Annotated in this window: 63 protein-coding genes and 3 riboswitches (1 of these 66 cut by a window edge); of the genes, 20 read left to right on the top strand and 43 right to left on the bottom strand. The window is 37.7% G+C overall.

What is annotated here, in order from left to right:
• Positions 1–203, bottom strand: the 5' portion of a protein-coding gene (locus ACH0CI_RS23985) for an SPRY domain-containing protein (RefSeq protein WP_406902370.1). 118 nt of this gene lie to the left of the window's left edge; only the first 203 of its 321 coding nucleotides appear in the window; the start codon lies at positions 201–203; its stop codon lies beyond the left edge, outside the window.
• 181 nt (positions 204–384) lie between these two features.
• Between ACH0CI_RS23985 and gpmA the strand changes: the two genes are divergently transcribed.
• Positions 385–1,110, top strand: a complete 726-nt coding sequence (gene gpmA / locus ACH0CI_RS23990) for a 2,3-diphosphoglycerate-dependent phosphoglycerate mutase (RefSeq protein WP_028412574.1) — start codon at positions 385–387, stop codon at positions 1,108–1,110.
• 30 nt (positions 1,111–1,140) lie between these two features.
• On the opposite strand, the gene thiD is transcribed toward gpmA, so the two are convergent.
• The 9 genes from thiD to ACH0CI_RS24035 form a co-directional block, all read right to left on the bottom strand.
• The gene (gene thiD, locus ACH0CI_RS23995) at positions 1,141–1,950 is read right to left on the bottom strand and encodes a bifunctional hydroxymethylpyrimidine kinase/phosphomethylpyrimidine kinase (protein ID WP_406902371.1); all 810 of its coding nucleotides are present in this window, start codon (positions 1,948–1,950) and stop codon (positions 1,141–1,143) included.
• A 22-nt stretch (positions 1,951–1,972) separates the two neighbouring features.
• Positions 1,973–2,992, bottom strand: coding sequence for a thiazole biosynthesis adenylyltransferase ThiF (locus ACH0CI_RS24000; RefSeq protein WP_406902372.1), 1,020 nt, complete (start codon positions 2,990–2,992; stop codon positions 1,973–1,975).
• Positions 2,989–3,756, bottom strand: coding sequence for a thiazole synthase (locus ACH0CI_RS24005; protein WP_013055283.1), 768 nt, complete (start codon positions 3,754–3,756; stop codon positions 2,989–2,991). Before ACH0CI_RS24005 ends, ACH0CI_RS24000 begins: the two co-directional genes overlap by 4 nt.
• Before the next feature lie 5 nt (positions 3,757–3,761).
• The gene (gene thiS, locus ACH0CI_RS24010; RefSeq protein WP_406902373.1) at positions 3,762–3,965 is read right to left on the bottom strand and encodes a sulfur carrier protein ThiS; all 204 of its coding nucleotides are present in this window, start codon (positions 3,963–3,965) and stop codon (positions 3,762–3,764) included.
• On the bottom strand, positions 3,962–5,089 hold the full coding sequence (gene thiO, locus ACH0CI_RS24015; protein WP_028412578.1) for a glycine oxidase ThiO: 1,128 nt from the start codon (positions 5,087–5,089) through the stop codon (positions 3,962–3,964). Before thiO ends, thiS begins: the two co-directional genes overlap by 4 nt.
• A complete protein-coding gene (locus ACH0CI_RS24020) occupies positions 5,073–5,696 on the bottom strand; it encodes a thiamine phosphate synthase (protein ID WP_028412579.1) in 624 nt (207 codons plus the stop codon). The genes thiO and ACH0CI_RS24020 overlap by 17 nt, the downstream gene beginning before the upstream one ends.
• Positions 5,697–5,817: 121 nt before the next feature.
• Positions 5,818–5,919, bottom strand: a riboswitch (TPP riboswitch).
• A 158-nt stretch (positions 5,920–6,077) separates the two neighbouring features.
• The gene (locus tag ACH0CI_RS24025; RefSeq protein ID WP_013055279.1) at positions 6,078–6,293 is read right to left on the bottom strand and encodes a hypothetical protein; all 216 of its coding nucleotides are present in this window, start codon (positions 6,291–6,293) and stop codon (positions 6,078–6,080) included.
• Positions 6,294–6,344: 51 nt separating this feature from the next.
• Positions 6,345–6,731: a fluoride efflux transporter CrcB gene (gene crcB, locus ACH0CI_RS24030; RefSeq protein WP_028412580.1), complete on the bottom strand. Its 387-nt coding sequence runs from the start codon at positions 6,729–6,731 to the stop codon at positions 6,345–6,347.
• On the bottom strand, positions 6,732–7,130 hold the full coding sequence (locus ACH0CI_RS24035) for a fluoride efflux transporter FluC (protein WP_028412581.1): 399 nt from the start codon (positions 7,128–7,130) through the stop codon (positions 6,732–6,734).
• Positions 7,131–7,471: 341 nt separating this feature from the next.
• On the opposite strand from ACH0CI_RS24035, the gene ACH0CI_RS24040 reads away from it, so the two are divergent.
• From ACH0CI_RS24040 to ACH0CI_RS24050, 3 genes are read left to right on the top strand one after another with little or no spacing between them, the layout of a single operon-like run.
• Positions 7,472–8,293, top strand: coding sequence for an amino acid ABC transporter substrate-binding protein (locus ACH0CI_RS24040; protein ID WP_013081647.1), 822 nt, complete (start codon positions 7,472–7,474; stop codon positions 8,291–8,293).
• Positions 8,277–8,981, top strand: a complete 705-nt coding sequence (locus tag ACH0CI_RS24045; RefSeq protein ID WP_034268046.1) for an amino acid ABC transporter permease — start codon at positions 8,277–8,279, stop codon at positions 8,979–8,981. The genes ACH0CI_RS24040 and ACH0CI_RS24045 overlap by 17 nt, the downstream gene beginning before the upstream one ends.
• Before the next feature lie 30 nt (positions 8,982–9,011).
• Positions 9,012–9,746, top strand: a complete 735-nt coding sequence (locus ACH0CI_RS24050) for an amino acid ABC transporter ATP-binding protein (protein ID WP_034268049.1) — start codon at positions 9,012–9,014, stop codon at positions 9,744–9,746.
• A 34-nt stretch (positions 9,747–9,780) separates the two neighbouring features.
• Here the strand turns inward: ACH0CI_RS24050 and ACH0CI_RS24055 are convergent, their stop codons facing one another.
• Complete coding sequence (locus tag ACH0CI_RS24055) at positions 9,781–10,725, bottom strand: nucleoside hydrolase (RefSeq protein WP_154992363.1); 945 nt, start codon at positions 10,723–10,725, stop codon at positions 9,781–9,783.
• Between the two features lie 179 nt (positions 10,726–10,904).
• Here ACH0CI_RS24055 and ACH0CI_RS24060 point away from each other — a divergent pair, with 179 nt between their 5' ends.
• Entirely contained in the window at positions 10,905–11,900 is a 996-nt protein-coding gene (locus ACH0CI_RS24060; protein ID WP_406902374.1) for an NADPH:quinone oxidoreductase family protein, read from the top strand.
• A gap of 52 nt (positions 11,901–11,952) precedes the next feature.
• On the opposite strand, the gene ACH0CI_RS24065 is transcribed toward ACH0CI_RS24060, so the two are convergent.
• The 3 genes from ACH0CI_RS24065 to ACH0CI_RS24075 form a co-directional block, all read right to left on the bottom strand.
• Positions 11,953–12,384, bottom strand: a complete 432-nt coding sequence (locus ACH0CI_RS24065) for an Rrf2 family transcriptional regulator (RefSeq protein ID WP_028412586.1) — start codon at positions 12,382–12,384, stop codon at positions 11,953–11,955.
• A 66-nt stretch (positions 12,385–12,450) separates the two neighbouring features.
• Complete coding sequence (locus tag ACH0CI_RS24070; protein ID WP_098112840.1) at positions 12,451–12,780, bottom strand: antibiotic biosynthesis monooxygenase family protein; 330 nt, start codon at positions 12,778–12,780, stop codon at positions 12,451–12,453.
• Between the two features lie 126 nt (positions 12,781–12,906).
• Complete coding sequence (locus tag ACH0CI_RS24075) at positions 12,907–14,316, bottom strand: SpoVR family protein (RefSeq protein WP_033580662.1); 1,410 nt, start codon at positions 14,314–14,316, stop codon at positions 12,907–12,909.
• A gap of 321 nt (positions 14,317–14,637) precedes the next feature.
• On the opposite strand from ACH0CI_RS24075, the gene ACH0CI_RS24080 reads away from it, so the two are divergent.
• Positions 14,638–14,889, top strand: a complete 252-nt coding sequence (locus ACH0CI_RS24080; RefSeq protein ID WP_013055267.1) for a YhdB family protein — start codon at positions 14,638–14,640, stop codon at positions 14,887–14,889.
• A gap of 208 nt (positions 14,890–15,097) precedes the next feature.
• Positions 15,098–15,706, top strand: a complete 609-nt coding sequence (locus ACH0CI_RS24085) for a biotin transporter BioY (protein ID WP_014461709.1) — start codon at positions 15,098–15,100, stop codon at positions 15,704–15,706.
• A 34-nt stretch (positions 15,707–15,740) separates the two neighbouring features.
• On the opposite strand, the gene ACH0CI_RS24090 is transcribed toward ACH0CI_RS24085, so the two are convergent.
• The 10 genes from ACH0CI_RS24090 to ACH0CI_RS24135 form a co-directional block, all read right to left on the bottom strand.
• A complete protein-coding gene (locus tag ACH0CI_RS24090) occupies positions 15,741–17,495 on the bottom strand; it encodes a phospho-sugar mutase (protein WP_033580663.1) in 1,755 nt (584 codons plus the stop codon).
• Between the two features lie 165 nt (positions 17,496–17,660).
• Positions 17,661–19,340, bottom strand: a complete 1,680-nt coding sequence (locus tag ACH0CI_RS24095; RefSeq protein ID WP_406902375.1) for a glycerol-3-phosphate dehydrogenase/oxidase — start codon at positions 19,338–19,340, stop codon at positions 17,661–17,663.
• Positions 19,341–19,526: 186 nt separating this feature from the next.
• On the bottom strand, positions 19,527–21,017 hold the full coding sequence (glpK, locus tag ACH0CI_RS24100) for a glycerol kinase GlpK (RefSeq protein ID WP_033580665.1): 1,491 nt from the start codon (positions 21,015–21,017) through the stop codon (positions 19,527–19,529).
• Between the two features lie 67 nt (positions 21,018–21,084).
• A complete protein-coding gene (locus ACH0CI_RS24105; RefSeq protein ID WP_033580666.1) occupies positions 21,085–21,912 on the bottom strand; it encodes an MIP/aquaporin family protein in 828 nt (275 codons plus the stop codon).
• A 177-nt stretch (positions 21,913–22,089) separates the two neighbouring features.
• On the bottom strand, positions 22,090–22,644 hold the full coding sequence (locus ACH0CI_RS24110; RefSeq protein ID WP_033580667.1) for a glycerol-3-phosphate responsive antiterminator: 555 nt from the start codon (positions 22,642–22,644) through the stop codon (positions 22,090–22,092).
• 113 nt (positions 22,645–22,757) lie between these two features.
• A complete protein-coding gene (locus tag ACH0CI_RS24115) occupies positions 22,758–24,296 on the bottom strand; it encodes a carbon-nitrogen hydrolase family protein (protein WP_016762941.1) in 1,539 nt (512 codons plus the stop codon).
• Between the two features lie 71 nt (positions 24,297–24,367).
• A complete protein-coding gene (locus tag ACH0CI_RS24120) occupies positions 24,368–24,508 on the bottom strand; it encodes a hypothetical protein (protein ID WP_251440770.1) in 141 nt (46 codons plus the stop codon).
• Between the two features lie 139 nt (positions 24,509–24,647).
• The gene (locus ACH0CI_RS24125; protein WP_406902376.1) at positions 24,648–25,418 is read right to left on the bottom strand and encodes a L,D-transpeptidase; all 771 of its coding nucleotides are present in this window, start codon (positions 25,416–25,418) and stop codon (positions 24,648–24,650) included.
• Between the two features lie 189 nt (positions 25,419–25,607).
• Positions 25,608–26,402 carry a SurA N-terminal domain-containing protein gene (locus ACH0CI_RS24130; protein WP_033580669.1) on the bottom strand — a complete coding sequence of 265 codons (795 nt, stop codon included), beginning with the start codon at positions 26,400–26,402 and terminating at the stop codon, positions 25,608–25,610.
• Positions 26,403–26,804: 402 nt separating this feature from the next.
• Complete coding sequence (locus tag ACH0CI_RS24135) at positions 26,805–27,197, bottom strand: YhcU family protein (protein ID WP_013081630.1); 393 nt, start codon at positions 27,195–27,197, stop codon at positions 26,805–26,807.
• Between the two features lie 155 nt (positions 27,198–27,352).
• Between ACH0CI_RS24135 and ACH0CI_RS24140 the strand changes: the two genes are divergently transcribed.
• Positions 27,353–28,264, top strand: coding sequence for an RluA family pseudouridine synthase (locus tag ACH0CI_RS24140; protein WP_047751693.1), 912 nt, complete (start codon positions 27,353–27,355; stop codon positions 28,262–28,264).
• A gap of 37 nt (positions 28,265–28,301) precedes the next feature.
• Here the strand turns inward: ACH0CI_RS24140 and ACH0CI_RS24145 are convergent, their stop codons facing one another.
• The gene (locus ACH0CI_RS24145; RefSeq protein WP_033580672.1) at positions 28,302–30,320 is read right to left on the bottom strand and encodes a methyl-accepting chemotaxis protein; all 2,019 of its coding nucleotides are present in this window, start codon (positions 30,318–30,320) and stop codon (positions 28,302–28,304) included.
• 141 nt (positions 30,321–30,461) lie between these two features.
• Complete coding sequence (locus ACH0CI_RS24150) at positions 30,462–31,337, bottom strand: cation diffusion facilitator family transporter (protein WP_406902377.1); 876 nt, start codon at positions 31,335–31,337, stop codon at positions 30,462–30,464.
• Positions 31,338–31,669: 332 nt separating this feature from the next.
• On the opposite strand from ACH0CI_RS24150, the gene ACH0CI_RS24155 reads away from it, so the two are divergent.
• Positions 31,670–32,626, top strand: a complete 957-nt coding sequence (locus tag ACH0CI_RS24155; RefSeq protein WP_013081626.1) for an L-lactate dehydrogenase — start codon at positions 31,670–31,672, stop codon at positions 32,624–32,626.
• Positions 32,627–32,688: 62 nt separating this feature from the next.
• On the top strand, positions 32,689–34,269 hold the full coding sequence (locus ACH0CI_RS24160) for a lactate permease LctP family transporter (RefSeq protein WP_033580673.1): 1,581 nt from the start codon (positions 32,689–32,691) through the stop codon (positions 34,267–34,269).
• Positions 34,270–34,366: 97 nt separating this feature from the next.
• Here the strand turns inward: ACH0CI_RS24160 and ACH0CI_RS24165 are convergent, their stop codons facing one another.
• Positions 34,367–35,359, bottom strand: coding sequence for a zinc-binding dehydrogenase (locus ACH0CI_RS24165; RefSeq protein WP_406902378.1), 993 nt, complete (start codon positions 35,357–35,359; stop codon positions 34,367–34,369).
• Positions 35,360–35,771: 412 nt separating this feature from the next.
• Here ACH0CI_RS24165 and ACH0CI_RS24170 point away from each other — a divergent pair, with 412 nt between their 5' ends.
• On the top strand, positions 35,772–36,302 hold the full coding sequence (locus tag ACH0CI_RS24170) for an IseA DL-endopeptidase inhibitor family protein (protein ID WP_033580675.1): 531 nt from the start codon (positions 35,772–35,774) through the stop codon (positions 36,300–36,302).
• 340 nt (positions 36,303–36,642) lie between these two features.
• Here ACH0CI_RS24170 and ACH0CI_RS24175 read toward each other — a convergent pair whose 3' ends face one another.
• On the bottom strand, positions 36,643–36,912 hold the full coding sequence (locus ACH0CI_RS24175; RefSeq protein WP_335708496.1) for a hypothetical protein: 270 nt from the start codon (positions 36,910–36,912) through the stop codon (positions 36,643–36,645).
• Positions 36,913–37,039: 127 nt separating this feature from the next.
• On the opposite strand from ACH0CI_RS24175, the gene ACH0CI_RS24180 reads away from it, so the two are divergent.
• Complete coding sequence (locus ACH0CI_RS24180) at positions 37,040–38,182, top strand: AI-2E family transporter (RefSeq protein ID WP_013081622.1); 1,143 nt, start codon at positions 37,040–37,042, stop codon at positions 38,180–38,182.
• A gap of 35 nt (positions 38,183–38,217) precedes the next feature.
• Here the strand turns inward: ACH0CI_RS24180 and ACH0CI_RS24185 are convergent, their stop codons facing one another.
• The gene (locus ACH0CI_RS24185) at positions 38,218–38,613 is read right to left on the bottom strand and encodes an SET domain-containing protein (RefSeq protein WP_028414329.1); all 396 of its coding nucleotides are present in this window, start codon (positions 38,611–38,613) and stop codon (positions 38,218–38,220) included.
• 335 nt (positions 38,614–38,948) lie between these two features.
• Between ACH0CI_RS24185 and rarD the strand changes: the two genes are divergently transcribed.
• The gene (rarD, locus tag ACH0CI_RS24190; RefSeq protein ID WP_033580677.1) at positions 38,949–39,869 is read left to right on the top strand and encodes an EamA family transporter RarD; all 921 of its coding nucleotides are present in this window, start codon (positions 38,949–38,951) and stop codon (positions 39,867–39,869) included.
• A 62-nt stretch (positions 39,870–39,931) separates the two neighbouring features.
• The gene (locus ACH0CI_RS24195; RefSeq protein WP_335708377.1) at positions 39,932–40,702 is read left to right on the top strand and encodes a TatD family hydrolase; all 771 of its coding nucleotides are present in this window, start codon (positions 39,932–39,934) and stop codon (positions 40,700–40,702) included.
• A gap of 32 nt (positions 40,703–40,734) precedes the next feature.
• Here ACH0CI_RS24195 and ACH0CI_RS24200 read toward each other — a convergent pair whose 3' ends face one another.
• The gene (locus tag ACH0CI_RS24200; protein WP_013055244.1) at positions 40,735–40,872 is read right to left on the bottom strand and encodes a lmo0937 family membrane protein; all 138 of its coding nucleotides are present in this window, start codon (positions 40,870–40,872) and stop codon (positions 40,735–40,737) included.
• 187 nt (positions 40,873–41,059) lie between these two features.
• On the opposite strand from ACH0CI_RS24200, the gene ACH0CI_RS24205 reads away from it, so the two are divergent.
• Positions 41,060–41,503: a YfmQ family protein gene (locus ACH0CI_RS24205; RefSeq protein WP_028414332.1), complete on the top strand. Its 444-nt coding sequence runs from the start codon at positions 41,060–41,062 to the stop codon at positions 41,501–41,503.
• A 574-nt stretch (positions 41,504–42,077) separates the two neighbouring features.
• On the opposite strand, the gene ACH0CI_RS24210 is transcribed toward ACH0CI_RS24205, so the two are convergent.
• The 5 genes from ACH0CI_RS24210 to ACH0CI_RS24230 form a co-directional block, all read right to left on the bottom strand.
• On the bottom strand, positions 42,078–42,605 hold the full coding sequence (locus tag ACH0CI_RS24210) for a GNAT family N-acetyltransferase (RefSeq protein WP_335707672.1): 528 nt from the start codon (positions 42,603–42,605) through the stop codon (positions 42,078–42,080).
• Between the two features lie 69 nt (positions 42,606–42,674).
• Positions 42,675–44,216, bottom strand: coding sequence for a nickel ABC transporter substrate-binding protein (nikA, locus tag ACH0CI_RS24215; RefSeq protein ID WP_335707673.1), 1,542 nt, complete (start codon positions 44,214–44,216; stop codon positions 42,675–42,677).
• 143 nt (positions 44,217–44,359) lie between these two features.
• A riboswitch (cobalamin riboswitch) is annotated at positions 44,360–44,550 on the bottom strand.
• Positions 44,551–44,552: 2 nt separating this feature from the next.
• A complete protein-coding gene (ftsZ, locus tag ACH0CI_RS24220) occupies positions 44,553–45,557 on the bottom strand; it encodes a cell division protein FtsZ (protein WP_014461739.1) in 1,005 nt (334 codons plus the stop codon).
• Positions 45,558–45,916: 359 nt separating this feature from the next.
• Entirely contained in the window at positions 45,917–46,306 is a 390-nt protein-coding gene (locus ACH0CI_RS24225; RefSeq protein ID WP_335707674.1) for a tautomerase family protein, read from the bottom strand.
• A gap of 167 nt (positions 46,307–46,473) precedes the next feature.
• Entirely contained in the window at positions 46,474–46,632 is a 159-nt protein-coding gene (locus ACH0CI_RS24230) for a hypothetical protein (protein WP_165635927.1), read from the bottom strand.
• Positions 46,633–46,892: 260 nt separating this feature from the next.
• Between ACH0CI_RS24230 and ACH0CI_RS24235 the strand changes: the two genes are divergently transcribed.
• The gene (locus ACH0CI_RS24235; RefSeq protein WP_406902379.1) at positions 46,893–47,846 is read left to right on the top strand and encodes a TRM11 family SAM-dependent methyltransferase; all 954 of its coding nucleotides are present in this window, start codon (positions 46,893–46,895) and stop codon (positions 47,844–47,846) included.
• A 37-nt stretch (positions 47,847–47,883) separates the two neighbouring features.
• On the opposite strand, the gene rluF is transcribed toward ACH0CI_RS24235, so the two are convergent.
• Positions 47,884–48,600 carry a 23S rRNA pseudouridine(2604) synthase RluF gene (gene rluF / locus ACH0CI_RS24240; RefSeq protein ID WP_014461744.1) on the bottom strand — a complete coding sequence of 239 codons (717 nt, stop codon included), beginning with the start codon at positions 48,598–48,600 and terminating at the stop codon, positions 47,884–47,886.
• A 275-nt stretch (positions 48,601–48,875) separates the two neighbouring features.
• On the opposite strand from rluF, the gene ACH0CI_RS24245 reads away from it, so the two are divergent.
• The gene (locus ACH0CI_RS24245) at positions 48,876–49,409 is read left to right on the top strand and encodes an MFS transporter (RefSeq protein ID WP_335707676.1); all 534 of its coding nucleotides are present in this window, start codon (positions 48,876–48,878) and stop codon (positions 49,407–49,409) included.
• A 56-nt stretch (positions 49,410–49,465) separates the two neighbouring features.
• Here the strand turns inward: ACH0CI_RS24245 and ACH0CI_RS24250 are convergent, their stop codons facing one another.
• The 4 genes from ACH0CI_RS24250 to ACH0CI_RS24265 all read right to left on the bottom strand — a co-directional run bounded on the left by ACH0CI_RS24250 (position 49,466) and on the right by ACH0CI_RS24265 (position 51,529).
• A complete protein-coding gene (locus tag ACH0CI_RS24250; protein ID WP_028414339.1) occupies positions 49,466–49,813 on the bottom strand; it encodes a hypothetical protein in 348 nt (115 codons plus the stop codon).
• Positions 49,814–49,840: 27 nt separating this feature from the next.
• Positions 49,841–50,086 carry a hypothetical protein gene (locus ACH0CI_RS24255; protein ID WP_335707677.1) on the bottom strand — a complete coding sequence of 82 codons (246 nt, stop codon included), beginning with the start codon at positions 50,084–50,086 and terminating at the stop codon, positions 49,841–49,843.
• 69 nt (positions 50,087–50,155) lie between these two features.
• A complete protein-coding gene (locus ACH0CI_RS24260; protein WP_047751699.1) occupies positions 50,156–50,605 on the bottom strand; it encodes a hypothetical protein in 450 nt (149 codons plus the stop codon).
• Between the two features lie 435 nt (positions 50,606–51,040).
• Positions 51,041–51,529 (bottom strand): QueT transporter family protein, encoded by a 489-nt coding sequence (locus ACH0CI_RS24265; RefSeq protein ID WP_028414342.1) that lies wholly within the window; start codon positions 51,527–51,529, stop codon positions 51,041–51,043.
• Positions 51,530–51,538: 9 nt separating this feature from the next.
• Positions 51,539–51,583: riboswitch (PreQ1 riboswitch) on the bottom strand.
• Between the two features lie 195 nt (positions 51,584–51,778).
• Between ACH0CI_RS24265 and ACH0CI_RS24270 the strand changes: the two genes are divergently transcribed.
• The 3 genes from ACH0CI_RS24270 to ACH0CI_RS24280 all read left to right on the top strand — a co-directional run bounded on the left by ACH0CI_RS24270 (position 51,779) and on the right by ACH0CI_RS24280 (position 54,007).
• Entirely contained in the window at positions 51,779–52,189 is a 411-nt protein-coding gene (locus tag ACH0CI_RS24270) for an Lrp/AsnC family transcriptional regulator (RefSeq protein ID WP_406902380.1), read from the top strand.
• A 383-nt stretch (positions 52,190–52,572) separates the two neighbouring features.
• Positions 52,573–53,439, top strand: a complete 867-nt coding sequence (locus ACH0CI_RS24275) for a YitT family protein (protein WP_028414344.1) — start codon at positions 52,573–52,575, stop codon at positions 53,437–53,439.
• 349 nt (positions 53,440–53,788) lie between these two features.
• Positions 53,789–54,007, top strand: coding sequence for a hypothetical protein (locus ACH0CI_RS24280; RefSeq protein WP_013055227.1), 219 nt, complete (start codon positions 53,789–53,791; stop codon positions 54,005–54,007).
• A gap of 243 nt (positions 54,008–54,250) precedes the next feature.
• On the opposite strand, the gene ACH0CI_RS24285 is transcribed toward ACH0CI_RS24280, so the two are convergent.
• The 3 genes from ACH0CI_RS24285 to iolE form a co-directional block, all read right to left on the bottom strand.
• Entirely contained in the window at positions 54,251–55,039 is a 789-nt protein-coding gene (locus tag ACH0CI_RS24285; RefSeq protein ID WP_406902381.1) for a 5-deoxy-glucuronate isomerase, read from the bottom strand.
• Positions 55,040–55,173: 134 nt separating this feature from the next.
• Positions 55,174–56,199 (bottom strand): LacI family DNA-binding transcriptional regulator, encoded by a 1,026-nt coding sequence (locus tag ACH0CI_RS24290; RefSeq protein ID WP_033580685.1) that lies wholly within the window; start codon positions 56,197–56,199, stop codon positions 55,174–55,176.
• Between the two features lie 60 nt (positions 56,200–56,259).
• A complete protein-coding gene (iolE, locus tag ACH0CI_RS24295) occupies positions 56,260–57,156 on the bottom strand; it encodes a myo-inosose-2 dehydratase (protein WP_406902382.1) in 897 nt (298 codons plus the stop codon).
• Positions 57,157–57,204: the final 48 nt, after the last annotated feature.

Consider the following 57,204-nt stretch of genomic DNA (forward strand, 5'->3'; position numbering starts at 1 on the left):
AGTTCTACATCCAAAAAAATACCAATTATAGCTAATCCACCTAGAACAAAACCTCCTATTTGACCAACGAGAGACGGTGTCAAAACAGGCTTTCCTTTTTCTTTCTCTAATGTGCTAATATCAAGCTTCATCTGATACATTTCTTCTTTTAAATCTTCAATCTGGCCGTGTAGCGCTTGAATCTGACGTTCTTGGTCACTCATCCACTATCTTCCCTTCCCTTTTTTATTTTTATCATATGCGTAAAAAAGTTAAAGCTTTACTTTTCAGCATCACTTTTTCTAAATGTTAAAAACTCCTTTCCCCGGCTTTAGGATAAAAAACACTTTCCTTCTCATAATAAAAAAGAATAGAGTCCTTAGTCACTGTTGAAAGGAGAACATGATGATAAAACTTGTGTTGATTAGGCATGGACAAAGCGTATGGAACCTTGAAAATAAATTTACAGGCTGGACGGATGTAGACCTTTCTAAAAATGGATTGCAAGAAGCGCGAGAAGCCGGAAAAGTGCTAAAGAAAAACGAATATGCTTTTGATATCGCCTATACTTCTGTTTTAAAACGATCCATTCGTACTCTATGGATTGTCTTACATCAAATGGACTTCATGTGGATTCCTGTATATAAATCTTGGAGACTGAATGAACGACACTACGGGGCTCTTCAAGGTTTGAACAAAGAAGAAACCGCAAAAAAATTTGGAGAAGAGCAGGTGCATTTGTGGAGAAGGTCGATGGACGAACGCCCTCCTGCTTTAGAGACAACAGATATTCGCTATGAAGCTTCCAACCCTAAGTATAAGGAATTAGCCAAGGGACAATTTCCTGTAACGGAAAACTTAGCCGATACAGAAAAGCGGGTTCTAGAATATTGGAACAAAACTATTGCTCCTTCTATTAAAGCTGGCAAAAAGGTTATTATTTCCGCTCACGGTAATACGATTAGAGCTCTGATGCAGTATTTGGATAACATTTCACCTGATGGCATTGCGAACTTGAATATTCCCACAAGCGTACCGCTTGTGTATGAGCTTGATGATAATTTAAAGCCCATTAGACATTATTATTTAGGCATCGATGGAGAGATTCCGACACATATTCCTTCTTCATAAAAAACGTGCCTAGATTGTAGGCACGTTTTTTTATATGTTTGAACGAAAGTATTTTCTATACGCCCAATGATTAGTAGGACCGTGTCCCGAACCAAGTTCAAGCGTATGCTTAATCGCATAGTGAACAAAATCCGAAGCGGTTTGAACTGCTTCAACTACGCTTTTGCCTTTCGCTAGTTCAGCCGTGACGCAAGCAGCAAACGTGCATCCCGTCCCGTGTGTATGCTTTGTATTCATCTTTTCATGCTTGATTTCAACATACGTATGACCATCATACACTAGATCAATCATATCTTGATGAGATTGGTCATGTCCGCCTTTAATTACCACGTGCTTTACACCTAGCTCATGCATCTGTTTTGCCGCTTCTTTTCTGTCTTCAATCGTGTGAATTTCTTTCCCCGTGATAACTTTCGCCTCCGGTATGTTCGGCGTAATGACTTCACAAAGGGGCAATAATTCTTTTAGAGCCTGTATAGCTTCTCTTTGAAGAAGAGATTGACCGCCTTTTGCAATCATAACGGGATCAACTACAACATTTTGCAGTCCGTGCTGTTTGATTTTACGAGCCACTGCGTAAATAATATCAGCACTGAACAACATACCTGTCTTCACTGCATTAGGAAATAAGTCAGTCGCAATTGAATCTAACTGCGTTTCAACTGCTTCTACTTCTAAAGGATAAACTCCTTGAACGCCAACTGTATTTTGTGCAGTCACAGCTGTAATAACAGACATGCCAAAAACGTCACGCTCTTGAAATGTTTTTAAATCTGCTTGAATGCCTGCTCCTCCACCGCTGTCTGATCCAGCAATGGTTAATGCTTTTGGTACTGTCATGCTTGAAACCTCCATCTCTTTCTTACCCAATATACCGATGATAAAGTGACTTTGCTTCTACTATGTCGTTTGTTCCATGGACAAAGACGCGCCCGTCTTGAAACATCACTAAACGGTAATCATCTACATAAAAAGAAAGCAGATACGGATTTTGTTCAATTTTATATCCTTTTTCTTTTAATCGTTCACCTAAAGACTGCAGCGGCTGCTTGGCTGATTTGCCCGGACGGATTTGTACCGTGTTTCTTCCGCATAGCACAGCTGTTTTCGTTTGATTTTCATATTGTAAAAAGGGATACGTTTGTTCACTGCCGCATGAGCGGCAAGCAGATTTGCGAAACACGTTCACATTGATGCTCGTATACTCATTTTTCCATACGTCAAACGAAACAAGTTCCCTCCTGAGCGCATTCCAGTCTCCAACTAATATTTTTAGCACCTCTGTTACTTGATGAGCGACTACCATTTGTACAGCAGGACTAATAATCCCCACTGTATCACACGTTAACCCTCCAAGCGGTACAGATTCAAGCAAACAGGATAAACACGGTGTTTCACTTGGTATGATAGTATAACTAATTCCGTAACTTCCTACACATGCTCCGTAAATCCAAGGAATATCATATTTTTGTGATAAATCATTCATTACAAGGCGTGTGTCAAAATTATCGGTTGCATCAATCATAACATCTACCCCATCAACAAGCTGTTCTAAAACTTGAGGGGTACCGTCCGCTACGTGGGCTTCTACTTTTACATCATGATTAATATCGTGAAGCCTTTTTTTAGCGGCAACTGCTTTTGGGATTCTTTTATCAGCATCTTTTTCACTATACAATTGCTGACGCTGAAGGTTGCTCCACTCTACATAATCGCGGTCAATGAGCGTTATTTTCTTTACTCCCGCTCGTGCAAGGGCCTCGGCGTTCCCTGTTCCAAGAGCACCTGCTCCTACAATCAGAACATGCTTTTCTTGAATTTGCTGCTGTCCGCCTTTTCCAATAGGTTGAAACAATTCTTGGCGGGAATAACGATTAATCAACCGATACTCATCCCTTCTGTTGGACTGCTTGCCGTTGCATATTGTTTCTTTTCAATACGTCCTGCTTCAAATGCTGCCCTTCCTGCCTCAATCGCTAGCTTCATAGCACGAGCCATTTTTACAGGATCTTTTGCTCCTGAAACAGCTGTATTTAATAACACACCATCTGCTCCTAGCTCCATAGCTTGAGCTGCGTCTGACGCCGTTCCAATACCTGCATCTACAATTACTGGAACGGTTGATTGTTCAATGATAAAACGCATGTTCAACGGATTAATAATACCTTGACCTGAACCGATAGGCGACGCTCCTGGCATAATGGCATGTACGCCTAACTCCTCTAAACGACGCGCAAGTAAAACATCATCTGATGTGTAAGGTAAAACGGTAAAGCCTTCTTTTAACAGTTCTTCACTAGCTTTTAATGTTTCAACTGGATCAGGAAGCAGCGTCTTATCACATCCAATTACTTCTACTTTCACCATGTCACAAAGTCCAGAAGCCTTTGCTAATTTAGCAATACGTACGGCCTCTTCTGCATTTTTTGCTCCAGCAGTGTTAGGCAAAAGAGTGAAACGCTTCACATCAAGCGCTTCTAATAAATTGGGCTGATTTTGATCAAAAATATCCATTCGTCTAACAGCAAATGTTAAAATTTCTGTTTCTGACTCTTCTACCGCTTGACGCTGAGTCGTAAAGTCCGGAAATTTCCCTGTTCCTAATAATAAACGTGAATTAAATGTATATTGTCCAATTTTTAACATACTCTTCATCCTCCTCCTACAAATGAAACAACTTCTAATGTATCTCCATCTTTTAAGCATGCATCGCTATGTTCTTTTTTTTGTAAAATGTTCTTATTTAATTCAACAATTACAACTCGTTCATGCAGGCTCTGAGCCTGAAGCAAGTGCTCGACCGTTTCAATTTCATCTCCAACAGTGACGGTCTTACCGTTAATAATTAGATTCAATGAACTCCCTCCATTGCTCTCGTTAGCTGAAATGATGTAAAAAATGAATGATTCGGCTTTTTCCCTAACAAAGCATCAGCCATAATTTTTCCAGTTGCAGCGCTTAATAAAATACCGTTTCGGTAGTGGCCAAAAGCCATGTGCAGATTCGCTATTTCAGGGTGCTCTCCTAAATAAGGCCAGCCATCATTTGTTTGTGGACGAAGACCAGCCCATGCTTTTTCAAATGTGGCTTCTTTAATGGCCGGCAGAAGCGCAGAAGCTTTATTCAGCAAAAATTGAATACCTTGTGCAGAAACGGTCTTAGTAAAATCATGCTGCAGCTTAGTTGCCCCGATTACGATTCTTCCACCAGTCTTAGGGACTAAGTAAAAACCTTCATCTAAAAAAATCGTTTTAGAAAGCAGGGGCTTATGACTTTGCAGAGCAATACACTCTCCTTTTACAGGAAACACCTCGCCTAAATGTTCAGAAGAAATAAAGCGTTTAGCCCATGAGCCTGCTGCAATCACTACTTTTTCTCCATAAAAAGAGCCTTTGGACGTCTGTACCCCTTTTACTGTTTCATTTTCCATAATAAGAGAGTGAACGTCACAGTATTCGAATACATCTGCTCCGTGATACAAGGCTCCATGAGCAAGAGCTTGTGTTAACTTAGCCGGAGCTAGCTGGCCGTCTCCCGGTATTGTAATGGCTCCGTATATGTCTGGAGAGAGCCCGGGTTCTAACAAACGCGCTTCTTTTACATCGATCCATCTTACATCTTTGTCCCACCGGTGGTGCTGAGCGGCTTTTTTCTTTAATACGTGTGCATCTTCTTCTGTTACAGCGACTTTTAATAAGCCTTTTTGAATGAGCTCTACGTCGATAGCCGTTTTTTCTTTTAGTTCCTTCACCAGTTCAGGAAACATGCTTCTGCTCTTAATAGCAAGGTCTAAAAGAGGACCTTCTTCATCAATTTCAGCTTGAGCACCTAAAATACCAGCGGCTGCACTTGAAGCTTCACAACCAACTTGATTGCGTTCAAGAATAGCTACTGACGCTCCTTGTTTTGACAAATGATAAGCGATAGAAGAGCTGATTATACCTCCTCCGATTAACAGTACATCATAATGCTGCTTCATTTTCTCCACCTCCAGATGTCCATATATGAGAATATTGTTTAATCGCTTTCAGGGGATCTTGCGCAAGCATGACACCAGACATCACGGCTATACCGTGTGCTCCTGTTTGAAGTACCTCTTTGGCATTTACAGGTGTAATTCCTCCAATGGCAATAACCGGTATCTGCACAGCGTCTACTACTTCTTTTAGTGCCGCTATCCCTCGACTTTTTAATTCTTTTTTTGAATGTGTTGAATAAATATGTCCGTATAAAATGTAGTGAGCACCATCTTTTTCAGCTTCTAAAGCCTCTTCCACAGAGTGAACTGACTTTCCAACAATAAGAGAAGGAAATGCGTCTATAACAAACGAAACGTCTAAACTATGATAGGCAAGCTGTACACCTTTTGCTTTTAAAGCATGCGCTACATCAACTCGGTCATTCACAATAATTTTAGAGCGACAAAATGGTAGGCTTTCTAGTAAACATTGAATCTGCTTTGCCGTTTTCTTTTTTTCTCTAATATGAATGGCGCCCGCAAAAGGCGCGATAGCCGTTAAAATTTTTTGAAGCTCTTCGATTGGCTGCTTATCTGTTGTAATGACATGAAATTTAGGAATATCCACATGATCGAAACCTTTCCATTCAGAATAAAGAGAAATTTCAATCACTTCATCTTGTGCAGAGGGCTTTATTACATACAAAAAACCACTCTACAACGTAGAGTGGTTAGCATGCATCGTTATGTAAACATGATCGCCACTTCCCTACGCTGGTCCAAACCAGATCAGGTTCAAAGGGTCCGAAATACATCCGTCTCAGCTTCAAAAAGCTCCCCTAGTGATTGCTATTTATTGATTTTGTTTTTGCACTTAAAATTATAACACAACTAGATGTAAATACAATATCTCTTTATGCTCTTACGGCTCTCTTCCTTTTATAGATGTATCTTTTAAGCTTCTTTACTAAGAGGCCCGGCGCACCGAATCATTCTGCTTTTTATATAGTTAGTAATCGGTATAGTCGTCAAATTCTTCTTTGTCTTTTTCCTTTTTCCGATCCCATATAAACAGCAGGAGTAACATAATAAAAGTTAGAATATAAAAACCGTAAAAAATAAATGCCGCCACAACATTTATAAATAAAAATAAAAAACCAATGATCTGACCTGCAACAGCTACAATCAACAAAATGTATTTCCAAACTTCTGCTTTTCTATCCATTCTCTACTTCTCCGTCTTTTTGTTTTTCCCTACTAGAAACGTTCTCTTTACTTATAATAAAAACGTTCCTGCCAGTAAACCGACTGTAAATAAACCAACTGTTCCAAATGCTGAAATCCCCACGTACGCCAACATTTTCCGATAAGATTTTTCCCGAATTAACTGTACGGTTTCCACACTAAACGTTGAAAAAGTGGTAAAGGCACCAAAAAACCCAATGCCAATCATTAAAAATATTGAATCATCATAAGCATGACTCGGAACCTTTCCATAATAACTACCGTAAAAAAGACCAAGCCCAAACGCCCCGAGCAAGTTTACAAACAGCATTGAGACTGGAAAAGGAGGGTTTGAAACTGTTTTTGTAACTTTTAAACCCAAAAGATAACGGCATATTCCTCCAGCTGCCCCGCCAAGTGCCAAGCTCACTATGCTCATTTACTTCACCTCATGTACTTTCACTAAATTTTTCCCTGCCGCTTCACCGCATAGATAGCCTGCTAAAGCAAGAAGGATTCCACCTACTAAAGAGACAATGACATAAATGGCTCCCCAAAATAAATGGTGCTGAGTGAGAGAAATGACGTCTCCTGCAAAGGTTGAATACGTTGTAAAACCGCCGCACACGCCAACTCCTAGTCCAAGCTTTATCCATTCTTTTGGCTTTTTCCACGCAAAAAATCCTGTTAATAGGCCTAGTATGAAGCTTCCTAATAGGTTTTCAATTACCGTTCCTATTGGATAGCCCGTATATAATAAGGAAAGATTTAGCAAATAACGCGCATATGTACCAGCGATAGCACCAAAGGCAATTGAGATTAAGTTTATGGCTTTCATCATATCGCTCCGTTTCATAAATTCTTCTTTAAGTGTACCATAAGGAATTTATTTCTACCTTAACATTTAACTATATGTTTATTGCACCAAAAGTCATGAAAAAATGAAAGAGAAAATCGTCGCATGAAACTTCCTTTTTACTCCTCAAATATCCCTTAAAAATCCACTTAATCCAAATTTTAAAATCTTTCTGTATCCTTATGACAAACCGTGTATAGAAGGTATATTTCCCTTATTTTAAGTCACATTAATCGTATAAGTTTTTTTTGTTGACTTTTGCTGTGTTCTTGTTTAGTATCACAGAGTATCATTTCCTATCAGAATACTAGGGGGTTTAGAAAATGAAGAAATTTGCTGCACTTTTGTCGCTACTATTAGCTTTCACAGTTGTGCTTGCCGCATGCGGTTCTAGCTCAAAAAATGAAGCAAACAATGGAGACAATAAATCTTCACAAGAGGATTTATATAATAAAGTGAAAAAAGATGGCGTATTAACAATTGGAACTGAAGGTACATACCCTCCGTTCACTTTTCATGATGACAAACAAAAGCTAACTGGGTTTGATGTAGAATTGGCTCAAGAAGTAGCTAAACGTCTTGGCGTAAAAGCTGAGTTCAAAGAAACACAGTGGGATGGCATGTTTGCCGGATTAGATGCTAAACGCTTTGACATGATTGCTAATGAAGTGGGTATTCGTGAAGATCGTCAAAAGAAATACGATTTCTCTGACCCATACATCCAGTCAGGCGCCGTATTAATTGTTCGTAAAGACGAAAAAGATATCAAATCATTTAAAGATTTAAAAGGAAAAAAATCAGCACAGTCATTAACAAGTAACTACAAAGACATGGCTCAATCTTATGGTGCAAACATTACGAGTGCTGAAGGTTTTGCTCAAGCAGTAGAACTAATGAGCGCAAACCGTGTTGATGCTACAATCAACGATAAATTATCGTTCCTTGACTATAAGAAAAAGCACCCTAACGCACCTATCAAAATCGCGGATGAAAAATCCGATGGTGCTGCAAGCGGCTTTATGTTTAGAAAAGACAGCGGTAAGTTAGTGGATGAAGTAAACAAAGCATTGAAAGATATGAAAAAAGACGGAACATACGCAAAAATTTCTAAGAAATGGTTTGGCGAAGATGTTTCTCCTAAATAATATTTTTCCTGATGGAGAGCGATTGAATCAATTGATTTCAATCGCTCAATCATCTCTCTTACCAATGCTAAAGGGAGCTATTCAATATTCTATTCCACTAACATTAATAAGCTTTGCCATAGGCATTGTGTTAGCTGTTTTAACAGCACTTGCTCGCTTGTCTTCAAGTAAGATATTAAACATAATTGCACGTGTATATGTGTCAATTATTCGTGGAACACCTTTGCTTGTGCAATTATTTATCATTTTCTACGGATTACCTAACTTAGATATAACAATTGACCCATTCATCTCTGCTGTTATTGGATTTTCATTAAGTGTAGGTGCGTATGCATCTGAAATTATCCGAGCAGCGATTCAATCTATTCCTAAAGGACAGTGGGAAGCTGGCTACTCACTCGGTATGACCTATTCCCAAGCGTTAAGACGGATTATCTTACCGCAAGCAGCACGTGTATCGATTCCGCCATTATCTAACTCTTTTATTAGTCTTATTAAAGACACGTCACTTGCATCGCTTATTCTTGTTTCTGAAATGTTCCGTCAAGCTCAAGAAATTGCTTCAACTAACTATGAGTTTTTACTTCTTTATAGTGAAGCAGCGCTCTTGTACTGGGTTATGTGTACAATCTTATCCATTATCCAAGGACGTATTGAAATAAGACTAGATCGTTACGTGTCTAAATAACCGTTTCAAGTAGCTAAAGGAGTTTTTTATATGATTAATATCAAAAATTTGCATAAATCATTCGGTGATTTGCAAGTATTAAAAGGGATTGATTTGGAAGTTGAACAGGGCAAAGTAATTGTATTAATCGGCCCTTCTGGATCGGGTAAAACTACTTTTTTACGTTGCTTAAATCTGTTAGAAATCCCAACAGACGGTACAATTGAACTTGATAAAAAAAGCATGAATTTTACCAAACCTGTTCGTAAAAAAGACATTACTTCATTTCGAAGCCTAACAGGTATGGTCTTTCAAAACTATAACTTGTTTCCTCATAAAACTGCGCTTGAAAATGTTATGGAAGGTCCTGTAATTGTAAAAGGCATTTCTACTCAAGAAGCAGAAAAAAGAGGGAAAGAATTATTAACACGAGTTGGTTTAGGAGATAAGCTTGACTTTTATCCTTTCCAGCTATCAGGCGGACAACAACAGCGTGTTGGCATCGCCAGAGCAATGGCGATGGACCCAAAAGTTATGCTGTTTGATGAGCCTACTTCAGCTCTTGACCCTGAGCTTGTAGGAGACGTTCTTCAGGCCATGAAAGACCTGGCGAAAGAAGGAATGACGATGGTTGTGGTAACTCATGAAATGCGCTTTGCCCGCGAAGTAGCAGATGAAGTTATTTTTATGGATCAAGGTGTCATTATGGAAAGAGGTACACCGGATCAAATATTTTCAAATCCTCAACAAGAGCGAACACGTCAATTCTTGAATATGATTCATTAAAAAGGTTGCACATTTTCACGTGCAACCTTTTTCTTTATTTGGCTACTGCTTTTTTCATTAACTCTGTAATGTACGTAAAGAATGCTTCAGCTGTGACGTCATACACGACGTCTACAGGTCGCCCCTCTTCAGAAATTTCTGTTCTTCCTTGTCTTGGTGTTTCCGTATACACAATACTCGAAACGGTTTTTACCTTCACAAGTGTTGAATTCCCTGTAAATGCTGTTGTGAGTACATCCCACAAATAATAAGTCGAATTGGTTTCAACATGCACAAGCGGCGGGCAAGCCGCGTAGCACTGCCCTACAAAGTCTACTCCTTCATACCTGCGAAGTGAAGCCCACATTTGGCGAATAGCCGGCGTTAATGGAACTTGATTCGTGCTTTCTAAAGCAACCATCTCAATTTTAATGCTGCTTTCCCATACTCTTGCTACTGCTTCTGGATCCCAAAAAGCATTCCATTCCGCCGTTCCATCATGTTCAGGCTCCTGCACATTTCCTACTTCTTGAAATGTACCGCCCATCCACACTAACTTATCAATTTTCTCTTCTATTTCCGGCGCTTTTTCAAGTGCTCTTGCCAAATCAGTTAGCGGTCCTGTAAATAATAAAGTCGTTTTTCCGTCTGTGTGCTGCAATGTTTCAATTAAATGATCATGAGCAGGCAGCTGACTTATTTTTGTTTGCACTTTCCCTTTTTCATTTAAAATTGGCAGTGCATCTACATAAAACGTATGCATGCGCCATTCTTTTGGAAATGGGTTCATACCACGTGAAGTAGATTTGGCTACCTCGATATCATAACTTCCAAAACGATCAATAATTTTTTGGCTTGCGCTGATACCTGGCTCTAAGTATCCGTCAGCAGGAATGACAGATACCCCCGTTACCTTTACATCATCCATTTGCAGCAGTAAAAAAAGGGATACTAAATCATCAATCCCTGCATCATGGTTAAAATATATGTTTGTGCTCATGTCTCTTCTCCTCTTTTCTATGTATCGCTACGTAATAGCTGTACCACTATTTTATAATGAAATGGCCTCTTTGGTAATCAAAGTATTATGAACTTCTTTTACTATTTTCTATAATGGGTATAGAAATAAGGTAATCTATGTATAGGCATATACATCTCGGTATAGAAAGGAGAAATAAAATGAAGCAATCATTTTCAGCATTAGTAGTAGATAAAACAGGTGAAGAACAAGTGGAGGCGTCTGTCCAAGAACTGACGCTAAACGATTTGCCAAAAGGCGATGTACTTATTCGCGTTCATTATTCAGGGGTGAACTATAAAGATAGCTTAGCCAGCATCGCAAACGGCAATATTGTGACAAGCTATCCGTTTGTTCCAGGTATTGACCTAGCAGGAATCGTTGTATCTTCTGACAGCCCTGATTTTAAAGAAGGTGATCGTGTCATCGCAACAAGCTATGACATTGGCGTATCACACTTTGGAGGCTACAGTGAGTATGCGCGCTTACGCAGCGAATGGATTGTCCCTCTTCCTGAAAATTTGACGTTAAAAGAAGCAATGATTATCGGAACAGCTGGCTTTACAGCTGCTTTATCTGTGCATCGCTTAGAGGAAAACCATACTAGTCCATCTAACGGCTCTGTGCTTGTAACAGGGGCTACGGGAGGTGTAGGAAGCTTTGCGGTTGCCATTCTTTCAAAATTAGGCTACACAGTGGAAGCAAGTACGGGAAAAAGCTCGGAAGCAGCTTATTTGAAAGAGCTTGGCGCTTCCTCTATTGTAGCGCGTGAAGATGTTTATAACGGCAAATTAAAAACATTAGGCAAACAAAAATGGGCCGCTGCGGTGGATCCTGTGGGGGGAGAGCCCCTAGCTTCTGTTCTCAGTCAAATTCAGTACGGAGGCTCTGTAGCTGTCAGCGGGCTAACAGCTGGAGGCAAAGTGCCAACAACCGTCTTTCCCTTTATTTTAAGAGGGATTAATTTACTCGGCATAGATTCTGTTTACTGTCCAATGCCTACTCGAAAAGAGATTTGGAATAGACTCGCTAGTGACTTTAAGCCTGAAAGCTTTGAACCTTTCATTCAGCAGGAAATTTCACTACAACAGCTCCCTGAGGTACTTCCGACTTTATTAAAAGGACAAGCTCGAGGACGAACAATTGTGAAGCTATAAAAAAACGGAGAAACCTAGGTTTCTCCGTTTTTTTACGAACAGACGCATGTTATTATGCATCTATTTTTGCTATTAAATCCGTCACTAATTCTTTCATCGTCACATCGGCTAAGACTTGTTCCATGGCATCTTGAGAACGTTTTAGAATCAATTCAAGGACACTTTGAATATTGGCTCCTACAGGACACTCCACATTCGGATTTTCATGCATTTGAAACAATTCTCCTTCTTCCACAGCCGCTACCGCTCGATAAACGTCTAACAACGTTATCTCTTCTAAATCTTTCAATAGATAAGCTCCGCCAGCTCCGGCTTTTACGCCCACAAGTCCAGCTTTCTTTAACATCCCAATTACTCGTCTTATAACAACAGGATTTGTATTTACACTGCTAGCAACCCACTCTGAAGTACTAGGATGACTGCTATCTACTTTAATTAAAGACAGTATGTGAACGGCCACGGTGAATCGACTGCTAATTTTCATTACTCTCACTCCTATTTTGTTGTAATCATTATAGTTACAACATTTATGAAAGTCAAGCGTGCTTTTTTAGGAAAGAATGTCTTCTTCTACCGCCTCATAAAAACGCAGCGTTTTCTTGATTTCCATAGCTTCAGAAAATGCTTTCGTTTTCTTTTTATTCGCTTCTTTATGTTCGTTCACATGTTCTTCTCTTGAGATCCACGCTTGAAAGAACTGCTTGTCTTCCCACTTTGATACAAAGACATATTCGACTTTATCCGCGGAATCTTTTTTCCAGCATTCGAACGATAAATTTCCTTTGGCTTCCTCGATTTCTGTTTTGTTTTTCTTAGCTTTTTGCTTGAGCTGTTCTTCAAATTTCTTTTCTGTTTCAAAACTTGCGTTTACAACAAACATCTTATCTCCCTTTCTAAATGAAAATGATTCTCACTAAATTATTGCATAGTAATTTTATTTTTTCAATTTATATGGATAATAAAATTACAGAAGCACAAAAAGACCGCTATTTAAGCGGTCTCCTTTTTATAAATGTTTTCGATGCACTGTTTTCCCGTCATACGTGAAGGCAATTGGCTTGCCTTCCATCATCGTTTCTAAATGAACGGGGCGGCCCCAAAGCTGATGAACATAAGGTACCACTTTTTCTAAGTATTTGACATCTAATTCAATTCCTTCATACCAGTGTTTTAAATAGAGCTCTCCATTTTTTAAATAGTCTCCATTGGTTACTGTGATGTAAGGAAATCCTCCGTTTACGCGCATATTAACAAGCTGATCTCTAACTTCTGTCCACTCTTTATCGACGATTTTATAGTCTTTTCCTTGTTTTTGGAATAAGTACATATCCTCCCGCATAACTAAATCTTTTGTTAAGTAATTGCGGATAAAGGAAATATCTGATTCAACCTCACGTACCTCAAACATCTTCTCTCTTCCTGACCCGGGCTCGACGCCCCGGCGAATCATATCTTCGGTTGGATTGTTGTAGCGTTCTTCAATGTCTTCAAAGATTTTTAATCCCAAATAATATGGATTGATTCCCGTCTTGGACGGCTGCACAACCCCTGCATTTAGCTTCGCGAATTCTATCGCTTCATCACTCGTTAAGTCCATTTCTCGAATAATGCGTTGATGCCAGAAAGAAGCCCAGCCTTCATTCATAATTTTTGTTTCAAGCTGCGGCCAGAAATAAAGCATTTCTTCTCGCATCATCGTTAAAATATCCCGCTGCCAATCCTCTAAATAAGGACTGTATTCTTCAATAAATAATAAGATGTCTTTTTCAGGCTGAGGCGGAAATTTTTTAAAAGACTTTGGAGGTTTTGGTTTTTTCTTTTCTTTATAATCCAAATTCCATAAATCATCATAAGGAGAAGTGATTTCTTCTTCCGATGATTCTACATCATCTATGCTCCAAGAAAGCTTGGCACGCATAAGAGACGGATCAATATGTTCCTGAATCGATAAGACAGCATCCAAAAACTTTTCTACTTCACGCTTACCGTGCTTTACTTCGTATTCTTTAATTCGATCAGCGGTCGCTGCCATACTTTCTACCATATCCCGTTTAGTGTTGGCAAAACGGCTGTTATTTTTAAAGAAGTCACAGTGAGCTAACACGTGAGCTACAATTAATTTATTCTGAATAAGCGCATTGGAATCCAATAAAAATGCATAACAAGGATCTGAATTGATAACTAATTCATAAATTTTACTCAAACCAAGATCATAGTGTAATTTCATTTTGTAAAATTGTTTTCCAAAGCTCCAATGTGAAAAACGAGTTGGCATCCCATATGCACCAAACGTATAAATAATATCTGCCGGGCAAATTTCATAGCGCATCGGATAAAAATCCAAACCGAAACCGCTAGCTATTTCCGTAATTTCATCAATCGCACGGTATAATTGCTTATAATCTGCTTCTTTCACGACAGCTCCCCCTTTCACTCCTTACTTCAATCTATGTACAAACATGTCAATTCATGTGTTTTCATCAAAAAGAAGCTTTATTTTTTCAAGAAAAGGGGATTTTTATTTAGTTGTCTTAAATAATGGATGTAATGTAACTGTTACGCTTCGTTATTCTTTGCCTTTCTTATCATTTATCCGGTGCTGTACGTTTATTCTTCTTACATAATGACTACAACCTCTTTTAATTATGCACTGGTCTTTTGCCCAACATTTACAGCGTAAGAATTCCCGCAAATATCATACACTAATTTCAACTCCTCAAAAGGAGGAACGTTATTAATGGATGTAATTGATTATGATCGAGCTTTATATTACACACACCGTTCACAATGGGATAACTTATTAATTTTAATGGTTCGAACAGACGACGATTTTCTTTCAAAAAAGATTGAACATTTTTTGCACGCCTACAATTTTGAACGAAACTACCGCATCATTCAAGAAGAGCTTTATTCTTTACTACGCTACATTGATCATGCAACGGAATATTCGGAGCACAACCCGGAGCTTCTGGAAGAATCATTGTACTAGTATTTTTGATACACACTTGGACAAAGAAGGGATGAATTCCCTTCTTTATTTTTTTATGTTGCATTAAAAATATGCATATTTCATTTCAAAAAACATCAAATAATATATGTAAACATATTTATTTTTATCGTTGACATAAAAGTGAATTCGACGTACAATCTTCAGTACATACGCTAAGATATTTCAGTACATACTGGGAGGAACATATATGAATACTAAAAGGTTTCGCACATTAGATTTAACATTAGCCGGTATGTTTGCAGCTCTTATGGCTATTGGTGCAAACATTACTTCTTGGGCACCTTTTTTACAAGTAGGCGGCGTGCCTCTTTCGCTTCAGCCTTTTTTTGTTATATTAGCAGGACTTTTACTTGGGAGCCGAATGGGTTCTATTTCGATGATTGTATATGTATTAATTGGCATTGCCGGCGCTCCGGTATTTGCTCAATTTAAAGCAGGAATTGGTATTTTATTTGGAAGCACCGGCGGCTTTTTGCTTTCTTATATTGTCGCTGCATTTATCACAGGAAAAATTATGGAAATGCGCGGCAAGCCGACTTTTTCTATCTTTTTAATTTCATCGCTGGTTGGTATTGCCGTTATTTATTTAATTGGTACTACGTATATGTATATAGCGGTTAACTACTGGCTTGAAGCTCCTGCAATGACATATGCAGCTGCTTGGAAGATTATGTCGTGGTTTGCTGTAAAGGATCTTATTTTCACTGTTCTTGGGGCTATGCTTGCTCCGAGAATTTATAAAGCTCTACGATCTTCTTCATATTTGTCAAATACGCAATCAAATAAAGTATCATAAAAGAAGCCTGCTCAAGTTTGAGCAGGCTTTATTTTTATACCGTTTTCACTTTATCTAGTACACGCTCCACTTCACCCATTACAGCTGTTTGTACAGCTTCTAAATGGGCAATGCTCGTTGCTTCATCTTCTGACACAACGCCAAAATAGAACTTCACCTTTGGCTCTGTACCAGACGGACGAAGGCAGAACCAAGAACCGTCCTCTAAGATATATTTTAATACATTTGATTTTGGTAATGTAATCTCTTCTACTTTTCCTGCTTTAATATGCTGGCGCTCACTTAATGTATAATCCTCTACAACCGAAACATTTAACCCTGCAATGTCAGTAGGAGGCTCATTTCTAAATGTAGCCAAAATATGCTGAATTTGCTCAGATCCTTCTTTTCCTTTAAGCGTTAAAGATTTCAGACCTTCACGATAGAAACCATATTTAGTAAACACTTGCTGAAGCGCTTCATATAGCGTCATGCCCTGCTTTTTATAATAAGCACAAGCTTCTACCGCTAGAATGGCTGCTTGTACAGCGTCTTTGTCACGAGCAAAGTCACCAATTAAATAGCCGTAGCTTTCTTCATAACCGAATTGGAATGTATACTCGCCCGTTTGCTCATATTGCTTAATTTTTTCACCGATAAATTTAAAACCTGTTAGAGTGTCAACAACTTGCAATCCAAATGAACGAGCAATTTGTGCGCCAATTTCTGACGTTACAATCGTTTTTAACACAACGCCATTAGCAGGCAGCACGCCTTTTTCTTTCTTTTGAGAAAGCAAATAGTGAAGCAATAAAGCACCGGTTTGATTTCCTGTTAATAACGCATATTCGCCGCTTGGATCTTTGACAGCAATTCCTAAACGGTCTGCATCTGGATCCGTTGCGATTAAGAGATCTGCATCAATTTCTTTTCCTTTACGAACAGCATATTCAAATGCAGCCGGCTCTTCAGGATTCGGAGATTTAACCGTCGAAAAATTCGGATCAGGAAGTTCTTGTTCTTCAATAACCGTAACATTTTCGTAACCGATGGATTGAAGCGCGTTGCGAACTGGCTTATTAGCTGTACCATGTAGAGGTGTAAAAACTACCTTTAAGTTTTTACCTGTTTCAGAAGCTAGCTCTGGATTAATTAAAATCGTTTTTAGTTTCTCATTGTATGCTTCGTCAATCGCTGAACCAATCATTTCAATAAGACCTTTTTCTTTTAGCTCCGCTTCAGATTGAACAGCTAATGTAAGTTCATTTTCCACAGCATTTACAAAGCCAACTAGTTCATCAGCTTCTTTTGGCGGCAGCTGACCACCGTCTGGACCATATACTTTGTATCCATTATATTCAGGAGGATTGTGGCTCGCTGTAATAACAATACCTCCAAATGCGTTTAACTCACGCACTGCAAATGAAAGTTCAGGTGTTGGTCTTAGCTCTTCAAATACATACGTTTTAATTCCGTGACTTGCTAATGTTTTTGCTGCTTCCATCGCAAATTCAGGCGATTTGTGGCGAGAATCATATGCAATGACTACGCCTTGCTTGATAGCTTCTTCGCCAGCTTGTTTAATGTACTCAGCAAAGCCTTCAGAAGCTTTTCGGATTGTATACGTATTCATACGGTTTGTACCCGCTCCAATTTCTCCACGCATTCCGCCTGTTCCAAATTCCAATGTTTTGTAAAAACTATCTTCTAATTGTTTTTCATCACCTTTGATTGCATCCAAATTTTGACGTAATTCAGGATCTAAATTTGGGTGATTAATCCAAGATGTATACGTTTCTTTCCAACTCATAAAAAAAAGCCCCCTTATATAAATGTAAATATGTATGAAAAGAGAAAAACGAGTAATCGTTTTTCTCTTTTTTTAACAGTCATATTATATTTCTTCGTCAAAATTTGACTTCCTGCTATTATATTATGGCTGTATTGACAAATTTTGAGGTACTTTTTTATTTTATCATGAAATACCTGTCATACGGTTAACTTTTTCATCTACTGGCACAACTGCGTCATGAAGGTGCTGTTCTAATTCATCGGTATAAGCTTTTGTTTGCTCAGGCGTCCACTTTAACTCTTCGGCCATATGAGCAATCACTTGTTTTTTCCAGCTTCTTACCCAGTTGATATCAAAGAATAAAGCGCCCGTACGTCGAATGAAGAAGTCCACTGGTTTTGAAACCATTTCTTCTTCTATGCCATATTGAATTTGCAAAAATACACTAGCTGGAAGGTCGCTGTTTTTTAGCTGATCCGGACGTTCAATCATGTAGCGGTATACTTTGTCTACGTTTGAGCCATAGCGTTTTACAAGCTTTTCAGCAGCGTCACGTGATAACCCTAGTTTGATGCCTTCTTTGACTTTTTGCTCTACAAACGTTGGGAACCCGCCTGAACCTCCTACATTACCTCCAGAAATCGGTAAATGTTTAGTTTGACAGCTTTCAAATTCGCGTCCTTCTGCTTTAAAATCTTCAGCTACGCGATTTACGACAATTTCAGCCATTTTACGGTACCCAGTTAATTTCCCTCCAGCGATTGTAATTAAACCTGATTCTGATGTCCAGATTTCATCTTTACGCGAAATTTCAGAAGGATCTTTTCCTTGTTCATGAATAAGTGGACGAACACCCGCCCAGCTTGATTCTACGTCGTCTACTGTAATATCAACCGTTGGGAACATATAGTTAATCGCATCAATAACATATTGACGGTCTTTTACAGTCATACGCGGATGTCTAGCGTCTTCTTTATAGACCGTGTCTGTTGTGCCTACGTATGTTTTTCCATCACGCGGAATTGCAAATACCATACGTCCGTCAGGTGTATCAAAGTAAATGGCTTGTTTTAACGGAAAGCGCTCTTGATCAATAACTAAGTGAATTCCTTTTGTTAATTGAAGCTGCTTGCCTTTTTTTGAATTATCTTTTTCACGCAGCGTGTCCACCCATGGACCTGAAGCATTGACGATTTTTTTTGCATAGATATTATATTCTTTATTCGTAAGCTGATCGCGAACAACAGCCCCTACTACTTTTCCTTTATCGTAGATGAAGTTTTCCACTTTTGTGTAATTGACTAAATCTGCTCCTCTTGCGGCAGCTTCTTTAGCTACTTCAATCGTTAAACGTGCATCATCTGTTTTATATTCAACGTAGTAACCGCCGCCTTTTAACTCTTTAGATTTCACTAGTGGCTCGCGTCTAAGCGTTTCTTCTGCGCTAAACATTTTGCGGCGCTCTGCACGTTTTACTCCTGCTAAGAAATCATATAAGCGCAATCCAATTGAAGTTGAGAATTTCCCAAATGTTCCACCCGTATGGAAAGGTAACAGCATCCACTCCGGAGTCGTTACATGAGGGCCATTTTCATATACAATGGCACGTTCTTTACCAACTTCGGCTACCATTTTAACTTCAAACTGTTTTAAATAGCGTAGACCGCCGTGAACAAGCTTCGTTGAACGACTAGATGTTCCTGCTGCGAAATCCTGCATTTCAACTAATGCCGTTTTCATGCCTCGATGAGTCGCATCAAGTGCAATACCTGACCCAGTAATTCCCCCACCAATTACTAATAAATCATATTGATTTTGTGTCATGTCTACCAATTTATTCGAACGTGTTTGACTTGAAAACATACGTCATTCCCCTTTCATTTTTCAAAGATATCAAAATTTTCCAATATACAAAAAGAGAGACCACAAATCACATATATAGTATACCTACATATGGATCTGTGGTCTCTCCGATTCTCCAACCAATTTATTAACTTGAATACATTATATCATACATGCGCTTTTAATTAAAGGATTTTCATCAAATAATTACTTAAAAGCCATTGTTGCATGTACGGCTTTTTTCCAGCCGCTATATAATTCTTCACGTTGTTCTTCTTCCATATTTGGTTCGAAAGATTTTTCCATATTCCACTGCTGCGCAATTTCATCACAATCTTTCCAGTAGCCGACCGCAAGACCCGCTAAATATGCTGCCCCAAGAGCGGTTGTTTCATTCACTTGAGGACGCTCAACAGGAACATCTAACACATCACTTTGGAACTGCATTAAGAAATTATTTTTAACTGCTCCTCCGTCTACACGCAATGTTTTTAATGTAATTCCAGAGTCTGCTTCCATCGCGCTTAATACGTCTCTTGTTTGATAAGCTAATGATTCAAGCGTTGCACGGATAAAGTGTTCTTTTTTTGTACCTCGAGTTAATCCAAACATCGCTCCACGTACATCGCTGTCCCAATAAGGTGTTCCAAGTCCTACGAAAGCTGGCACAATATATACGCCGTCTGTAGACTCTACTCGTGTTGCATAGTTTTCAGTTTCAGCCGCATTTTTAAACATTCTCAAACCGTCGCGAAGCCACTGAATAGCAGATCCTGCTACAAAAATACTGCCTTCAAGCGCGTATTCTACTTTGCCGTTGATCCCCCATGCTAATGTAGTTAACAAACCGTGATCCGACTTAACTGCTTTTTCACCCGTATTCATTAACATGAAGCAACCTGTTCCATACGTGTTTTTCGCCATTCCTTTTTCATAGCACGCTTGTCCAAATAAAGCGGCTTGCTGATCCCCTGCTGCTCCAGCAATTGGAATGTTTTGACCAAAGAAATGATAATCTACTGTATGAGCGTATACTTCAGAAGAAGGCTTTACTTCCGGAAGCATAGATTTTGGTACTCCTAAAATATCTAGTAGTTCATCATCCCATTTTAAATCGTAGATATTGAACATAAGCGTGCGAGAGGCATTTGAGTAATCCGTTACATGCGCTTTTCCGCCTGATAACTTCCAAATTAACCATGTATCAATTGTTCCAAATAACAATTCACCGTTTTCTGCTTTTTCTCGTGCACCTTCTACGTTATCTAAAATCCACTTTACTTTCGTTCCAGAGAAGTATGCGTCAATTAATAACCCCGTTTTGTCGCGGAACGTATCGTTTAATCCTTTTGCCTTTAATTCTTCACAAATACCAGACGTTTGACGAGACTGCCATACGATAGCATTATACACGGGTTTTCCTGTTGCTTTTTCCCATACTACGGCTGTTTCACGCTGATTCGTAATCCCAATTGCTTCAATTTGGTCCGCGTGAACGCCTGACTCAGATAAACAAGATGCGATAACAGCAAGGATAGAACCCCAAATTTCACTTGCATTATGCTCTACCCAACCTGGTTTTGGAAAGTACTGCGTAAACTCTTTTTGAGCTACATGCACAACTTCACCTTTTTTATTAAATAACATTGCTCGTGAGCTCGTTGTTCCTTGGTCTAAAGATAAAATAAATTTTTCCATATCAATATCCCCTATTCTCTGTATAGTGTCGTTTCTTTATTGTACATAGTTAGATGGTAAAGCGCATTCATTTTTTCGGTACTACTGCTGATTGAATTTGCGCTGCTTTTTGTTTAGAAACCGCGTAGATAACCGCTAAAACAATCACTGCAATACTTAAGACAATCCATAAGCTGTTAGACATTTTATTTAAGAATGCTGCTTGATAAAAGACTGCGCCAATTGATCCCCCTAATAGAGGCCCCACTACTGGCACCCAAGCATATTTCCAGTTCGAGCTGCCTTTACCCGGTATCGGCAAGATAGCATGAGCAATACGAGGTCCTAAATCACGAGCAGGGTTGATAGCATACCCTGTTGTTCCTCCTAATGATAAACCAATACTTACGATTAAAAATCCTACTACTAAAGGATTTAATCCATCTGTAAATTTATTTGCTCCAATTGCTAAAATTCCTACTACTAATACAAATGTTCCAATCGCCTCACTTAAAACGTTTGCAAATGGGTTCGCAATTGCTGGCCCCGTTGCAAATACGCCTAGTTTTGTACCAGCATCTTTTGTTTCTTTCCAGTGTGGAAGATAGTGTAAATAAACAACTGTTGCACCAAGAATCGCTCCAATAAACTGAGCTAAAATGTACATCGGTACTTGCGACCATGGAAAATCACCTGTAATAGCAAGCGCTACTGTTAGCGCTGGGTTTAAGTGTGCTCCACTCATATTACCAACCGCATATGCTGCCATGGCTACTGCCATTCCCCACCCCATTGTGATAACAATCCATCCTGAATTAGCAGCAAACGATTTTTTTAAATTGACGCCCGCACATACACCAGCGCCAAGGATAATTAGTATCATTGTTCCAATTACTTCTCCTAAAAATGCTTGCATATAAATACCTCCCCTTTGTATAAACACGGTTAACATTACAAGAAAATAAGAAAATCCACCATACATCCCCCTAATAAAATCATTAAAAGGCTATATCGTGGATCTCCTATTCTCCCTCACAACTATTAACTTATCTAGAAGTTTACTAGATGGTGAAAGCGTTGTCAAACAGTTTTTTTAAGTTGAAATACTCCACAGTTCTCTATTTGATGTTGTAACAGCAGAAGCCCCGGCTCCTAAAGCATTACGAACTTCTTCTTCGGTTCGTATTAAACCTCCGGCTAACACTGGAATGCCTGTTTCAGCTTTGACTTCTTGGATTAAAGTGGGCACAATTCCAGGAAGAAGCTCAATATAATCGGGTTTTACTTTCTTCATTAACTCGTAGCTTTTCTTCAAAGCCGTGCTGTCTAATAAAAAGACCCGTTGAATGGCATAGATTCCTCTTTGTTTAGCTTTTAAAATGACGTTTGTTCTTGTCGAAATAATCCCCGCAGGCTTAAACTCCTGACACAAAAAATCAACCGCATACTCATCGTGCTTTAAGCCATGAATTAAGTCTAAATGGATGATTAGCTTTTTTTCATGCTTATGAACCTCTCTCATAATTCCTTTTAGCATGCCCACTTGATTGTCTAAAAGAACTCCGTACTCGTAATTGCTTACTAAAAAATTTTCCAATTGCTTCATATCTCGAACAGCGGGTAATACCGATTGTCCATGAAAACTCATGTTTTCCCCTCTTTTCCATGGTTAGTCCACAAAATTCATTGTAATAGTTTTTATTATGGCAAAAGTTGAAATAAAAAACACCATGCATTTGCATGATGTTTTTAGAAACTGCGTTATTTTTTATATTTAATATTGTAAACGTCATGGCGTCGATCTTTTAATTGACGAACCGTTCCTGATTGACGCTGGCGACGAAGAATTTCTAAATCTACATCTCCAATAACCACCATTTCAATATTAGGGTTACATTCTCCTACAATACCGTCTCGTGCAAATTCAAAGTCAGACGGTGCAAAAATAGCAGACTGAGCGTACTGAATATCCATATTTTCTGTTTCAGGCAGGTTTCCAACCGTACCTGCGATAACCGTATAAATTTGGTTTTCGATCGCACGAGCCTGAGAGCAGTATCTTACGCGCAGATAGCCTTGACGATCTTCCGTACAGAATGGTGTAAAAATAATATTTGCACCTTTATCTGTAGCAATACGAGCAAGCTCCGGAAATTCAATGTCATAGCAAATTTGGATCGCAATTTTCCCGCAATCTGTATCAAACACTTCAACTTTATCTCCTGGGCTAATTCCCCACCATTTTCTTTCATTAGGTGTAATATGCACTTTGTACTGCTTTTCAATTGTTCCATCTCGGCGGAATAGATAGGCAATATTAAAGATATCTCCATTATCTTCTTCGACGAAGTGGGATCCTCCAATAATATTTACGTTATATTTAACCGCTAAGTTAGTAAATAACTCAATGTACTCTTCCGTATATTCTGCTACGCGCTGAACCGCTTTGCTTGGAATCTTTTCATTCAAGAAAGACATGAGCTGAGTTGTGAAAATTTCCGGGAATACGCAGAAGTCGGCTTTTGCATCATAAGCAACATCTGTATAATATTCTACCTGTGTTGCAAACTCTTCAAATGAATTGATCTGTTTCATCATATACTGAACAACACAAATACGCACTGGGAATGATGTTTTAAAATGGCGTTTTGAACGGCGAACATAATCTACGTTGTTCCATTCCATAAGCGTTGCATACTTATTAGAAGCTAGGTCATCAGGAAGATAACCAGGGTTTATACGCATAAGCGTAAATCCGTTCATTAGCTGAAAAGATAGTACTGGATCATAAATTTTATGATGAATAACTTGCTCTACATACTCTCTAGGCGACATTTCAGCTGAATGCTTATGGTAATTAGGAATTCTTCCTCCGATGATGATACTTTTAAGGTTCAATTCACGTGCTAAATCTTTACGCGCTTCATATAAGCGGCGTCCTATTTTCATGCCGCGATACTTTGGATGAACCATTACTTCAATTCCATACAGATTGTAGCCTTCCGGGTTATGATTTGTAATGTATCCTTCGTCTGTAATATCGTCCCACGTATGCTGATCATCGTACTCATCAAAGTTCACAATCAAGCTTGAACAAGATCCGATAATTTCCCCGTCGTACTCTGCACATATTTGTCCTTCTGGAAAAATGGCCAGATGACTTTCAAGCTGTTCTTTTTTCCACGGATCCATTCCCGGGAATGATAGCTTTTGAAGTGCTAAAATTTCATCTATATCGTCCGATTTGATGTTACGAATAATCATTTTTTTCTCGAATTTTGATAAATCTATTGTAGACATACGCTAAAACAACCCTTTCTCTCTCTTCATTAGGCAATTAGTTTCCCTGTTTTTTATTATAATAAACATTATTAAAAATTCAAAAAATGAGGTTGAGACATAACGAAATAAATCCAATCTAAAGACGAACAAATGGATACATTAGCTTGTGAAACCACTGTTGACTTCCGTGCAAGACTTCGCTTTCCGCGGGCTGCCGCAGGAGTCTTCATCCTCCCATCAACTGCTAGAAGGAACGAAACAGATGAAACCGGCGTTCACCATAATAAAAAAAACGAACCAAGAATCAAAATTCTGATCAATGGTTCGTTTTTCACTTAGGCTAAAATACTTTTGTCCCAGCCTCATTTTCTATTTGCAAATATCTAATTTTATGGATGTTTTTTTATTAGGATAATTTTCAATAAATCCTGGTCCTAAAGAGACTTTAATGCCATCTATTTTATATACATTATAGCGTTCACCGCGATTTAACGTACGAATCTTTACCCATTTTCCTTGTTCTTCTTTTAACAAAACCATCGGTGATTGAATCGTTACAAAACCAATTTGGCCTTTTGAGAGCTTTTTCGTTTTACAAAGATTCTGGGCAACTGGAGTACTGCTTATTTTGTATTTGTTTTTCATAGCGATTGAATCAAAACTTTGAGAATGAAATTGACCAATAACCACTTTTGTACCGGTTTGAACGCGGTCAAACAGCCAGCGTACCTCTTCATCATACATACGAATGCACCCTGAACTTGCGTAGGTTCCGATAGAACTTGGATTATTATTTCCATGAATAGCGTACGTGGTGCCATACGTTCCGCGCGCATTTAATCCTAGCCAGCGATCGCCTAGTGGATTCCTAGGATCTCCTCCCCGAATGTTATCTTTATAATAAGGCCGGTTTTTAATTTTATTCACAATGCTAAAAGTACCCTCTGGTGTATAACTCATCTGCCTCCCTGTCGCAACTTTGAACGTCCTTACTAGTTTTCCTCCATCATAAAAAGCCAGGGTGTTAGTAGATTTGTTAATAATAACAAGTTGATTGGACGCCGCAGAAGCATTGCCTGTCAGACCCATCCCTGCGAGTAAAAAAACAAGCCCAACAAAAAAAACAGCCACCTTTTTCATTTATCGACTCCCCCAATTTCTCTTATATCTATATAAGAAAAGTATAGGATGAAAGGCAAACCATCAGAACACTTTTTACCTTATAAGTCAAAATACATTAAAATCTTTCACGCACCCCTTTTTACTGACAAGAAGCAATAAATGTACATAACAAAAAAACGGCCCTTTAAAGGGCCGTTTCATTTGTATTTAAAGCTTCACTTCAACTTTTGCATTTTTTTTAAGTTCTTCAACTTTTTTCTGTAATGCTTCTTGTTTCTTTTGTTGTTCAAGCTGCTGCTTAATTTGAGGCTTTACGTCTTCAAGCTTTGGCATTTGAGATTGTTCTTTACTGCCGCTTGCTTGACTTTGGCTTTGTTTTGCAAATTGATCGTAATAATCTTGAATTTCCTTATCTGTTACTTCAGGTGTTTGGATATCTTTATCTACGTACTGCTGATATTTAATGCTGTCAGCCAGCTCAGACTTTAATTGTGATTGAGTGATTCCTGCATCTTTTAAAGCCGCTTTGAACTGTTTATCTGTTTTGAACTGCTTTTTCGTTTCTTTTAACTTTTTATTTACTTCTTCATCAGTTGCTTTATAGCCTTTGTTTTCAGCTTCTTGCAATAGCAGCGTTTGACCTACTAAATTGTCAATTGTTTGCTGCTTTACTTGTTTAGCTGCTTCTTTAGAAGTTGGGTCTTGTCCCATTTGTTGGTACTGATTTTGTGATGTAGCCAGGGCTGCATTGTATTCTTCACCCGAAACTTTTTTACCGTTTACAACTGCTACGGTTTTCTTTTCATCTACTTTTTGTTTATCTAATTTCTTCTGCATTTCTTTTGCTTGCTTTTCCTGCTTTTCCTGAGCCTCTTTTTGCTTCTCAGTTTGTGCAGTTTTTTGATCATCGTTCTTTGATTGCTTTGCATCATCGTTTGAACCACAAGCTGTTAAAGCTGCAGCAATTAACCCAATGAGCAATGTATACATCAGTTTTCTCATGATTAATCTCCTTTCATAATCCCAAACGATTATTAGCTATTCGAAAAAATCATCTAGGGGGCATTGTATATGATATAGGCGTAAAAAGAAACCATTTAGGCTAATTTTAAACATATGTAATAAGATTGAAACGTTTTGTAATCTTATGAAAGATAAATGCTCTTCTTTATACGGCCTGCCTAATCATAACATTATTTAGTATGATTTACATAATTTACAGTTTGTTATACATCTGTATTATTTCAATTTATTTGTTATATAAAAAGCAATAGTATGTGATTTCATGTTTCTATAAGAACTTTATACAAATTTAACGATATCACAAGTTCTTTTTTTATCCAATTGAAAGCCGAAATTTATTAAAAAAAGAAAAAAGCATGGGATAATCATGCTTTTTTCTTTTCAATTTATGTATGAATTATAAAACGATTCATACGAATACGTAATCAAATTGTTTTCTTTTGCAAAACACTCAATGGAAACAGGAAATAAAAACCCGTATTTTTTTAAAATTGCAATATTTTTTTCGAATTGCTCGCAGTCGCTTTCTTCAATCGGCCGATGTTGAATCGCTTCAATTACGGCAATTATTGTCTGAAGGCTACTAATGACTTGCAATGCTTCATCGAGTAAGCCATTATATAAATGGTCTGTACAATAATCTGGATTTAATAATTCATCAGGATTAAGCTTATCTACAGATACATACCGAGGTAACAAGTCATAGCGAAGCTGTTCAGTCAACTCTTCTATGTAATTCTCCATTTCTGGCGGAGCTGCTTGGGCAATTTTCATGGTTACCCCCCCTTTTTTCTCTTAACTTATGTCTCTTTATTTAGCATAACATAAACATAAAACGAGAACTTCAGGTAGTTATTTCCTCCTAATTATTTACAAGTTCTTTTTAAAGATTAAAGGATATTTACTAGTATGTAAGGAAGGGATTAAATATGAGTATACACGGCCAATGGCTAGAAGATAAAATCGCAAAAAATGATGCAGGGCAAACAATTGAAGATTATTTAAAAACGAAATGGCGTATTCCTAAAAAAACGCTGCATCAGTTTCGGATGAATAAAAATGTGCTTATAAACGGTGAACCTTTACCATGGAGGAACACTCTTAAGGAAAATGATAGAGTGTCACTCCCTTTTTTTGAAGCAGAACCTGATGAAATAACACCTTACAATGTTAATATAGAGATTTTGTTTGAAGATGAACACGTGCTAATTGTAAACAAACCAATAAACCTAAATACTCATCCTTCATCAGAGCAGGACCAAAAAACTCTTTTAAATGCTGTAGCTGCTTATTTTCAAAAAATAGGCCTCAAAACAAAGCCTAGACACGTTCACCGTTTGGACAGCGATACATCAGGTGCTATCTTATTCACGAAGCATTTTGTAGCAAGCTCTGTGTTTGACCAGCTGCTGGCTGAACGTAAAATTAACCGGACTTATGTTGCTCTTGTCCAAGGACTCATGAAACAAGAGCAAGGAATCGTTAATGAACCTATTGGACGCGATCGCCATCACGCTACGAGAAGAAGAGTATCTAGAACAGGACAAGCTGCCAAAACATCTTATCGCGTGTTAAAGCGCAATATGGCAAAAAATGAAACGCTTATTGAACTTTCGCTCGAGACCGGACGCACTCACCAAATACGTGTTCATATGAGTCACATCGGCCATCCATTACTTGGTGATACGCTTTATGGCGGAAAGAGATTAAAAGATCAGCAGCAAGCTTTACATGCCATTAAGCTTTCTTTTATACACCCGTTTACACATCAGCGCGTGTCAGCTGTTGCACCTCCAGATCAGCAGGTTTTTTTACCGTACAGCAACTTGTTTTCCTATTAAATAAAAAAGAGCGCCAATATGTTATTGGCGCTCTTTTTTATTTAATTTTAAATTGACGAATCAAGTTCGCCAATTCTTCACTAATCTCTTGCAAATGTTCAGCCGATTGAGAAACAGTAGAAATAGCTCTAATTTGTTCTTCTGTAGAAGCCGTAATTTCTTCCGTTCCTGCTGCTGATTGCTGTGCAATAGCTGCTATACTTTGAATGGCCGCTACCACGTCTTCCTTATGCTCATCAATGCTGTCCATGCTGCTTGTTACATGTTCGACAGCCGCTGCCACCTGCTCAATGGTAGTAGCAATTTCACGAAAAGCTTGTTCTGTGTCTCCTACCACAAAGTCTTGAGATTTTGAAAGTTCTTCTGTCCGGTTGCATTCTTCACGAGCAGCCGCGACTTCCCCTTGAATCGCTGCAATCGTGTGGCGAACTTGTTCAGTAGCCTGAGAGGACTGTTCAGCAAGTTTTCGTACCTCTTCAGCTACTACCGCAAATCCTTTGCCATGTTCTCCTGCACGAGCTGCTTCAATACTAGCATTTAGTGCAAGTAAATTTGTCTGATCTGAAATGCTATTAATTGTAAAAATAATAGATTCAATTTCTTTCATCTTACTTGTTAACTCTTCCATTACCGTTTGAACACCGTGAATCGTCTGAGATGATTCGGTAGTTTGGTTGCGAAGCAGCTGCATTTGTTTTAAGCCTTTTTCATTGATGGTTACAGCTTCAATCGTCATTTTATTAATCTCGGCGTTTTGTTCAATGACTTCTTCAATTTGTGAAGATAAACTCATCGTTTTGTGATTAGTAGAGTCAGCGTCAGAAGCCTGCTGCGTGGCGCCGCTGGCAATCTCATGGATAGCCCGGCCAATTTCTTCACTGGATGCAGTTGCTTCTTCAGATACAGCACTCAAGTCTTCAACAGACGTTTTTACTGTCTCAACAGACGTCTGAACCGTGCCAATCAATGTTTTCATTTTAGCTACCATATCGTTAAATAAATGAGTAAGTTCACCAATTTCATCTTTTGACTTCGTCTGAACCTGAACTGTTAAATCGCCAGCTGTTACTTTGGCTACTTCGTTTTTCAAGCGGCGAATCGGATTCGTAATGATTCTTGAGAAAAAGATGGTTAACACCACTGATAATAAGATGCCAATTAACGCAATCCAGACAATCACATTCAGTAAATGATGAGCGCTTGAGAGCATTTCATTATAAATAAAGGCGTTTCCTATCTTCCAATTTGTTCCTTCGAGAGTATCATATGCCATCACTCTCTCTTCACCTTGAAAGGTATACTTCATGAAATCTTTATTCCGGTCTGCTTCGTACATTTTTTTCATAAATGGCTGATTCATTAAATTTTTTCCAGCTTCTGTTGGATGAACGAGCGCTGTGCCATTTTGATCAAATAAAAATGCATATCCACCGTGATTTACTTCTGCTTTACCTACAATGTTTTTTAATGCATCTAAGTCTAAATCAGTAGCTATAACGCCCAGCACATTTTTAGTATCTGGATCTAAAATAGCCTTTGCAATCGTCACAACCGTCTTTTTCGTTGCTGCATCTTCATATGGATCCGTGTAAATTACTTGATCAGGTAATGCCATTGCTTGTTTGTACCAAACTCTTGAAGTCGGGTCATAACCTGATCCGTACTCTTGCTTAGGAACAGAATACATTCCCTTATTTTTAGTGCCTATGTATTCAAGTGCCAGGTTTGGATATTTTTCTTTAAACTGCGTAAACTCTTTTTGAACCGTATTCCATGTAAAATACGGATTTTTCTCTTGGTTTGTTTGATTTCCTTCCTGCTTAACAAAATTAACGATTACATCATTTTCACTATACGTCAGCAAAGAACGACTATACATGTCTAAGTACGTATGAATCGTTTCTTTTAACTCTTTCACTTGACTTTGAGACTGAATCTCTACATCTTTTTCTATTTGTGTTTTGGTAAATTGATAAACAGCCCCTGAAACAACTAATAATAAAATAGCTATAAAAATACTAAAAAATACTACGAGCTTTGCACTTAACCTCTTCATTCCCTCACCCTTCTACAAAAATCTTTATATTACTAATAACGGCTTTTCATTTTCATTTTTAAAGAAGTTTTTGTGATTTATTTCAAATTTCTCCAAAAATAAAACCAGCCCATCCTTTCATAACGAAAGAACGTGCTGGTTTTATTTTTGCTTTTCGTATGCATCAGGTTCAATATGAACAAGCGTATCTTTAATCTGATGCTCATCGTTCATCATATGTTCAATTTGATCAGCAATTTCATGGCTTTTAATAACATTTAAATGGGGATCTACTTTAACAGTTACATCAATCACGACTTGATTACCAAGCTTGCGCGCTTTCACATCTTCTACTTCTTTTACACCTTCTACAAGCCCAATGCTTTCTTTGTAGTGCCCTAACTTTTCTTCATCAAATCCGTCCGTTAAGGAGTGAGCCGCTTCTTTAAAAATCTCGATGGCTGTTTTACAAATAATAATTCCCACAGCAAAAGCAGCTACCACGTCCAGCCAGGGCAGGCCGAATTGTGAGCCGAAAATTCCCACAACAGCCCCTATACTCACAAGTGCATCAGACAAATTATCTTTAGCAACCGCATATAAAGACTGGCTATCAAGTTTTTTAGCAAGCTTACTATTATACCGGTAGACACCACCCATAACAGCAGCCGCTCCAAGACCTATCCAAGCAGCCAGTAAATTAGGCGCTTCAGATTTGTCCATAAATAATGACTGACCCGCGTCGACCAATACTTCTAGTCCTATGACCATCATGATAAAAGAAGCAATAAGTGAAGAGATATGTTCCGCTCTGGAATGTCCATAGGGATGATCATTATCGCGAGGTTTTTTAGAGATTTTTAAGCCGACTAAGACGGCAATTGATGCAATAATATCTGTAACATTGTTAAGACCGTCGGCTTTTAAAGCAGAGGAAGCGGTGACACCCGCAATAATAAGTTTACATGCTGATAAAAAGATATATGATAAGATACTAACCCAAGCGCCTTTTTGGGCTTGCTCATAGTAGTTCTCCATCCCTTCCACTCCTTTATTCAAAATAAGCAAACTTAGTGTAACAAATGGATTTCGTGTGGGTCTATAGAAACATTATTGGCTGTTAACATACAAATAGAGAATGTTAAACTCTTTAGCTTTCTGCAAAACAAGTTGCCTTTACTCAACACTTTAAACGTTTAAGATCTTTCTAAATGTGGCACTTCATGTAGAAGAACCCTTTTTTAAATCGACCTGTAGAATTGTTTACTATTTTTTTAAGGGTGTGATTTTTATCACAGCCGAGGGTATTTATTCTTGTTACACTAACATTGTGAAAAACATCACAAAATAAAATTCAAAGGATGATACAAATGAAAACACAATTTACACCAAAGACACGAAAAGTTGCCGTTATCGGAACTGGTTTTGTTGGCTCAAGCTACGCTTTTTCAATGGTGAATCAAGGTATTGCCAATGAATTAGTGTTAATCGATATGAACAAAGAAAAAGCAGAAGGCGAAGCACGCGATATCAATCATGGAATGCCATTTGCCACACCGATGAAAATCTGGGCTGGAGATTATAAAGACTGCGCTGATGCTGATTTAGTAGTTATTACAGCGGGCGCTAATCAAGCTCCAGGGGAAACGCGCTTAGATCTAGTTGAAAAAAACGTTAAAATTTTTGAATGCATTGTAAAAGATATTATGAACAGCGGATTTGACGGCATCATTTTAGTGGCAACAAATCCAGTTGATATTCTCGCACACGTTACACAAAAAGTATCAGGATTACCAAACGAACGAGTAATTGGTTCAGGAACGATTCTTGACACAGCTCGCTTCCGCTACTTGTTAAGCGACTATTTCGAAGTAGATTCTCGCAACGTCCACGCTTATATTATGGGGGAACATGGAGATACGGAATTTCCTGTTTGGAGCCACGCGCAAATTGGCGGTGTGAAGCTCGAACATTTTATCAATACTGCTGCTATTGAAAAAGAGCCGGATATGCAGCATCTATTCGAACAAACACGCGATGCGGCTTACCATATTATTAATCGAAAAGGAGCGACTTATTACGGAATTGCAATGGGGCTTGTACGCATTACCAAGGCTATTTTAGATGATGAAAATTCTATTTTAACGGTATCTGCTTTATTAGAAGGACAATACGGTATTTCTGATGTGTATATCGGCGTGCCGGCTATCATTAATAAAAACGGCGTGCGCCAAATTATTGAATTGAATTTAACTCCTCACGAACAGCAGCAGCTCGAGCATTCTGCTAGCATTCTTAAGCAAACTCGCGACAGAGCTTTTGTGTAACATCAAAAGATTTTTGCGGGGGACTCCCCCGCTCCCTTGTTTTAAATATGTAGTAGAGGTGTATGAATATGACGTGGACTCAAGTATATAATCCGTTAAATAATATTTGGCTTTCTGCACTAATTGCACTCATCCCCATCATCTTTTTCTTTATTGCTTTAACTCTTTTGAAATTAAAAGGACACATTGCTGCTGGTATTACGGTACTTCTTTCTATGATTATTGCTATTTATTTTTATGATATGCCTGCCTCAATGGTCTTAGGAGCCACAGGCTATGGGTTTTTGTATGCACTTTGGCCCATCAGCTATATTATTATCGGCGCGGTGTTCTTATACAAGCTAACTGTCAAAAGCGGACAGTTTACTACCATTAGGCAATCTATTATTTCAATAACCGATGACCCCCGCTTGCAAATGCTGCTTGTTGCTTTTTCCTTTAATGCTTTTTTAGAAGGAGCAGCAGGATTTGGAGCTCCAATTGCCATTACAGCAGCGCTTCTAGTTGGACTTGGATTCAAACCGTTAAAAGCAGCGGCGCTATGCTTAATTGCTAATACAGCTTCAGGAGCTTTTGGCGCCATGGGGATTCCTGTCATTGTCGCAGGACAAGTATCTGGCATTGATCCAAAAGAAATTGCTCATTTTCTTGGCACGCAGCTTCCGATTATTTCTTTTCTTATCCCTTTTTTACTTGTCTTTATTATGGATGGGATAAAAGGATTAAAAGACGTATGGAAAGCAACGAGCATCACAGCCATTTCCTATGCACTGACGCAGTATTTAACTGTTACATACATCGGCCCTGAACTTCCAAATATCACATCTTCTATTGTGAGTTTGCTTGCTCTTGCTTTTTATATTAAAAGAACAAGCCCGGCAGCAGCTAAAAGCTTCAGCCTGTCACCAAAACAAATTTTAAAGGCTTGGTCTCCTTTTATTCTATTAACGATACTCGTTACGGCTTGGAGCATTTCTTTTGTCAAAACGGCGCTTGAACATCTGAACCTGCTTATTAACGTCCCATTTTTACACAATCACGTAATTAAAGCAGCGCCTTTAGTAAAAGATCCTACGCCTTACGCTGCTGTCTTAAAAATAGACTTATTTGCAGCAACAGGTACGGCAATTCTTATCGCTTGTATCCTTTCAGTTTTCTTGCTTAACGTATCGGCAAAAGTGGCATGGACCACTCTTTTGGAAACCGTAAAAGAACTATCAAGACCTATTATGACGATTATGATGGTCATTGCTTTTGCTTTTATTTCAAATTATTCAGGACAGTCCTCTACACTTGGATTGGCACTCGCTACATCAGCTGCTTATTTTCCATTTTTATCTCCATTTCTTGGCTGGATTGGCGTATTTCTAACGGGGTCTGTCGTATCGAATAATGCGCTGTTCGGCAACTTGCAGCTAACTACAGCTCAGCAAATTAATGTCTTGCCAATTATTCTCGTAGCGGCTAATACTGCCGGCGGCGTGATGGCTAAAATGCTTTCTCCTCAATCAATTGCTGTCGCTGCTGGAGCAGTAGGTTTAGCCGGAAAAGAGGGTGAACTGTTTAAATACACGCTCAAATACAGCATGGGATTTTTGATACTAGGAGGATTTGTTACCTTTTTATTGGCTTGGTGGTTATGATAAAAAACTGCTAAAAATCCTGTTATTACCTTGTTTCTTTCATTTAAACAAACGTTTGATTATATAAAAAAGTCCCCAGTTAGCGCCGGGGATTTTTTTATTCTGAAATAAGTAAACCTATATTGCCAAATTGTTTTCCTTTATCTAATCGTTCGCAAGCTGCAGCTGCCTCTGACAGCGGATAGAATCTATCGACGATTGGTTTAATTTGATGTTTCTCTATAAAATCCATCATGTCCACAAATTCTTCCTGACTTCCCATAGATGTGCCAAGTATATTGAATTGAGGATAAAAAATAGTTCTTAGAGGCAATTCAACTTCATTTCCAGAACTCGCACCAAAATTAACAATTCTTCCATTTGGCTTTAGTATTTCAAAATACGTCGGAAATAAAGCTGCCCCCACACTATCAAGTATGATATCTACTTTTCTATCGTTGATTTCTTCTTTTAGGTTACTTCCACTGTCTAATGCATAATCAGCTCCATACTTTAGGGCTTGCTTTCTTTTTTCATCACTTCTAGAAGTAACCGTTACGTCAGCTCCGATAGCTTTTGCGAATAACAAGCCATAAGTCGCGACTCCGCTCCCTATACCAGGAATAAGTAGATGTTCTCCTTTTTTTAACTGCCCTTTTGTAAAGAGAGCTCTATACGCAGTTAAAGCTGATAATGAAAGAACTCCCGCTTGTTTCCAAGATAGATAAGGCGGCTTTTGCACAACATTATCCGCTTTTATGATTACATACTCTGCAAACGTTCCATTCGATGGACCACCTAAAATTTTAGGCGTAAACGGAATGTCCTCTATACGATCCCACTCCAGACTTGGATTAATGATCACTTCTATTCCAATTTTTAAACCTTTTACGCCTTCTCCCACTTCTTCTATAATACCTGCACCGTCTGAACCGGGAATAAACGGCTTATCTCCTTTGCCTCGATTATTCATAACAAATAAATCTCTCCGGTTTAAACCTGCTGTTTTTAACCTTACTTTTACTTCTCCTCTTTCAGGGGGCATCTCCTGAAGATTTCTGTAATTCATGCCTGCTATACCGCTTTTCTCACTATGTATAATGGCTTTCATGATTTCGCCTCCTCTTAATCTACTCTACTAAAAAGCTCAAAACCGCAAAAGAAATATGTCCAAAAAAAGGAAAAAACTTTTAAAATCGCTTTTTCACCGTTTTATCTTTATTTTTCTGTATCCTAAAAGTATTCAGCTTCTTTTATTACAGTTTTGTTACAAAAAAGATTATTTGTAACAAAATGAATATAAAATAGAAAAATCGGTTTAAAAATCCTGATAAATCAACATTTATCCGCAATTTATTTACTATATCTACTTCAGAAACTAGTAAAAATCTAAAAAAATTTAAGAAAAAAAGAGAAAACACTTTCTTTTATTACAGATTTATTGTAATATAAATGTAACAAAAGAAATATAAAACACATAATTGTTACATAAATAAGGTTAATTAATTAGGAGTGAGTTAGAAATGAAAAAAATTGGACTAGTTTTATCATCAATCGCTATTTTCTTTACACTAAGCACTGGAGTTACAGCACAAACAACATCTTCAACACTAACGGATGCAAATGCTGTCAAAATTGCAGCTAGTGCCAGCAATCATTTCTGGAGTGCTCTGCACGGTTATAAAAACAAACCATGTACAGAACGTACATTTGAATATAAAGGAACTGAGTACGTGTACCTTTGCCCTGAATTTGATACAAAAGCTGAGCTATCAAGCTACTTATCTGAGACATTTACAAATAGTGCAGTAGAAAAAGGATTAACAAATTACGGCTATATCACATATAACGGCAAACTTGCACATCCAATCGGCGACGGATTCAGCATGTTAGAGTGGTCAAAAGCAAAAACAAAGCTTGTGTATCAAACAGCAACAGTTCGCTCTTATGAATTCACAGTTCCAACTGTAGATGGCGGCAGTGTAAAACGAACTGTCACATTCTATAAATCTAATTCTCAGTGGAAAGTAAATAAATTTGACGCTGTTCAATAATAAAAAAAGCAGGCCTGCTTGAGCAGACCTGCTTTTTTCTTTTTGATCGATAACATAAATAAAACTTCTACTTACAGCGCTCTAATAGCTGTAAATAGAAGTTGAGATCACAAGTTTAAGTAAATCAAATTTTGTCGAATCCTGTAGAAACAGTGATAAGTTACGTTTTATATTACAGGCTAAACCGCTTGTTGTCAACATGATTTAACAAAAAGATAAATCGACATATACTAAACATATCAAAGACTTTTTGATATCGCAGTTGGCAGACATTATTCTATACATATATCAATGCAAGCAAGAAAGAAGCGCTCTTCATTTCCCATTAAAAATAAAAACATTAGCTTGGATTTTGTTCATGTTCCTTTGGGTTATCATGTAAAGGGTGCGCCCCTGGGAATAACCTTTGAGCTTTTTCATGAAGGTTTTTGTTTTCATAATTAAATGCGCTATACGTTCGCTGCCCTTCTTCCCATGAAGTAGATTTCCCCAGTTTTTGATTAACCGGAGAGCCGAAGGGACCGTCTGGAAATTCTTCAGCGGTTATATACTCGTGGCTTTTTTCTACTGTAGAGAAATCACGATACGAGGGCTGTTTGTCTTCTTTCAATGATTTCACCCCTTCTTTCTAGAAGATTTTCTACTAGTATGCACACTTCTTTGTAAAAAACCCTCTTAAATTAGTCTAAATCAGGGTATGATAACTATACATTTACTTTTTAAAGGAGTTGAACAGCTTGGAACCTAGACCTCAGAAAGGAACTTTTTTCCGAGAAAAAATCTTAAATAATAAATTTGTTGTATATACAATTATTATTTTTATTCTCAGCATGACTATTTTTTCGTTATCAAAAATCGGATTTATTTTAATTCCTATCTCTATTTTTATTAAAACAATCGCACTGCCGATTATCTTAGCAGGAATTTGCTTTTATTTATTTAATCCGCTTGTTGACTTTTTAGAACGAAAAGGTGTAAAACGAATTATTTCCATTCTTGTTTTATACATAGTGATTATCGGCGCATTAGCCATTATTATTTCATCGGTTATCCCGCCTCTAAAGAATCAAGTTGACCGTCTTATTGATAATATCCCAGAGCTGACGCATGACGTTCAGCATGCGGTGACGAATCTTTCGAATAACCGATATGTCGAACAGGGTCTTCAGTCGGCTAACACGGACCTAGATAAGATTTCAAAAGATGCATCAAAACACTTGAGCAAATATGTTTCTGGATTTTCAAGCGGTATTGTGAACTTTGTCGGTACCATTACAGAAATTATATTATCGGTTGCCGTTTTACCCTTTATTCTTTTCTACTTATTAAAAGATGGGAAAAACTTACCTAATTACATTGTAAAACTGCTTCCAAACCGCTCTCGTTCTGAAGCTAAATTCATTTTAGCCGACATGAACCACGCATTAAGCGCATATATTCGCGGGCAAATTTTTGTTGCGATTTGTATAGGTGTACTGCTTTTCATTGGCTATCTGATTATTGGGTTAGATTATGCATTACTTCTAGCGATTATCGCCATGGTAACCAATGTTGTCCCTTACCTTGGTCCTATTATCGCCATTATTCCAGCCATTATTATTGCGTTTATTACGTCTCCTTTCATGCTTGTAAAACTGGCCATTGTCTGGGCAGTTGTTCAATTGCTTGAAGGCAAAGTAATCTCTCCGCAAATTATGGGAAGAAGCCTGGATATTCACCCGATTACGGTCATTTTTGTCATTCTAACCGCCGGAAACTTATTCGGAATCATCGGTATTATTTTAGCCGTTCCTGGATATGCCGTTTTAAAAGTTATTATTACGCATATTTACCAATTCATCCGTTTGAACTCTACTATGTATCCAGATAAAAAAGCATAATAAAAAGCCCATCGATTTTCGATGGGCTTAACTTTTTACTTTTGTTCTTCTTCATCTTCACGATCAAACCAAAGGAGCTCTTGATCATCTTCATCTCCATTATAGTTGATGAGAATTTCTTCTCCTGCTTGGATATCCGTATATGCATAAAAATCAAAGGTATGATTGTCAAAATTAATTTCATACGTAGCATTGGGTGTATACGAGTGATTAAACAGCATACCGTATCCCAAAAGAATAGCCGTATGATTCACTCCATATTCAAAAGCATAATCCGCTAGTGTTGTTTTCTCAATAAAATCATGCTCTTTATTAGGATAAGCGATAACAGGAGCTTCGTGAATAAGCGTTCCTTTTTTAATATCTTGCTTAGCAAATACACCTCTGTTAAATTCTCCGTCGCTTATCGTAGACATTTTTATTTCGATCATATTCGTCACCTATATATTCTTTCCTCTAAGATTTTCTTCTTCCCTAAGCTTGACAGTTTATAATGGGGAAATCAACTGTTTTTCATAACCACTTGAATATAAGCTGAAGGAACGCTTATCATACGCACTTGTGTAAGCACTTACCTTGTTAGAAACACGCAATTTGATTTTATTTTAGACATAGAAAAGCAATGACCTGGCGCATAGCGCTTTTTTGAGCCATTCAACATGTGAAGAATCGTTTTTCTCTGTGATATAATCGTTTATGCTGCTTTTTTATGTTAATCTATGACTTTTATTACTGATTTTATCTTATGTTAGAAAGAAGGTTTCACATGAACTTAAATCACGACAGAGATGGTGTGATATATGCGGTCCTTTCTTATCTTATGTGGGGGCTCACGCCAATTTATTGGAAGCTGGTTCACCACGTAGCACCAGGTGAGATTTTAGCTCAGCGCGTTTTTTGGTCTTTTATTTTTATGCTTATTCTTTTATTAATGACAAAGAAATGGCGTACATACATTACGTTTATAAAAGAAATAGTGAAAAAACCATCCTTATTCTGGTCCCTTTTTACTGCGTCTGTACTTATTAGTGCAAATTGGGGCATTTTTATGTGGGCTGTCATTAATGGAAAAATAGTAGAAGCGAGCCTTGGACAATATATTAATCCCCTAACAAGTGTTTTATTAGGTGTTATTTTCTTAAAAGAGAGATTAAGCGGGGCTCAAATTTTTGCATTTATACTAGCAGGAATCGGCGTCTTAACGCTTAGTCTTCATTATGGTGTGGTTCCTTGGATTTCGCTTAGCTTAGCTGTTACCTTCGGATTATATGGTTTGGCAAAGAAAAAGATTAAAGCTGATTCAACGATTGGATTAACTCTTGAAACGATGGTCATCTCCCCTATTGCATTAGCATACATAGGCTACCTTACGTTTCAATCACACTTGCAGTTTTTTGATTCTTTTTCAACAAGTCTTTTATTAATGGGCAGTGGAGTAGTTACAGCTTTACCACTCCTATTATTCACAAAAAGTGCTAAAAAAGTATCATTATCAATGCTTGGTATTCTTCAATATATTTCACCAACCTTGTCTTTACTAGCAGGAGTCATTCTATACCATGAATCGCTAACAAAAGCTCATGTTATTGCTTTTAGTTTTATTTGGTTAGCTCTTATTGTTTATACGTTCTCATCTATTACTAAATGGGGGAACAGAAAACAAATAAGAAATAAAGTGGAGGCTTAACAGAATCATACACTCTCTTACGTATTATTTTTAAACAAAATAGGCTAGGAGGAGCATTATTTATGAAACGCATTATTGACTCGCATATTCATCTAGATCAATATGAACAGAAAAGCTGGAAAGACATAGTTGAGCAGGATCCTTCGTTACAAGCACTTATTTCTGTATCTTCTACATTACACTCTTGCCAACTTAATCAAAAAATCAGCAAGTTATATTCCTGCGTGAAACCTGCCTACGGATTTCACCCTGAACAAATGCTGCCTTCTTCAAATGAATTAGCGGAGCTGTTTGCTTGGATTGATCAAAACAATGAAGAAATGATCGCTGTTGGGGAGGTTGGTCTACCTTATTACTTAAGTCAGACCTATACTCTTTCTCTAGAGCCCTATTTGGAGCTGCTTGAAGCTTTTATTATTCATTCAAAAAAATGGGGGAAACCGTTAATTCTTCACGCTGTATATGAAGATGCTGAGATCGTGTGCGACTTACTAGAAAAACATTCTGTGCCTAAAGCTCACTTCCACTGGTTCAAAGGAGCTAAAAAAACCGTTGAACGAATGAAAAACAACGGCTACTATATTTCCCTTACACCTGATATTGTATATAAACCTAAAATCCAAGCGCTTGCCACAGATTACCCTCTTGACTACTTGATGGTCGAAACAGATGGTCCGTGGCCATTTGAAGGACCTTTTCAAAACCAGACAACGGTTCCATCAATGATCCATCAGTCCGTTCAGAAAATAGCACGTCTCAAAAGGGTTTCTGTAACGGAGACATATGATTTTTTATATCGAAATACAGCTCGTTTTTATAATCTCTCCACATAAAAAGCCTTTCCCTAAGGAAAGGCTTTTTATATCTAAATTCGTTTCACAAGTTTTACGATCAGCACAATTACTGCAATGACAAGAAGAATGTGAATGATACCGCCGCCAATATGAAAAACTAATCCTAATAACCAAAAAATAAATAAAAGTCCAATAATCGTCCACAACATAATGTTTTCTCCTTTTTTATATGTAGTATTTGTTATAATTTTATATTTCCCTAAATGTGCATAAATAAACGCATTTCATATACATCTTTTCACTAAAGAAGGTTCACATAATGTACAAAAAGCAATCATGTTCTCTGTGGTAAAATAAGTATGTAATCTTATTTAATTTAAGCGGAGATGATTAACTATGACATGGATTGTATTACTTTCCATCATTCTTGTAAGTGCACTCAAAATATTAATAACGTGTCTTCCAACTCCAGTGGTCAAATGGCTTATGACTAAATTTCAGTTACACCCAACACTTGATGATCAAAACGCTACTGTCACAGTTGATGGGAAACATTTAGAAGGCAAAGACAAAATGCAAGTGATTGATTATTTTAATAAAGCAACATTTTTAAAACAATATTATGTCCATGAAGGAAATAAGGACTATTATAAACACCTAGAAGACAGTGAAACTCCACTTGTTATCGATACGAAAAAAGGGAAAAACGATGTTCGACTATGCGTATACAGCTATCATGATCATGTCGACGTCGTGAAACAATACAAAAAGAAGATTATCGCCTACAGCCTGCTGTCTGATCACCTTCAAAAGCAGTCCATAACAGCTGACCTAGCTTAAACCAGTCGCCTACAAGGCGGCTTTTTTAGTTTTTAGGTTTAGGTTGAAGTTACCTTATTTAAAAATACCAAACTTTAACATTAATTCTAATGGTATAATATAAATTAATAGAATTTTCTAATTTTTTAAGCGGTGATGGATGATGCTTTCTTTGTTAGGGTTTGGAATGATTGCTACTTTTCTTTCTTTTCAAGTGGGCCTTTGGGACAACTATTGTCATGACAATTACAGCCATTTTAACGAATGCTGTTTCTCTTTAGACTTCTACTATAAAAAAAGGAAGCCGACTACCATAAGGCAATCGGCTCACACATGTAGGATATTGATTTAACACTAACAAAGTACAACACAACACTAGTAATTATATAATATATTTCATTATTTTGAAAGCGATTTCATATATATTTTTAAAAATACTTTGTTACTTGTTTTTTACAGAAAAGAACCACGTTTCAGCCAATTGGAAACGTGGTTTTTTTCTGTAAGGACTTGCCCTACAGGCTATAAATGTAAGTTACGTTCATTATAGCATGAGCCCATATGCAGATTCCATGGTAATTACTGTATGATCTCGTTACGTTACGACTCGTTGTATTTTTCTGTCCATGTGCAGCGTATTCCATGGTTCATCCTGTTCAGCTAGCCTTTTGATAAAGCCTTGTGAAGCCCAAAAAGGAATAGCGCCAGGTAAAAAAGGATGAGTATGCAGATACAGCGTGTCATAAAAATGACTTTGGGCAAATTGTTCAACTGCTTTTAACAGCTGCTGTCCAATGCCTAGACGCCGGTACGCTGGATCGACATAGCATTTTACAACCTCAGCTGCAGTTCTATGTTCATATCGCTCTTTTAATGCATGAAACCGTCCATCGTAAGCGTATAAACCAATGGTTCCAATTACTTGTTGATTTTCCGTAACAGCTGCAAAAAAAGCAGCGTCTTTCGCTTGAACGTAATGTTCATTAAAATGAAGCAAATCCACAGGAAGCTGATTTTTTTCCAGCATAGGAAATAGCTCATTCCGCATATTCATGACAAACTGAATCACTTCAGCATCCTTTTCTTTTACTTGTTTAATTTGATACATTTGTACTTCTTGCACGTTTACTGTCACATCCTTTTAACGATCATTGTATACTTTTTCTTTTCTCTGCTTATGCTGCAATGTTAACTACGGCGTTACGTCTAAATGCTGAGTCAGCATATAATACTCGCTTGGATTTGTTGTCCAGTTTTTCACTTTTTGATTATAAGCAACAACAGTGTTTGGATGTACAATCGATGACGTCAGCATTTTTCTATTAATCAAAGCGGTTGCTTGTTTGGCTAACTGATCTCGTTTTGCGTCATCTACTGTTGAATTTAACTGTTCTATCATTTTTGTTAGCGTATCATCATTAATCCGGCTGGCATTTAAACCACCGCCGGGCAAATAGTTCGTACTTAAATAATAGCTGGCATCTCCTCTAGGTGCTGTGATAAGGCTGTACAATGCTAAATCCCAATCATCTTTTGCCATTACATATTCATCGCTATCTTCAACTAGGTGAATCTTAATAGTAATTCCTAACTCTTTGGCATTAGACTGTATAAGCTGAGCAATTAAAGGCAGTTCTGGCAAAGAACTGTATGTGACAAGAGAGAGCGATAGTGGCTTTCCATTTTTGATTGCTTTGTCATTTTTGATTTGATAGCCTGCTTTCTCTAAATATTTTTTAGCAGATGTCATACCTCTTTGCTCATTAGCAGTACTATCAGCAAAAGGAAATTGGGGTAAAAATGGACCTCGAGCCGCTGCCGCTTGATTGTTCATGATGCTGCTAACAATTTCTTTTCGGTTCAATAAGGTATCGATAGCTTTTCTTACATTTTCGTCTTTTAATGCGTCATTGGTTTGATTATAAAGTAATAAATGTGTACGCACACTGGGTACTCCACTTACTTTAAAAGACGGATCTGTTTGTAAAGTGCCCAAGCTTTCTAAAGGCGGGCGATAAATAATATCGGCTGTTCCAGATTGAAGAGCAGCAACTCGCGCATTAGCATCTTCGTTAAATCCAAAGATCGCACTTTTCAATTTCACTTTTCCACCCCAATAATTTTCATATCTTTCTAATTTTACTTGATTTCCTTGATCAAAAGACAAGACGCGAAATGGACCCGTACCAATGGGCTTCTTAGCTATATTAGAAGCATCAACATCTATAATAGCTGTATTTGGATGCACTAATTCAGAAGGAAATTTAGGCATTGGTTCTTTTAATGTAATTGTCAGCGCATGACTGTTCGCTTTCATTTCTTTAATATTCAAAGCGTTTTTCATCGCATAACTTTGATCTATCGTTCTTTGAAGAGAAGACTTAACGGCATTTGCATCCAGCGCTTTTCCATTTTGAAACGTGATGTTCTTTCTTATCATAAATGTCCATGTAAGGCCGTTATCTTTCGTTTCCCACTTTTCAGCAAGCCAAGGCTTTATTTTTAAATCTTCGTTGATTTTAACAAGCGTCTCCCCTACTCCCCCACGAACTGCTGTATAATTATCGTCCGTATGAGGATCAAGCGTTGCAGATGTAAAATTAAATAAAAACGTCACACTTTTATCCGTTTTCTTTCTTTCTTTTATACTTACGCTCTCTTCATTAGGAGCGCAAGCAGTGAGGCAAAGTAACACGAGAAATATCATAGATACAAGTTTTTTATTATTTATCATTCATTTTTCCACCTTCTATTTTAATACACAAAAAAAGCACTTCTAAAAAGAAGTGCTTGCCTTCACAACAAATTCAGATAAACGTATCCCTTGTTTATCGTATTTTTGATTCTGCCAAAACACCTCCCTATCCTCGTAGGTTATTGTGTGCTGCGATTTATGGCAGGTCTCCTGGCTTCAAGTCATTGCCTTATGCCGCCTTCCCGTCTCTAAATAGACAGTGGCTTTTTGACATAAGGCTCCTTGTTACAGTGGCGGGACCGCTCCGGATTTTCACCGGATTCCCTTTTAAGGCAATTGAAAAACAATTGCCACCATAAAAGCTGGTTATTTAATTTAGTAGCGTGCTCTTGAAACTCTAGAAGTGGAAGCTGATGGTGAAATATCTTCATCATCAAATCCAGTGGCAATAACGGTTACCATCATTTCGTCCTTTAAATCTTCATTAATCACAGATCCAAAAATCATATTTAAGTCCTGATCAGAAGCGGACGTGACAATATCTGCTGCTTCCTGTACTTCGTAAAGACTCAAGCTGCTACCGCTCGTAATGTTCAGCAGCACGCCTCTTGCTCCATCAATCGATGCATCTAGCAGCGGACTAGAAATCGCTTTTTTCGCTGCTTCAATTGCTCGATCTGATCCCGAAGCTCGTCCGATACCCATAAGCGCAAATCCTTGATTAGACATAATTGTTTTTACATCAGCAAAGTCAAGGTTAATCAGCCCCGGAACAGCGATTAAATCTGAAATACCTTGAATACCTTGGCGAAGAACATTATCTGCTTCACGGAATGCTTCAAGCATAGGTGTCTTTTTATCAACGATTTCAAGCAAGCGGTCGTTTGGAATGACAATAAGGGTATCTACCGATTCATTCATCGCAGTAATACCGCCTACTGCTTGCTTGGTACGTTTATTTCCTTCAAACTTGAAAGGGCGAGTAACTACTCCAATTGTTAAAGCATTTAGTTCACGGGCAATTTGAGCAATAACCGGAGCTGCTCCAGTACCAGTGCCTCCCCCCATGCCAGCTGTTACGAATACCATATCTGCGCCTTGCAGTACTTCTTGAATTTGCTCTCTGCTTTCTTCTGCAGCTTCTCTTCCTACTTCTGGATTAGCTCCTGCACCTAATCCTCGCGTTAATGCCGCACCAATCTGCATTTTCACATCTGCTTTAGATAAATTAAGCGCCTGAGCATCCGTATTAACGGCGATAAATTCTACCCCTTGTACACCATGTTCAATCATACGGTTAACGGTGTTATTTCCTCCACCGCCGACTCCAATTACTTTAATTCGCACTAATGGCGATACATCTGCATCAAATCCAAACATTCTAAGTTCCTCCTCAATGATCAAAATTACTTTCTCTTATTATCCGAAAAAACACGTGAAGAACCTTTTACTCCTATATTTAACGCGTAACTGTTCTTTTGTTTTACAGATTTTATACATTTCTCTTTTAACCTTTTAATCTTTACATCTTTATGTAAAATTATTGTTGTTCTGAAGTTAGTACGCCGAACTCTTTTTTGGTTTTCTCACTCAAAACGGCATATAAGCTTATTGTATCATTCATTTGACAGATGTCTGTATTTAATTTTGAGTAAGATGTGACTAAGAGAATAATATTTTTATAGACAAAATGAGAAAAAGCCCTTAGAAATAAGGGCTTCTCTAGATAATAAACCATTTTATAATTTCCCAGTTAAGAATTGAGCTTCTCCCATACCAAAGCTCCAGTCAGCATTACCGTTTTCAACAATTGAAATCATAATGTCGCTTGGTTGAATTCCGCAGCTTTCTCCCAGCTCTTTTACAATTAATTTGTAAAGAGCTTGTTTTTGCTCTTCTGTTCGCTGTTTGCTCGTCACACTTATAATAACCAAATCCTTGCTTCTCTCAAAGCCAAGACCTGTATCTTCAATAATCATTTCATGAGCAGGATGCTGATGTACAATTTGATAACGATCGCGTTCTGGGACGCCAAAGGCTTCTAGCATCGCTCGATGAGCAGCGTCTAGTAATGCTTTTAACTCTTTTTCGTCTCTTCCTTCTATTACATCAAATCTAAGTAATGGCATACTAAGTAACCTCCAGCTTTTTGTCTAATGTATTATTGCTTTATCATATCACAACTATCATTTGTAAAAAAAAGATATGCTATTCACAATGTGCTCTCTAGTGAAAGAGACCTCAAACTCTTCAATAAAAGCTGAACCTAATAAAAAGAAATGAGCAGCATAACGGCTCATTTCATTAGTACAAAAATATTTATAATAAGAGCTAAAATACATGCAGATACAATGGCAATGAGTACGTTCATCACAAGGTTTTGCGAGGATGTTTTAGCTTGTTTTTTCATATCAGCCCGACTCATCTGTTGCTTTTCATGATCACTTTTAGACATCACGTAGCCTCTCCTATTCATCAAAATGTCAGCAGTGTATAAATGATTTTTGAGAAACCTTGATCCAGTTCTTTTGTATAAACAGCAGCACATGCAGGTTATCATCAGTTATTTTAGCATGTTTTGTCAAATAAGTGGACTATGTAGCGCTTCAATTTAGTATTCACAGCCAAATATATTTAAATTCGTTGCTTTTCTCTTCTTTTCTCGCTATTGTTTGAGAAGAAGGATAATTAGATACGATAAAGGATGATACGATATTGAATAACCATACGCAGCTGCCTCAGTATATCTACACATACGCATGCAGCGAAGAGGAACTCTCACTATGTCAATTAGAGAGACGCTCTCTTTTTGAAATTGAAACTGAGAAACCTATCATAAAAAGCGCCGTTAAACTTGATCCAAGCAGAAGCCCTTTTATCAAAGAGCGATTAGATATTATGTATGAATCAGATGACCTTGCAGATATTTGCAAACAAGTAGAAGATATTGACCTTGGAGATCAAACATTTAAACTCATTTTTATGAAAATTAATGACTTAGAAAAAGATCAAAAAATAAGCTATAAAGGTCAGCGTGCGATTGAACGTGATGTGGGTTGGCATTTTGTAGCAGAAGCAGACTTGCATAACCCTGACCATTTGTTTGGAATTGTTCCATTTGAAGGACGCTGGTATTTTGGAAAATATCAAAAAAGCGAAGCTGTATGGCTGCATCATTTGAAGAAACCGCGTGAATACTCTACGGCACTCAGTACCCGCCTTGCAAGAGCTGTAGCTAACATTGCCGTTCCAAAGCCTGAAGGAATCAAAGCGATTGATCCATGCTGTGGTATTGGTACAGTCCTCGTAGAAGCTCTTTCAATGGGCATTGATATTGTAGGACGCGATATCAACCCACTTGTGACCGACGGATCTCGTGAAAATATTGCGCATTTCGACTTAAAGGGTGATGTCAAAACCGGACCGATTTCGGATGTTGCCACTCACTATGACGTAGCGATCATCGACATGCCTTACAATCTCTACACCCACGCGACGCCTGAAGATCAGCTTTCTATTTTAAAACACGCTCGCCGCTTTGCGGATAAAGTAGTCGTGATTACAGTAGACACGATTGACCATATGATTCATGAAGCCGGCTTTTCTATTTCAGATCGCTGCGTAGCGCGCAAAAGCGTATTTTCTAGACAAGTAGTTGTATGCGAATAAAAAAAGACACCAGTCTAACAGGCTGGTGTCTTTTGATTTACCACTCTTTAGGTTCATAGTCTAATTCTTTGAATAGCTGCGTACGCTCTTTTTTCGTTAAATCTCTCCATTGCCCAACAGGCAAGTTGTTTAAGTGAATATTCATAATACGCGTACGCTGAAGTCGGTATACTTCATATCCGAGCACTTCACACATACGGCGAATTTGACGATTTAAGCCCTGTGTTAAAATAATTTGAAACTCGTACTTAGACAGCTGTGTCACTTTACAAGGAAGCGTTTTTGTACCTAAAATTTTCACTCCCTCAGACATGTTTTTGATAAACTCGGGTGTAATCGGCTTATCTACTGCAACAATATATTCTTTTTCATGCTTGTTTTCTGCACGTAAAATTTCGTTAATAATATCGCCGTCATTTGTAAGTAAAATTAAGCCGTCTGAATCCTTATCTAGTCGTCCGACATGATGAATACGCAAAGGGTGATTGACTAAGTCAATGATGTTTCCCTTTACTTTTTTCTCACTCGTACTTGTAATGCCGACTGGTTTATTAAGTGCAATATATACATTATTTCGAGCAATCCGAAGCTGTTGGCCACTTACTCGAATATCATCGCCAGGCTTAACTTGATCTCCGATTTTTGCAACCTTTCCATTAACGGTTACTCTTCCTTCACTAATTAACTTATCTGCCCCGCGTCTTGACGCTTTGCCAGATTCGCTAATGAATTTATTCAGTCTCAGGTGAATCACAACCTTACATTTAAAAATTTTAAAATTTGTCTCTTCTATTAGAAACCGATATGTGTCAATTTCTATACCGTCCCTATCGTAACATGCTATACGCTTCTCGTCTTCTTTTAATTTCATTACTTGACTATATTTTTTAACAGCAATAGAAGTATAGATCCAAAATACTTTGTAATCTTATTCTTAACATTTCAAGCAATGCTTACACCTGTCAAACTAACGTCAATCTCCACTTCTATGCAAGACCTAAACGTCTAGATTGACTGATCAGTATAGAGTTGCTACCATCAGGTTTTCTTATGCTTCCAGGAGGAGTAACGCTGGCTCTAACAGCTATGGTCGGAGGAAGTTTGTTTGATAAAATTGGATTTAAGCCGCTGCTTTTAACAAGTTTAATTCTTTTAACGTTTATTTTAAGTTTGTTCACTACCATTTCAAGCGAAACAACTACGATGACCGCAGCTATTTTATACGCCGCCTTTACAATTGGCGTAGGTTTAAGCATAGGGCCCGTGATGACGCTTGCTTTAAATCAAGTACCTAAACCTCTTCACGCTCACGGTTCAGCCATTTCAAATACGATTAACCAAGTTGCAGGCGCGATTGGACCAGCTTTGTATACAAGTATTATGACTATGGCTTCTCAGCACTTTATTCAACAATCAAATGAAGCGAATAAAACGCTGTTACAAATAAAAAGTATGACAAGCGGGGTCCATACCGTCTATTATGTAGCCATCGCTTTCGCTATCGTTTCGTTCCTGCTCGCTCTTACGTTAAAGAAAAAAGACCAGCAGCTGGAGACGCAATAAATAAGAAACTAACAAGAGCTGCTCAAGTCATGAGCAGCTCTTGTTACATGCCGAATTTATATTACAAATGTAAAAGCAATCATAGATACTATGAAAGCAAGAATAATAATACCTCTCTTTTTTTCTGTTTTCCATGCTTCAATAGCGCCCGCGATACCACCAATGACTAAAATAAAAGTACCTATAATGTGCAGAGGCAGCAGCGATAATACTCTACCTAAACTCGCCATCACTCCTCCAATCAATATAAAGCCTGTTGTTATAATCGATTTTAATGATGTTAAGTCTCGTATAGCTTCTTGTTTTTCAGTCTTACTCAGTTTAAAGTACTCTATTATACTAAAAGCAGCGGGTGTTCCCCATAAAATAAAGAAGCTAACTAATCTATCCGTGTCTACATTCACTGTTTATTCACCACCGCTATTAGTTTCTTATACACTTTTCCTAACCCATTTTTTAGAGATAAAACAAGCGGCTGTAGCTGCTACAGCGGGAATCATAAAAGCAAAGCTACCAGAATAACTGCCAAACGTTACTTTACTTGATAATCCTTCGATTGAGCTCCACATAGTCGAACTTTCTGGAACATATAAGAGCGTAAGAATCATTCCTGATAGCAGTTGAAAGCTACCCAAGAAAACGATGAAACTAATGATAAATATTCCATATCTGTTCAATAAAATCTCCCCCTTGATTTATATACGATTTCACGCTTCATAAGTTCCATTATTTAACAAATCCATGTATTATTCTCGCTTCAAAGATCCTCCAAAAGAAAATTGATGGTAGTCATCGATCTTATTCCAATATCCTATGCACTTTACGTCAGGCTCATCAATAGCTAACGCTTCTTTATTAATTCCTTTATAAGGAAGAAATGCATTCAACTTTACCTTTTGTTTTGGCTTAATATTTAACTTATTGCCTTCTGCTAACACCTTAAATTTATTTTCAGAATAACCGTTTTTCATTTTTAAAGGATAGGATAAAAAGACATTGTTTTGTTTGATGGTCAAATCGCTCTTGTTTACGAATTCCAATTCATACGAAATCCCTTGCTTCATCTTTTGTTCTTTGATGACGTTAATATGGATCTTTTCTAGTTCTCTTAAAGGAACGTTGTCTTCTTCTTTTGAACACCCGGCAAATAAGATAGCTAACACTAATAAAACAAGAATTCCTAACTTTCTATTCAAAAAATAATCCCCTCTCTCGTAACAAAGATTATTTTACAATTATAACTCAAAAAAGTTATTTAATGGTAAAAATATACAATTAAAAAAGCAAACCTTGTCGGTCTGCTTTTTTAATTGCTACGCATAGGTAATGTGTTGTTGTACGAAAAACTTTTCGATAAGGAGTTTGCCAACTATATGTATATCGTAACAAAAGAAAAAAGAACGCGCTGTGAGATTTGTCACTTCTTCTTTCAAAATAATCTAATTGAATACTCGCTATTGCGTTACGCAAAAAGAGCAGAACGCAATAGCGACCTGCTCTTTTTACATGCTAGATATGGGTAATTTGTCCATGCGTGAAAAGCTCTTCAATAATAAGGGGTTTATCACTACACTTATAGAATAACAAAGAAAAAAAGATGCGGCTGTGAGATTTATCACAGCCGCATCTTTTTATCCAACTAGCTTATTAAATTGTACACGTTTATTAATTGCCGCCATAATTGGTGCTCCAACAAGCATAACCACAAACTCACCAACAGCTGTTGTTAACCATGTAAAGAAAAATGGTAAATCAAATGCTAGGTGCAGTTCAAACGCAATAATAAACATCGTAAACGTAAACACAAGTGTATTAATAAGCATACGAGCCCACATATTTTTAATGTAGCGCATAGAAAAAATGGTAATGAGTAATGATAGTACAGATTGTCCTACCCCAAACACCAGATCATAAGCGACCATTGGTGAAAAAAACAAATTCGTCAGAAATACCCCTAGTACAATGCCGTACACGTACTTTTTATTAAATACAATCAAATGATTGAACATTTCTGATATACGAAATTGGATATTGGTGAAGCCAAACGGCTGAATTAACATGCTAACAGCAATATACATAGCTGCTAAAAGACCGTTGACGCAAAGTGTTCTTATATTCATCTTACTATTCTCTCCTTAGTTTTTTAACGTGGGATGGTTACGAACCACGTAAACACTCAAAGAATCATACAGCAAGCTTAAGCTTTCGTCAATCTAGCTGTTTGCAAACTACTGCTGCTTTCATGTCTTCCATATTGACTGCTCTTTTTTCTTACTTTTCTTTAGTATAAAATAGAAGACGTATCCGTATACATAGGTGACATAAAGTAGTTAACCCTTTTGATTTGAAATACGAAAGGATTTGTAGCGATGTTAGATAATACAGATAAGCGCATACTAGAAGAGCTATCAAAAAATGGACGTATGAAGATGAAAGAATTAGGAGAAAAAGTGCATTTAACCGGACAAGCCGCTTCTGCTAGAGTATTAAAGTTAGAAGATGAAGGCATTATCAAAGGCTATACAATTAACATTAATGAACGAAAACTTGGCTACACCGTCCATGCATTTTTAAATATCTATACGCAGAGCATTCATCACCACCCCTACCTTACATTTGTAGAAAGTCAGAAGAAGTACGTCATCAACAACTTTAAAATTAGCGGCGATGGCTGCTACTTACTAGAATGCAAATTTCATTCAAATGAAGAACTAAATGATTTTTTGACAGAGCTAAATCAGCATGTGAATTACAAACTTTCAATCGTCATTAACAAATAAATTTTTTTAAAAAATAAAGGTATATTAATTTATGAAAATGGTAATCCTAATAACGTATTCCCCCTATTCCAATAAATTTGAAAATCCTTTGCGCCGTCGCAAAGGATTCTTTTTTTATGTAGGAAACCGCCTTCTATTTTTTGAAAAGTTGAACATCTCTCATAGCGTTGACATAGCGGTCAGAGGTTTATATAATCGGTGACATCGAAGCATAGAAAAGCAGACTCAAGACATTATACACGTATCGTAATTCTTCGTCTTAGAAGTTGATCAGTTTTATAACTAGACAATTTCTAAGACGTTTTTTATTTTATCATTTGTGAAACACTAGTAAAAACAAGATTCCACGTGAAAATATCCTAATGATCAGGGAGGTTTGCATATTGAAAACAATCTATAAAGACATCATTTTAATTATTGCCGGAGCGCTTTTAGTTGCTGCATCCATTGATTTTTTCGTCATTCCAAATAAATTAGGTGACGGAAGTACGGTTGGTATTGCTCTTGTTTTATATTATTTATTTCATATCCCTACAAGTATCAGCACATTTCTTGTGAACCTTGTATTCATTGCCTTAGCTTATAAATTTCTAACTAAAAAAACCATTCTCTATACGATTCTAGGAGCTGTCATGACGTCCGTTTTCTTAGGTCTGGTCAGCTATATTCCTTTTCACGTTCACGACATGATTTTAGGAATTGTATTCGGGGCTTTACTAATGGGAACAGGACTGGCACTCATTTTTATCGCGGATGGATCTACCGGCGGCACAACTCTTTTAGCTTATTTATTAAACTACACAAAAGGCTACAATATCTCGAAAAGCATGTTCTACATGGACAGCGTCATTATTTTAGCATCGGTTTTTGCTATTGGCGTCAACAATACCCTCTATACTTTTATATTCGTCTATCTTTGTGCTAAAATCGTCGATGTTGTTATCGAAGGTTTCCACAACAAAAAAGCAATGACGATTATGTCTGATCAGTACAAAGACATTGCGCAAGTTATCACCAGTGAATTTGGAAATGCAGCTACCATCTTTTACGGATATGGCTACTACGCCAACAAAGATAAACGCATTATCTACGTTGTTATTAAAAAGAACGAGTTATTAAAAATTAAAAAGAAAATCCAGCAAATTGACCCGAATTCTTTTATTGTCATCCACGAAGTAAAAGAAGTTGTCGGCGGAAAATTTGGATTTATCGGCAATTCGCCTCATGAAACAAAAGCCGCTGCTAAATAAAAAAATCCACCTCTTGGTGGATTTTTTTATGAAAAAACCGTTAAGAAAAACGAAAAGATCCCTGCTAAAAAGTAAACTGACCCTAACGCAATTGCTCCTGTAACGACCGTAAATACACTTAATCCGATAGCCACCTTCATTTTCATCCACATCCCTTTTTAGATTAGTAGTATAAGTATGTCCAAGAATAGAAGATTTATAACTATGCCACCCTATTTATTTCATATATCGATGCAACAATTGTCTATTCAATGTGTTCTAAAACCACCCCTGGCGGCATAATGTATAGGAAGGATTTCATATACACATCTTTGTATCACACATATCATATGAAATTAGGTGAGATAAAATGGTGGCTGTCCACTTTTTTGAAAACAGAAAGCTTCTATTAAGCCAGCTGAGGGAAAACATTCCTTCTACGGGTGATGATTTAAAGATTAAGGGACGAAAAGGAACCGTCGTGCTTGTGAATGACATCGATGAAAAAAATGTTCACGTGGAAGTTGCTTTAGAAAAAGTAGTGAAAAAGAACTTAGCGTTAGATAATGCTAAAAAGAAAAGGAGATAAGCGGCTACGCTTATCTCCTTTTTTTGATTGACATACGATCTCTTGCTTCTGTTTAGAAAAAAAAGAGACTCCTAAAAAAGGAATCTGCCAAAAAGAGCGATATCATCGCCTGAATATTAATACAAGCTATACTTTAACATATAAAAACATATTTTACAAAAATAAACTATTATTTTACGCATAATTATTTTTTTATTCGAGGCTTTTCAACATTTGAAACCCATTTCGTATAAAGAGTTTTATTTATTTTTCAGGCCAAATTTTTGCATCCGGCTCTAATAACCACTTATGCTCTTCTTCCATAATACGGTCTGTCCATGGATTATTGTCAAGATGGCGAATCATCCAGCAGAAGTACATCGCATAGCCGGGAGCCGTTGCTTGAGGATGATCTAATTCACCTGGAATTGTAATAAAACTATTATCAACTACACGGTATGCACCTTCTCCAACCATTGCACAGCCAAATCCTTGCGGCTTGTCAAAACGATAGTAATATACTTCAGGCTGATCATGATGATGAGGCGAATAGCTCGACCATCTTCCTGGATAAGAAATAACTTCTCCAATAACAAGGTTAGAATAAGGAGCGTTATTATAATCAAAGATTGTCCGAATGACACGCTGAGCGGTACCTTCCCATACTCCTTCACCAGCTACTGTATTTTGACAGTCTTCAGGCGTATATAATTTTGATGAAAATTCTTTTTCATTATCCGTTTTTTGAACTAGTACTTCACTATTGGCAAGCGCGGTAATTTTAACCTCCACATTTTTCGAAACGTGCAAACACCAAGGCTCTTCTTCAAAAAGAGACTCACGCTGAATTTCTTTCGAATGTCCTTCCCACTCTAGCTTTACCTTTCCTTCTAGTAAAAGAATAGCCGTTTCATTGCTGCTGTCTAGTAAAGTTTCCTCTTTTCCTTGAGACATATTATAAATCCCAATATCCATCAGCATATCTTTGTGCTGACCGGCCATTTCTGTAAGTACGTTGTATCCTTTATTTAATTCACCTAATTTACCTAGCATGTTTAACTTCCTCCTTTATGTAGTAGCACAATCAGAATTTACTAATCACTCATTTTTTCTTCATAGACTTTATACATTCTTTTGAATATGTGACTGTGAAGAGTTTTTATTAACAGCAATACTCTTGATTGTATTCAATTATTTGCAGATGCTGTGGCGTTTCTTCGTAACGGAGCCGTCGATTTCCGGACAATCAATTTCGGCTCAAGAAGTAAATGTTCTTTATGCATCGTTGAGTATTCCATTTCTCTAACCAGCAAATCCACTACGTTTACAGCCATTTCTTTTGTCGGTTGTGCTACCGTCGTCAACATGGGCGTGATGGTAGTAGAAAGGACGGTATTATCAAAGCCAATCACTGATAAGTCATTCGGCACATCAATGTTGAATTCTTTTGCCGCTTGTATGACGCCAATAGCCAGTAAATCGTTACAAGCAAAAATAGCCGTCACTTTCTCCTTCATTAAAAAAATTTGCTTAGCACTTTCATATCCTTTTTGAATACTAGCTTCGGTCGTAATAACGTGCTGAGGTAACACAGTGATTCCATTTTCTTGCATGGCATCTCGAAAAGCATCTAAACGGGCGTGATTACTTTTTGCATTTTCTGTAATAATCGCAATTTTTTTATGATGCAAAGATAGCAAATAATCAGTCGCCAAATAGCTTCCCTTATAGTCATCCACTGTCACTGTATTAACAGATATGTGAGGGATTTCTGAAGCAATAACGCTAATGGGTATATCTTGCTTCAGCATATTTTTTAAAAGATTAGCATTGCGAAAAGCAGATGCTACAATTAAACCGTCGATTCTCTGACGAATTAACAGCGATAGATATTTTTTCTCTTTTTCCGCATCGTTATCGGTATTACACATTACAACATGGAAACCTCGCTCATGACTTCGGTCTTCTATACTTCTTGCCAAATCGGCAAAAAAAGGGTTGGAGATGTCGGGTACGAGAAGCCCAATCGTTTTAGTAGGCTTTCCTGTTAAAGCAGATGCTACGACGCTTGGATGGTAATTCAACTGCCCCATAACCTCAATTACTTTTTGCCTTGTTCTTTCACTAATGTGACCGGTTTGATTGATAACTTTTGATACGGTGGAAATTGATACACCTGCTTCTTCAGCCACACTATAGATGGTTGGCTTCATTTCATCTCCTCCTTTCCTTTCATAAACATATAAAAGGCGTAAAACCTTTTACAATAGAAATTAAAGACCGCTTTTTTCTTTAATAAAGTTTCTTGCTTTTAACGCATATTCAAAAGGATTAGCAAGCGCTGGATCCTGTTCTGCTTCTACGACAAACCAGCCGTTATAATCAGAAGCGGCAAGCGTAGTAAATACTTCATCAAATTCAATAACTCCGTCGCCTGGAACAGTAAAGGCTCCTTCTTTTACCGCTTGCAAGAAGCTCAGGTCTTGTTGTTTGACTCGATCAACTACTTCTTGGCGAATATCTTTTAAATGAACATGTTTAATACGATGAAGATATTTTTTTAAGATATAAAGAGGTTCTTCGCCTGAAAAAACAAGATGACCGGTATCAAATAGGAGCGAAACAAGCTCTGGATTGGTAAGCTCCATTAGCTGCTCAATTTCTTCTGTTGTTTGGACGCCTGTTCCCATGTGATGATGATAGACAATATGCATATCTTTCTCTCTTGCTAGTTTCCCAAGATAGTGCAGGCCTTCTATAAGGCTGCTCCACTCTGTTGGCGTGAACACGGGCTTTTCTTTGAATAAAGGTACATCCATCATCCCTTGAATGCTGTGTCCTTGTTCAGATACAACAATTACTTTTGCTCCCATTTCGTATAAAAAATCGCGATGTTCAATAAATGGCGTCACCGTTTCTTCCGGCGGCTTTGTCGTTAAAAATGTACTAAACCATGCGCTTGCAATTTCTAAATTCCGAAGTGATAATGCCTTCCTTAAGATCGAAACATTTCGCGGATATTTGTTTCCTACCTCACTTCCTTTAAAACCGGTTAAAGCCATCTCACTGATACACTGTTCAAATGTATTTTCAGCTCCTAGTTCAGGCATGTCATCATTTGTCCAAGCGATTGGAGCAATCCCCAGTTTGACCGTGTTTTCCTTGAACATGTCTTCCTCTCCCCTATATCAAATTGAAAACGCTATTATATTCACCGA

The sequence above is a fragment of the Priestia sp. 179-F W1.4 NHS genome, assembly GCF_045369295.1.
GTDB classification, from domain to species: domain Bacteria; phylum Bacillota; class Bacilli; order Bacillales; family Bacillaceae_H; genus Priestia; species Priestia zanthoxyli.

Coding starts and splice junctions, on each gene's coding strand:
- gpmA (WP_028412574.1), top strand. CDS start 385: ATGATAAAACTTGTGTTGATTAGGCATGGACAAAGCGTATGGAACCTT.
- thiD (WP_406902371.1), bottom strand. CDS start 1,950: ATGACAGTACCAAAAGCATTAACCATTGCTGGATCAGACAGCGGTGGA.
- ACH0CI_RS24005 (WP_013055283.1), bottom strand. CDS start 3,756: ATGTTAAAAATTGGACAATATACATTTAATTCACGTTTATTATTAGGA.
- thiO (WP_028412578.1), bottom strand. CDS start 5,089: ATGAAGCAGCATTATGATGTACTGTTAATCGGAGGAGGTATAATCAGC.
- ACH0CI_RS24025 (WP_013055279.1), bottom strand. CDS start 6,293: ATGGATAGAAAAGCAGAAGTTTGGAAATACATTTTGTTGATTGTAGCT.
- crcB (WP_028412580.1), bottom strand. CDS start 6,731: ATGAGCATAGTGAGCTTGGCACTTGGCGGGGCAGCTGGAGGAATATGC.
- ACH0CI_RS24035 (WP_028412581.1), bottom strand. CDS start 7,130: ATGAAAGCCATAAACTTAATCTCAATTGCCTTTGGTGCTATCGCTGGT.
- ACH0CI_RS24040 (WP_013081647.1), top strand. CDS start 7,472: ATGAAGAAATTTGCTGCACTTTTGTCGCTACTATTAGCTTTCACAGTT.
- ACH0CI_RS24045 (WP_034268046.1), top strand. CDS start 8,277: ATGTTTCTCCTAAATAATATTTTTCCTGATGGAGAGCGATTGAATCAA.
- ACH0CI_RS24050 (WP_034268049.1), top strand. CDS start 9,012: ATGATTAATATCAAAAATTTGCATAAATCATTCGGTGATTTGCAAGTA.
- ACH0CI_RS24055 (WP_154992363.1), bottom strand. CDS start 10,725: ATGAGCACAAACATATATTTTAACCATGATGCAGGGATTGATGATTTA.
- ACH0CI_RS24060 (WP_406902374.1), top strand. CDS start 10,905: ATGAAGCAATCATTTTCAGCATTAGTAGTAGATAAAACAGGTGAAGAA.
- ACH0CI_RS24065 (WP_028412586.1), bottom strand. CDS start 12,384: ATGAAAATTAGCAGTCGATTCACCGTGGCCGTTCACATACTGTCTTTA.
- ACH0CI_RS24070 (WP_098112840.1), bottom strand. CDS start 12,780: ATGTTTGTTGTAAACGCAAGTTTTGAAACAGAAAAGAAATTTGAAGAA.
- ACH0CI_RS24080 (WP_013055267.1), top strand. CDS start 14,638: ATGGATGTAATTGATTATGATCGAGCTTTATATTACACACACCGTTCA.
- ACH0CI_RS24085 (WP_014461709.1), top strand. CDS start 15,098: ATGAATACTAAAAGGTTTCGCACATTAGATTTAACATTAGCCGGTATG.
- ACH0CI_RS24090 (WP_033580663.1), bottom strand. CDS start 17,495: ATGAGTTGGAAAGAAACGTATACATCTTGGATTAATCACCCAAATTTA.
- ACH0CI_RS24095 (WP_406902375.1), bottom strand. CDS start 19,340: ATGTTTTCAAGTCAAACACGTTCGAATAAATTGGTAGACATGACACAA.
- glpK (WP_033580665.1), bottom strand. CDS start 21,017: ATGGAAAAATTTATTTTATCTTTAGACCAAGGAACAACGAGCTCACGA.
- ACH0CI_RS24105 (WP_033580666.1), bottom strand. CDS start 21,912: ATGCAAGCATTTTTAGGAGAAGTAATTGGAACAATGATACTAATTATC.
- ACH0CI_RS24110 (WP_033580667.1), bottom strand. CDS start 22,644: ATGAGTTTTCATGGACAATCGGTATTACCCGCTGTTCGAGATATGAAG.
- ACH0CI_RS24115 (WP_016762941.1), bottom strand. CDS start 24,296: ATGTCTACAATAGATTTATCAAAATTCGAGAAAAAAATGATTATTCGT.
- ACH0CI_RS24120 (WP_251440770.1), bottom strand. CDS start 24,508: ATGAAGACTCCTGCGGCAGCCCGCGGAAAGCGAAGTCTTGCACGGAAG.
- ACH0CI_RS24125 (WP_406902376.1), bottom strand. CDS start 25,418: ATGAAAAAGGTGGCTGTTTTTTTTGTTGGGCTTGTTTTTTTACTCGCA.
- ACH0CI_RS24130 (WP_033580669.1), bottom strand. CDS start 26,402: ATGAGAAAACTGATGTATACATTGCTCATTGGGTTAATTGCTGCAGCT.
- ACH0CI_RS24135 (WP_013081630.1), bottom strand. CDS start 27,197: ATGAAAATTGCCCAAGCAGCTCCGCCAGAAATGGAGAATTACATAGAA.
- ACH0CI_RS24140 (WP_047751693.1), top strand. CDS start 27,353: ATGAGTATACACGGCCAATGGCTAGAAGATAAAATCGCAAAAAATGAT.
- ACH0CI_RS24145 (WP_033580672.1), bottom strand. CDS start 30,320: ATGAAGAGGTTAAGTGCAAAGCTCGTAGTATTTTTTAGTATTTTTATA.
- ACH0CI_RS24150 (WP_406902377.1), bottom strand. CDS start 31,337: ATGGAGAACTACTATGAGCAAGCCCAAAAAGGCGCTTGGGTTAGTATC.
- ACH0CI_RS24155 (WP_013081626.1), top strand. CDS start 31,670: ATGAAAACACAATTTACACCAAAGACACGAAAAGTTGCCGTTATCGGA.
- ACH0CI_RS24160 (WP_033580673.1), top strand. CDS start 32,689: ATGAATATGACGTGGACTCAAGTATATAATCCGTTAAATAATATTTGG.
- ACH0CI_RS24165 (WP_406902378.1), bottom strand. CDS start 35,359: ATGAAAGCCATTATACATAGTGAGAAAAGCGGTATAGCAGGCATGAAT.
- ACH0CI_RS24170 (WP_033580675.1), top strand. CDS start 35,772: ATGAAAAAAATTGGACTAGTTTTATCATCAATCGCTATTTTCTTTACA.
- ACH0CI_RS24185 (WP_028414329.1), bottom strand. CDS start 38,613: ATGATCGAAATAAAAATGTCTACGATAAGCGACGGAGAATTTAACAGA.
- rarD (WP_033580677.1), top strand. CDS start 38,949: ATGAACTTAAATCACGACAGAGATGGTGTGATATATGCGGTCCTTTCT.
- ACH0CI_RS24195 (WP_335708377.1), top strand. CDS start 39,932: ATGAAACGCATTATTGACTCGCATATTCATCTAGATCAATATGAACAG.
- ACH0CI_RS24200 (WP_013055244.1), bottom strand. CDS start 40,872: ATGTTGTGGACGATTATTGGACTTTTATTTATTTTTTGGTTATTAGGA.
- ACH0CI_RS24205 (WP_028414332.1), top strand. CDS start 41,060: ATGACATGGATTGTATTACTTTCCATCATTCTTGTAAGTGCACTCAAA.
- nikA (WP_335707673.1), bottom strand. CDS start 44,216: ATGATAAATAATAAAAAACTTGTATCTATGATATTTCTCGTGTTACTT.
- ftsZ (WP_014461739.1), bottom strand. CDS start 45,557: ATGTTTGGATTTGATGCAGATGTATCGCCATTAGTGCGAATTAAAGTA.
- ACH0CI_RS24225 (WP_335707674.1), bottom strand. CDS start 46,306: ATGCCATTACTTAGATTTGATGTAATAGAAGGAAGAGACGAAAAAGAG.
- ACH0CI_RS24230 (WP_165635927.1), bottom strand. CDS start 46,632: ATGTCTAAAAGTGATCATGAAAAGCAACAGATGAGTCGGGCTGATATG.
- ACH0CI_RS24265 (WP_028414342.1), bottom strand. CDS start 51,529: ATGAATATAAGAACACTTTGCGTCAACGGTCTTTTAGCAGCTATGTAT.
- ACH0CI_RS24270 (WP_406902380.1), top strand. CDS start 51,779: ATGTTAGATAATACAGATAAGCGCATACTAGAAGAGCTATCAAAAAAT.
- ACH0CI_RS24280 (WP_013055227.1), top strand. CDS start 53,789: ATGGTGGCTGTCCACTTTTTTGAAAACAGAAAGCTTCTATTAAGCCAG.
- ACH0CI_RS24285 (WP_406902381.1), bottom strand. CDS start 55,039: ATGCTAGGTAAATTAGGTGAATTAAATAAAGGATACAACGTACTTACA.
- ACH0CI_RS24290 (WP_033580685.1), bottom strand. CDS start 56,199: ATGAAGCCAACCATCTATAGTGTGGCTGAAGAAGCAGGTGTATCAATT.
- iolE (WP_406902382.1), bottom strand. CDS start 57,156: ATGTTCAAGGAAAACACGGTCAAACTGGGGATTGCTCCAATCGCTTGG.